Here is a 56,546-nt window from a genome sequence, read left to right as displayed (position 1 = left end):
TGCTCGACCACGGGGCCAATCCCGACCGATCCGACAATTCGGGCCGCAGCGCCCGCGATTACGCCCGGCTGGACGACAACCGCCGCCTGCTGGAAGCTTTCGCGGCGCACGATGCGAGCGCCTCCGGCAATACCGAGACCTATGGGCCGAGCCTGTGACCTCCGGGCCGCCGAACCTGACAACGAGTAACCGATGATCGAAAACGCTTCCGACCTCACGCTGGACGAATTGCGCCCGGCCCTCGCCCCCGCGATCGCCGACAACGCGGTATTCGACGGCTGGAGCGACGAGGCGCTGACCTTGGCCGCCGAAATGGAAGGTGTCGACCCCGACGTAGCTCGTCTCGCCTTCGAAAAGGGCCAGATGGCTATGATCGAGGCGTGGATCGAGAGCATCGATCGCGCAATGGCGCAGGAATGGCCACCCGAACGGCTCGCTCAACTGAAGATCCGCGAGCGGATACGAACGCTCATCCAGTATCGGCTGGACGCGGTGGGCGGACGAGAAGAGGCACTCCGCCGCGCCCTGGCAATCATGGCCATGCCGCAGAACGCCGCCGCGGCGCTGCGGACGGGTTGGCACAGCGCCGATGTGATGTGGCGGCTCGCGGGCGATACCGCGACCGATTACAATCATTACACTAAACGAGCGATCCTCGCGGGAATCTACGGCGCCACTCTTGCCGTGTTCCTCGACGACCAGAGCGAGGACAAGACCGAAACCCGCGCTTTCCTCGATCGCCGGATTGACGGGGTGATGAAATTCGAAAAGGCGAAGGCGCGGCTCCTGGGCGGCGAGCGCGAAGGGTTCAGCGTCGTGCGCTTCCTCGGGCGCCTCCGTTATCCAGCGACCTGACGCTTTATTGATAATAAGTTGCAATAACCGGCGCGATCTGTCAGCCCGCACGCGATGAAACTCGAAAATCTCCCGCGCCGGCGCCCTGCGGTGATCACCGCGATCGACTGGGCCGCCCTTTCCGCCGGCGAGGGGAAGCGACTGCGCGCGCTCGGTTTCGAGGAAGGCGCGAACGTCGTCGTCGCCCATCGCGGCGTTTTCGGAGGGGCCGATCCGCTGGCGGTCACGCTGGGCCGGATGACCGTCGCGCTGAGGCGCGTGCACGCCGCCGCCATCTCCATTCGTCAGGAGCAGGCGGAGGAAGCATGAGCCAGTTGCGCAAGGTGGCGCTGGTCGGCAATCCCAATGCCGGCAAGAGCGCGCTTTTCAATAAGTTGACGGGTGCGCGGCAGAAGATCGCGAACTATCCGGGCGTGACGGTGGAGCGCAAGGCGGGGCGGATCGTCCTGCCATCGGGCGAACCGGTCGAACTGGTCGATCTGCCCGGTGCCTACGCCTTCGATGCGTCGAGCCCGGACGAGGAGGTCACCCGCCAGGTCGTGCATGGCGAATTCCCGGGCGAGGCCGCGCCGGGCGTGCTGGTCATCGTGCTCGATGCCGCCAATCTAGAACAGCATCTCGTCTTCGCCCAAGAGGTGATCGCGCTGGGCCGCCCGGTAGTGATCGCGCTCAACATGGTCGATCTGGCAGAGCGCGACGGCGTGCTGCTGGACGCCGATGCCCTGTCGCAATCGCTCGGCGTGCCGGTCGTGTCGACCGTCGCGGTGCGTCGCCGCGGGATCGAGCCCCTGCTGGAAGCTATCGGCGAAGCCTTCGCCCGCACCGAGCCGGTCGAGGAACGCCCGCATCTGGACATCACCGAGCGGCGGCTGGAAGCGAAAGCCATCGCGCGCGCCGCAATCCTGTCCCGATCCGCGCGCCACCGGATCGAATCGGGTCTCGACCGGGTCCTGCTGCATCCATGGCTCGGCCCGCCGATCCTGTTCGGTCTGCTGTTCGTGATCTTCCAGGCGGTGTTCAGTTGGGCGACGCCCTTCGCCGACGCGCTCGACGGAGCGATCGGCGGATTGTCGAACTGGGTCGTGGCGACCTTCCCATCCGGGCTGATTCGCGACTTCGTGACCGAAGGCGCGCTGGCCGGCGTCGGTTCTGTCATCGTCTTCCTGCCGCAGATCGTCATCCTGTTCGCCTTCATCCTGGTGATGGAGGCGAGCGGCTACATGGCCCGTGCCGCATTCCTGATGGACCGGTTGATGCAGGGCGTCGGGCTGTCGGGCCGCAGCTTCATCCCCCTTCTTTCCAGCTTCGCCTGCGCCATTCCCGGCATCATGGCGACCCGGTCGATCGCCGATCCGAAGGACCGGCTGACCACCATCCTGATCGCACCGATGATGACCTGTTCCGCCCGGCTGCCGGTCTATGCGGTCATCATCGCCGCCTTCATCCCGCAAACCACCGTTGGCGGCGGGATCGGGCTGCAAGGGCTGGTCCTGTTCGCCCTCTACGTATCGGGAATCCTCGGTGCCATGGTGGTCGCGCTGGTGCTGCGCCGGTCGGTCACGGCGGGCGCGGCAAGCGGCTTTATCATGGAGCTTCCCCGCTATCAGTGGCCGCATCCGGGCGACCTGCTGATCGGGCTGTGGCAACGCGCCTGGGTGTTCCTGCGCCGCGCGGGCACGATCATCTTCACCGCCACCGTCGTGCTGTGGATTCTGCTCAGCTTTCCTCAGGCCGAACCGGGCGAGAGCCAGGTCGACGCCAGCATCGCGGGACACGTGGCAACCGGCCTCAACACCGTGCTCGAACCGATCGGCTTCAACCGGGAAATCAGCCTCGCGTTGATCCCGGCGATGGCCGCGCGGGAAGTGGCGGTGGCATCGCTTGCTACCACCTACGCCGTCGATGCGCCGGATGAAGAGGCGGAAGCCACGGGTCTCGCCAGCACGCTGTCGCAACGCTGGAGCCTGCCGACCGCGCTCGCCTTCCTCGCCTGGTTCGTGTTCGCGCCGCAATGCCTCTCCACCATCGCGGTTGCACGGCGCGAGACGAATGGGTGGAAATGGCCCGCCTTCATGTTGGCTTACCTGTTCGGATTGGCCTACCTCTTCGCCGGAATCACCTATTGGAGCGCCGTGGCGCTCGGACTCTAGCGAAGGATCGAAGGAATGGCAGGCAGCCTCAACAAGGTCATGCTGATCGGCAATCTGGGGCAGGACCCGGAAGTGCGCAGTTTCCAGAACGGCGGGCGGGTGTGCAATCTGCGCATCGCCACCAGCGAGAACTGGAAGGACAAGAACACCGGAGAGCGCAAGGAACAGACCGAATGGCATTCGGTCGCGATCTTCTCCGACGGGTTGATCAACGTATGCGAGAACTACCTGCGCAAGGGCAGCAAGGTCTTCATCGAGGGCAAGCTGCAGACGCGCAAGTGGCAGGATCAGTCGGGCAACGACCGCTATTCGACCGAAGTGGTGCTGCGCGGCTTCGACGGCACGCTGACGATGCTCGACGGCCGCGGTGAAGGCGGCGGCGGTGGTGGCGGCGGCAATTATGGCGGCGGGGGCCAACGCTCCGGCGGCGGGGGCGGCTGGAACCAGGGCGGTGGCGGCCAAGGCGGTGGATCGGGTGGCGGTGCGTCGTCCGGCGGCGGCTCGGATTACGACGATTTGGACGACGACATCCCGTTCTGATCCCGGACACCACAGCGCCTTGCCTACCGATCCAGCGCTAGAGGCGCGCGAGAAGCTTGGCACGCCTCGGTGTTAGCGCTACCTTTCCCAGCACAGTAAAGTTGCTCGGCGGGTGAGATAGCGGATGAACGAGGACGATCGGATCGAAGTATCGCGGCGACATCTGCTGGCGGCCGGGGCCGGAGTTTCGGCAGCGCTCTGGGCCGGACAGGCCATTGGACAGGAGGCGGAAGGTCAGCCCCTGATGGGCAATCCCGACCTGCCCGAACCGATGGAAGAGCGCATGCGCTGGGCGGTCGTAGGCCTCGGCAGTTTCGCGGTCGGACAGGTGATGCCCGGCTTCGTCGATGCGAGCCTGTCGCGCATGACGGCCTTCGTTTCGGGCAATCGGGCGAAGGCGGAGATGCTGGGCCAGCGCTATGGCGTGGACCGGTTCTACTCCTACGACGACTACGACCGCATCGCGCAGGACGATGAAATCGACTGCGTCTATGTCGCCCTGCCCGTGGGCCTGCATGCCGAATACACCATTCGCGCGCTGGAGGCGGGCAAGCATGTGCTGTGCGAGAAGCCTATGGCCTCGACCAGCGCGGAATGCGAGGCGATGATCGCGGCCGCGCGCAGGAACGATCGCCGCCTGGGCGTAGCCTACCGCATCCATTTCGAGCCGACCAATCGCACCGCTTTCGAGATGATCGCAGGCGATGCGCTGAGTCCGCTACGCCACATCCGCTGCGATCACGGCTTCGATGCGACGCCGGAAAGCTGGCCGCCGCATCGCTGGCGGCTGGAAAAAGCGCTGGCGGGTGGCGGCTCAATGTACGATATCGGGATCTACGGCCTGAACACTGCGCAGATGATGCTGCCCGACGATCGACCCGTTTCGGTCGCGGGCGTGTATGCCTATCCCAAGGACGATCCGCGCTTCGTCGAGGTCGAGGGCGGTGTCGAGTGGCGCATGACGATGGCTAGCGGCGCGGTCGTCTCTGGCTCAAGCTCATATTGCTACCAGCCCTATGTCAGCCGTCAGGCTTATCTGGGCGCGAAAGGGGCCATCACGATGGACCCGGCGACGACCTATTACGAAAACGAGCTGGTTCTGCGCGCAGGGAACGGTCGCCGCGCCATCGAGAGCGGACCGCCGGCACGACAATTCGCCGATCAGGTCGACGACTTCACTCGCGCGGTTCGCGAAGGGCGGGCCCACCGGACGCCCGGCGAGATGGGGCTGCGCGACATCCGCCTGATCGAAGCGATCTATCGGAGCGCTGATAACGGGGGAGCGCCCATGCCGGTCTAGTCCGGTTTCGAAACGACAGCGACCGACGGGCCAGCTATCTGTCGGGCGGGCCTAGCTATTGTCGGCGACCGCCGCCAGCGCGGCGGTGAACCCGGCAATGTTCCCCTTGGTCAGTCCGGCGATATTTATACGCCCGCTGCCCGCCATGTATACCGCGTGCTCCTCGCGCAGGCGGCGGATCTGATCGCCGTCCAGCTTCAGCATGCCGAATAGTCCGTTCTGCGTGCCCAGCGGTGCGAGGTCGAGCCCGCCGACCTCGTTGTCTGCAGCGGCCAGCCGCTCGCGCACCGCGCGCAACCGGCTGCGCATATCCGCCAGCTCGTCCAGCCAGAGATCGGTCAGCTCGGGGTCTCGCAGAATCTCGCGCACGGCCGCTCCGCCGTGGTCGGGGGGCATGGACCAGGTCGCGCGGGCCAGGGCGTTCGCGTTCGAAAGGATCGTGCTCATTTCCGACGGGGTTTTGGCCAGCACGTAGAACGCACCGACCCGATCGCGATAGAGCCCGAAATTCTTGTCGCAACTATACGCCACCAGCGCCTCGGGCACCGCATCGATCACGCTGCGCAAACCCGCCGCGTCTTCTTCGATGCCCTCGCCCAGCCCTTGATAGGCGACGTCAATCACCGGAAGCATCGGACTGTCGGCCAATCGCCGGGCGATTTCCTCCCAACCTTCGGCCGTATAATCGATGCCGGTGGGGTTGTGACAGCAACCATGGAGCAGCAGCGCGTCGCCTTCTCTGGCATCGTCGATGACTGCCAGAACAGCATCGCGGTCTGCCTGCCCATCGCTGCGGGCGTGGGCAAACGGTACGACCTCGAGCCCCAGATCGGCGAGGATCTGCGCGTGGTTTGGCCAGCTGGGCGTACCCAGGAACACGCGGCTCACGCCCGCCTGGCGCGCCAGCGCGAAGGCAAGCCGCACCGCGCCGGTGCCGCCAGGGGTCTGCATACCCTCGATCCGGCCGCCGCGCGTCGCATTCTCGCCGAAGATGTAGGGCATCAGCGCATGAACGAAGCCCATATCGCCTTCCGGCCCAAGATAGGCCTTCGAATCCTGACTCTCGACGAGCCGACGCTCGGCATGCTTTATGGCGGCGAAGACCGGCGTCGCGCCCTCGTCGGTGCGATAGACGCCCACGCCCAGGTCGATCTTGTCCTCCCGCTCGTCGGCGGCGAACATCTTGATCAGCGCGAGCAGCGCGTCGGGCGATTGGGCTTGCAGGCGGTCGAGCATGGGGCGGGCCATGCCGGTCCCGCGTCCCGCTCGCAAGCCGAAAATCGGCGCGGCCCGTCGGCCTGCGTCGTTCAGCGCCCCGTCGGTGTCAGAACGGCAGCCAGCGCTGCTTCTTGGAAAACTTCATGTAGCCGGCATTGATGCCCAGCCGAAGCCCGGCCCCGACGCGGATCGGGATCAGCACGACGTCGCCCTTGCGCATATAGCTCGCGGTCAGCCCGCCGATGACATAGGCTTGGCCCTCCCCGGCCGGAAAGCGCTCGTAGAGATCTTCGGAATCGTAGAGATTATAGACCAGGATGAAGGTATTGCCCGCGTTCGCACCCGCGTCGAACCCGATCGATGGACCTGTCCAATAGACCGGCTTTTGCCCTTCCACCTTGTGGAACAACGTGCCCGAGCCATAGCGCGCGCCGAAGATGAACGCGCCGCTGGCCTCACGCCCCACAATGTAGGCATTGGGTTCCCCCTGCTTCGCCAGCAGGTCCTGGATCATTCGGGCGACGCCTTCCGCCCCCTTCCCGAACAACCCCTCCGCCGCGCCGATCAGGTCGTCGGATTTGTAGGTGTCCGAAGGCTCGGCCGCCGCGCGGCTCGCTTGCGCCTCCGCGGTAGCGGGCGCTTCGCTCGCGGGCACCGAAGTAGCGGGTGCGGTAGAAGAGGGATCGGACCAGTTCGGCGCGACCTCCTCGTCCGACGCGGTGCCCGTGTTCGTCGGCGGGGCGGGCTCGCCATAGACCGGCGGCTCGCCCGGCTGTTCCTCCAGGTCGGCATCGATCGCGCTCGGATCGACCGTCTCCATCTGCTGCGCCGCTGCAGGCGCGGCGATCACCATCGTACCTGCCGCCACGGCAACAAGGGCCCGTGCCCACAATGCTGCGATCGCTTTCATAATTCTTCCCCGTCTTCGGGTCCGCGACGAACCCGCCATATGTCGCCAGATGAGCCCCTGCCCGCTGAAGCAACAATGAATGCGCGACGAACCGAATCCAAAACAAGCCGGAATGCAACCGTCGCGGGCTCAAAGACAACGCGTCGCAAGCCCCGTGTCGATCCCCTTGCCCAGCGCGGACACCCTCGCTATAGCGCCGCCCCTAGCCGCCGCGCGTGTGATACGGAGACGTGGGTGAGTGGCTGAAACCAGTTCCCTGCTAAGGAACCATACCCTTTCCGGGTATCGAGGGTTCGAATCCCTCCGTCTCCGCCACCATGCATTGATTTAATTGGTATTTTTTCAAGATCGTGCGCCGGTTCCCATAACCGTTCCCCGATAGGCCCGGCGCTTGAGGTGAACGCGAGCGGCTGGATTCGCTCAATCGGCGCGCACCTCAACAATTCTCATCAGGTGCGTGGCAATCGTCCGCAATGCCAATCGGGCAGCCATGCCGGTGCCAGCCGTGGAAGCTGGAAACAACTACACACCCTACGCGACAAATCGCGGCCGGAAATGGCGGAATTGTGCGGGTTTCCGAAAGTGGCAGCTTCTCAATCAAAAATGATTTGCCGCCAAAATGTGACCCGAATTTGATTGGCTCCGCTGAAATATCGCTGAAATGCTGGGCTTTCTGCGCAGCCGGTGACACATTTCGCGCCAATCAGATTCAATTCGCTACTGGCGGACGTGGGGGACAGGATGGCCATTCGATCTTGGCTGCAAAAGATGGTTGTGGGGCAAGGCGCGGCGCAATCGGACAAAGCGACATCTGCCGACGATGCCCTCAAGGCCAGACCGAATAAGGATGAGGCAATCGCCTATGCGTTGAAGCTGTCCGGCCTCGTAAATGAACAGCCGGGCACGCTTGCATTCTATCGAGCTACCTTTGCCGATCACCCCAGCCGGTTCGTCACCTATGACGATCTTCGGAAACAAGGCGATTTGCTGGACAGGGACTCGCTCAAGGCGCTGGGCCTTCGCGCCAATGTGAAGCTGTCCGCGCAGTTTCTGGCGACCTTGAATGAGCTGGGCCGCGCCGATCCACTTGGAGCGGCTAGCGTCATCGGGCTTGCCGTATCGACCGCCCTCTGCACCCTGCGCGATCTTGTCAAGATGCAGTCGGCTGGAATGGATAGCGCCAAGTTGCTCGCATCGAACATGGCGGCTGGTCCGTGCGACTCTGCCGCGAAACTGGACGGGCAGGTTATGCCGATTGGCGATTGCCCAATTTTGCCGCTCAGGGGATGCTCCCATCCGGGCCAGTGTGCCTGTCTTTATCAGGCGCAATTCACTCCTTTGGACGATCTCTAGCCGCCTTCCCGCACCAGCCGCGCAATCGCCTTGACGTATCGCACCGCCTCCAGCGTTTTGGCTGAATAGCCGCCATGCTTGCGGGCATTCTGATTGCCCCTAGGCGCGCCGGGGTTCGTCCCGCCGTGCATCCTGCACCGCCTCCGCCCTTTCACGGCTGGGGATTGGCACTCCGTTCCCCTGCGCGTCATGGCCAAGCAACGCGGGGCCGTTGCCAGAATTTCCGGCTCCATGGCATTGATCCTCATTTTTCGCTGTTCCTCCCCCCTGATTGACGTTCTCGGCAATGACGGCCTGCCCGCCCCGGTTATCCACGTGGATATGCTTCACGACCTGTTCCCCGCCCCGGCGCATCCGGGCCAGCGTATCCATTTGCCGCTGAGAGGTACTCAGCAGCTTCGTGGCGAGGTTTCCGAACGTCTGCGCGGTTGGCACCCATTCTGCCGATCCAAGCTGGCTCAGCGCCCGGATTGCCGCGTCATGGGTGCAGTACATCTGCACCAGCAACAGCGCCTCGGCCTGATCCTGGGGCTTCATGCTTTCGATGAATGACAGCGCCGCATTGTAGCGCGCTTCATTGTCCGCCCCGACCGAGCCGAGATATTTGAGCAGTTCGTTTGCGCGCGCATTCACCGGATCAATCGAATTGGCCGAAAAGGTTTCGTATAATTTTAGCAGCGCCAGCATTTCGCTCTTGCCCACCGGGGCGATGCTCCATCCGCCAGCGGGCTTACGGGTCAGTTTCACCTTGGCCGGATCGCCGCGCTTGCGATAATCGCGGATTAGCCGCAACAATTCGACCCGCTCGTCCTTGTCGAGCTTTCCCCAATCGGGAACATCCTTCGCCAGAATACGATTGGCCTCGTCCTCGCTATCCGTATCGGGAAACGGGATCGTCACAGACCGCTCTTGCGGCTGGCCACCAGCCTTACCCTTGCGCGCCGGTTGCTTGCGTTTCGCCTTGCTCGTTTCAGTCATAATTCCCGCACCTTCAAATTTGATCCTCGCCAGCATTCACCCGCACCACACCACCACCTCACCCCCTATAAAGGGGGTGGTGGTGTGGGCAGGTTCGTCACGGGTCCGCGCCCGCACCTTCCGCACTTTCCGCACCACACGTTGCAAGGTGCGGACGGGAGCCTATTTCGCTGGCGTCCACGGGGTTTCCGACGATTACGAAAGGCACTTCCCGGCCATTGATCGCGCGATGCTCCACAGCCAGCGCGCCGTTGCGCTTCCACGTCCTAATGATGGCCTTGATGCGGCCCTTGTCAGTGTCGGCGGACAGGCCAGCCACACTGGCGACAAGGTGGCCAACCCAATCCTTGGCCTGCACGCTCTCCCGCCAGTCACCAGCCGCAAGCCGTTGCTGGACGGTGTAAAGGTGCCACGTTGTCAGGCCATGGAACACGTCCGGCTTTTCCCAGAGCGTGGCCACACCGACAAAATCGGATGGCTCCAGCCCTTCGCCATTGTCGAGGCTCTGGCTTTCCAGCTTGATCCATGTGGCGGCATCGGGAGGCGCGCGGTTGGCCTTGCCGGTGTCGATGCGCACCAGCGAGCGGCGCAATGCCGGGTCCGCAATGCCCAGTTCCTCGGCTTCCTTGTCGCCCATGGGATTGAGCGGGAGCACAACGCGGGCAGCATCGCGCAAAGCTACCGCGCCGCGACCGTCCTCTGCCGTCACCTCGCGCCCGCCCAGCTTGCGGGTATGGTGCACCAGCACGACCGCGCAGCCGGTTTCCTGAGCCAGCCGCTTCCACCGTTTGGCGATGGCGTCGATTGCCTCGTTCGAGCTTTCGCGCACGGCATGGCTCGACACGAAAGGATCGACGATTACCGTTGCGATGCGCCGCTCGCGGATCGTCGCGGCGAGCTGGGCAAACACGTCCTCTGCCAGCGTGAAGCCGTCCCGGTCCTCGCTTGCCGTGCAGAGCGGCTGGACCAGCCCGCTATCGAGGTGGAGCCGGTCCCCGCAATCATCGGGGCCAATGCCATGATAGGCGCAAGCAGCGGACAATTGCCGCTCCAGTTCGTCAGTGCCGTCCTCAAGGTTGAAGATCCACACCGCTTGCGGCCCGCGATGCAGGGGCTTGCCCAAAAGCGGCTGTCCGCTGGCGAGACACAGCGCAATCGTGTTGCCGATCGTGCTCTTGCCGGTGCCGCCCGGTGCGATGATCGCGGTCACTTCGCCGCGCAGCAGCCAATGGCCCATGAGCCATTGCCGCCGTGGCAGTGAAGCGGGATCGGGCCAGCGGTAAGGCGTGGCGCGCAAGGTGGATTGCCCATTGATGCGCGCCCGCGCTTCGTCCGGCTGGAGCGCGGCAAAATCCATCGGCTGGGGTGCGGTTGCTGCCATCCTCATGCCCCCAGCCGCGCCGCTTGGATGCGCCCGGCAACATCGCCGCGCGGAATGTCCGCAAAATCGGCGCTGGACTCCGCTGGGCACGTTTCTGGCCTTGGGGTGGCCACAACCCCGCGAACAGCTTGAGCGGCCTTTCTGGCGACTCCTAAGCCGATATTATCGGCAAGGTGCCGGTCATCGTCCGCCGCAAGGATCAGTTCACGGCTGGGGAACAGCTTGCGCATGGCCCGCGCCACGGGTTCGAGGTTGCGCGCTGACATGGCAGCGGCAACGCCAAAGCCGGTTGCCGAATGGACAGCCGCCATGGTGGCGAAGCCTTCCCCGATCACCAGCGGGCCAGCCGATGGCCTGCCATCAAGCATGTGCACGCCATGGGGCCAGAACAGGCCAGCCGTGCGGGCATCCTTGCCGAACAGCTTGAAGCCATCAGGCCGGATGCGCTGGACGTTCCAAAGGCGAAAGGCGGGATCGACCATCGGCACCAGCAAATCGCGGCTCGACTGCCGAATGCCGAACGGCTCCAGTGCCTTGGCGACAAGGTAGGGGTGCGCGGGATCGGCGCGGCTGGCATTGGCCCATAGGTCCGCCGCGCACCGTGCCGCCGCTTGCTCAGCCTCCAGACGCTCGCGCTTGCGCGCAAGTTCGGCCTGCCGGATCGAGCGCCGTTCCTGCATAGATAACGTGCGCGCGTGCGCGGAATGCGCAAGAAACCCGTCCGCGCGCAGCATTTCCTTCACTGCCAGCGCGTCGGCCTGAGTGCCATTGTAACACGCGACAAGGCAGCCATCGGGAGCGTGCGCGCTGGCCTTGATCGCTGTCCCCCTGTCGCGGGCAGAATGGCCCGGTGTCGGGATCAGCGCATTGCCTTTGCACACCTTGCCGCCATAGTGGCGCGCTATCGCTTCAATATCGACGATCACAGCGCGGCCCTCCCTTTACTGGTAAGCCTGAGCACGGATGCGCTCTTGCCGCTGGGGTTGCGCCGCCGCGCGCCGGTCGGTTCGATCAGGCCCATGGCGCGCAGTTCCGAAAAGCGCGGCTGGAGCGATTCCCGCGTGACGCCGGATATTGCCACGGCCTCCAAGGGGGTTGCCTCCCCCAGCCGTGCCAGCGAGCGCATGGCAAGGCGGCGAAGGTGCGAGACGGTCGGGGCGATAGCCTCGGCAGCGTCCTGGCTCGTGCCGTCCGGTCCCTTTGCGCCGGGAACGTCGGGATAGCGCTCAGCCATGGCTTATGCCTCCCTCTGCCAGCCGTGCGAGAAACCGTTCGCCAAGGTGCAGCGCGATCAGCGGCGGGATTGCTTGCGGGGGCGAAGCGGGAGGGGTAAGGGGATCACGGAACCAGCCGCCACAGCTATTCCGCGATGCCCGCGCCTCAACCGCGCGGGTTTCGCTTATCTGGGGCATGGCTCATGCCTCCCCCGCGATAAGCGCGTGCAGGCTCTCTGCCGGAATGACCGTGCGCCCGCCAATGCGGACGGCCCTTAGGCGGTTGGCAGCAATGTGCGCGTAGAGCGTCGTCCGCCCCAGACTGGACGCCTTGCAGGCTTCCTTGATGGAATAGGCGATCTTGGGGGGATCGTTCGTGTCAGTGTGCATTCGGGTTGCTCCCCATGCCACTGGCGGGGTGCCAGCGTTCGTGGGGCAACCAATTAGGCCGGGTCCGTTCGGCGTTGAATCGGGGGAATGCGGTCTAGCCGGGGGATTGTGAAAATCCCCCCTCCCAGAGCGGAGCAATCATGCGCTCGATATGGCGAGTGTCGCGTGGCTTTCCCGTTCTGGGGTTGGGCGGAAGCTCTGCTACGATTGAGACCGCCGCCGACCCTTTGGAGAGGTTCGGTTGCTCGCTCAGCATTGCTCCAGCCTTCGCCATAATTGCAGCATGATCGAGCTGGCGATTAGCGGGGACAATCCCCCCGCCCGCGCCAGCCGGTCCGTGCTCCGAAGCTGGAAATACTCGCATAACCTCCGCCGACGCAAACAGCGGTTGAGGATCGAGATCGAGCCAATCGCCCCCCGTTGCTCTCGCGCCGATCCCGACAAATTCCTCAGCCCGCATTTGCCGCCCTTGGCCATTCTGGCGAGCCATGGGACGGACCTCCCCAGAGAGAATTTTCTCCAGAAAATCGCGCCCGGCATGGGCAAGAAAAGTGCCATCGGGCCACGCAGCGCGGCGGGTTTCCATAAATGCTTTGCCTTCATCGCTTTCGGCAACTTGGGATTCGCAAATGGCTTGAACGATGTAGGGCCGATACTCGCGCGGCTCGTCAGTTTCGAGGTTGCCGATATATTCGACATAGGAGGGGATGCGCCTGGCAACCCATGCGAGCGCCTGATTGATGCTCCACCATGGCGCGATATTGGCGGGATCGTCGCGGTTGAAGGTATGCGCCACGCGGAAATGGTCGCTTTCTGAAACGTGGGCTTTTTGCGGGCGAAACTCGCGCAACAGGTCCGCCCGGTTGACGCCCACCTCAATGAAGGAATCTGGCCTTCCTCCCCGGCGGTTCCCCCGCAGCTCAACGATTTTGGATTGCCGCCATTGCCACAACCCGTCCCCGTGCTTCAGCTCCTCATTCACGTAATTGAATTGTTGAAAATCCGCGAATTTGATCGGCTCGATTGCAGCGGTCAGCAAGGTCCGCTTGTCGTCCCGATGACTTTCCCGATATTTCCCCTCCATGGCGATGCGCCCGGCTCGGCCCCGTTCTATGAGCTGCGCCAGCGCGGCCTTAATGCCCTCTTGCGGATCGTGCTCTCCATATTGGTCCAGTGTAAGAACCTCGTGGAGTTGATCGCTGTCCATCGAGACGCCGAAAGCAACCCAGCTCAGCGCGTGGGAAAGCGTGACGAATTGGCCCTCTGGCGGCAACAACGGTTCGTCGGCTGGCGGGGCGGGATTGGCCCAGTCGATGCCATAGCGCACCGCCCATAATTCGGACATGTATTGCCGCCAGTCGGTTTCCTTCACCCAAAGCGGGCTTTCCGCCAATCCGGCATTATCGAGGCGTCGATTGTCCGGCTGATAGGTTCCCGATTTGAAGGTTGCGAATGTCAGCTCCTTCAGTTCGTAACGATCAATCTTCGCCTCGCCGTGGGGGCCGTTGGTCCATAACTGCAAATTGTCGTTCGTGACCGCACCGCGCAGCGCGACAAGCGCAATGTCTCTGCTTCCGCAACGATGCATGTAAGCTTCGGGCTTTGACTCATTCAGAGCGATGGCGCGATAATCGAACGCCCAATACCTCTCGTCGCCTTTCAATGGCGGTCGCGAGGCAATCGCCTCGCTCAGTTCATTGAAGCAGTCGTTCAGCCGCTTGGCGTCGGAGACAGCTAGGCCGGTATTCTTGCGCTTTACCAAATCCGCCTCCCAAGCGACACCCAAAGTGAGGCGGGGAAGCGCGTGGGATGCGCGCTTATCGGCTGGCCGGCCTATCCCCGCCCGCATTCTATGGCCTCATACGGCAGCTTGCCAGCCGCATTCGGAAACCATCCTCATGTTCGCCGTATGTTGTCGATAGCTGACTTCCGAACTGCTTTGGCTTGAGTTAGGATCGTCAGTCCAAATTTCGGAGACGATATGAAAAGAACTGCTTTTGCGTGTCTTGGGGCGCTGGCCGTTTCGGCGTGCGGCAGCCAAGTCAACTGCGATGATCCAGATGTTCTGGCTAAAGTCGACAATCGCTTTCTACAGACCGACTCCATTGTCACTCTTTCCCGCGACGAATCAACGGGCAATCTGAAGTGTCACGGGAAGATCGTCGGCGCTCTTGCCTACGATGGGCTTGATTATACGGTCATGCGCACAGCGTCTGGTGAACTGGTTGTCGAGACGCAAATGACGGGCAGAATCATGTAGCAATAACTTTAGAGAGCGGGCGTGCGTGAGATCTATGCGACGTCCGGCTTTCTGATCGGCATCACTTTGGCACCAGCCGCGCGTTCGTGGGCGCAATAGGTTGCCCAATCATCCATGAGCCGCCGCCGCTTGTCGAACAGGTCGCCGCGCCGATAGGCCCGCTCCACCTTGTTTTCGATGGTGTGGGCCAGCGCCATTTCGGCAACCTCATGGGCATAGCCGGTGCATTCGGCTGCCCAGTCGCGGAAGCCCGAACGGAAGCCGTGCACGGTCGCATCAACCTTCATTCGGCGCATGAGCATTCCCATGGCCATGCCGGACAGCTTGCCTCCCTTCGCGCCGGGGAACAGATATTCGCTGCCAAGCGGCTGGAGGCTTTTAAGGATGGCAACCGCGCGCGGGGATAGCGGCACGCGATGCTCTTTCGCAGCCTTCATGCGGTCGGCTGGGATCGTCCAAACGGCCTTGTCCAGATCGACCTCTGCCCAAGTCGCTCCGATTACCTCTCCGGAGCGCGCAGTGGTGAGGATCGTAAATTCCAGCGCCAGCCCCGCCACGGCCTCTCGCGCGCGTAGTGTCTTCACGAATGCGGGAATTACTTCGTAGGGAAGCGCCTTGTGATGTCCCCGCGACAGCCGGGTACGGGCGGGCAGGATTTGCGCAAGGTGGCCGCGCCAGCGCGCCGGGTTCTCCCCTTGCCGATAGCCGCGCGCCTTGGCGCTATCGAGAACGGTTTCAATCCGCCCCCGGATGCGGCTGGCAGTCTCGGCTTTCCCTTTCCAGATAGGCTCAAGAATTTTCAGGACGTGCGCCGTCTCGACCTCGGCAACCGGCAAATTCCCGATCACCGGATAAACGTAGGTGTCTAGCGTGTTGCGCCATTGCTGGCGATGCTTGGGATTGCGCCAGCTTTCCTCGTTCGCGGCGATATAGGCCGCTGCAACGTCCCTGAACGTGGTTCCGGCCACCTTGGCAGCCTGAGCCGCCGCTAGCGCCTCAGCGGCCTCCCGGTCGCGTTCCTCCAGCGGATCAATGCCCGCCTTGACCTTGAGGCGCAGCGCCGCCGCTTCGTCCCGCGCATCGGCAAGAGACATTCCGCCCAGTCCAGCCGCGCCAAGGCCAACGTCGCGCGACTTACCGTTGAGCATGAAGCGATAAACCCATGAGCGCGCCCCGCTCGGCTTCACCAGCAAGTGCAGCCCGGCTCCGTCCGCGTGGCGGCCCGGCTTGGCATTCTTCACCGCGAGAGGGGTTAGCGCGTTGCTCAGCTTTCTCGGCATTTCGGCTCCCTGTGAGGGAATCGAACCTGCCAGCGCCCTGCCATCTTGGCGGAAATAGCAACCGTTCCCATAACCGTTCCCCGATAATAGCGCGGCTTTATGGGAACGCAATCGAACACGTGCGGACAACTTGCTCGCTCTGAACGCGCCAACACTATGGGTTTCTGCGGTTTTGGAGGATCAATCCGAACGCATTGGGTCGCTAGTATGGGGGACTCCGTCTCCGCCACTACCCTGTTCCCCACGATCCACCGATGACCGAGAAAAGCCAAGGTTTCCTGCGGCTTACGAGGTGATTCGGGTCCCCATGCGTCCCTTCCGATCCGGCGCCGTCCGATTGGATTTGTGGGAACAAGTGTGGGAGACTTTAGCGGTCATGGGACGTCTTTCAGCAAGCGCGGTGAAAGCCGCTACTCGGCCAGGCAGACTCGGCGATGGCGACGGTTTGTACCTCGTTGTGAAGCCGTCAGGGACCAAGAGCTGGATGGTGCGGGTGCAGAAGAGCGGTACGCGCCGCGACTTCGGACTGGGAAGCGCGTCGAAAGTGTCGCTGGCGATCGCCAGGGAACGTGCACGAGAGATTCGCACCTGGGTCGAGCTCGGGCTCGATCCGCTATTCGAGCGCCGGAAGGCGCAAGGCATACCCACGTTCCGCGAGGCGACCGCGAAGGTGCTGGCGCAGCATCGTTCGACCTGGCGCAACGAGAAGCACGAGCAGCAATGGATCAGGACGCTGGAGGCTTACGCGTTCCCACACATCGGGAACGTGCAGGTGAACGAGATTACCGGTCCGATGATCCGGAACGTGCTGGCCGAGATCTGGCTGGTCAAGCCAGAGACCGCGCGCCGTGTGCGCCAACGGATTGGGACCGTGCTCGATTGGGCCTACGCATCGGGGTATCGGGATAGCGAAGCCCCGATGCGCGCGATCAGCAAGGGACTTCCCCGCCAGCCCAAGAAGGAGGGGCACTACGCGGCGATGCCCTTTGCCGATGTACCGAAGTTCATTCCCAGGTTGCGCGAGCGCGAGAGCTACAGCCGCCTGGCGCTGGAGTTCGCGATCCTGACCGCGGCGCGGTCGGGCGAAGTGCGGCACGCGGTGTTCGACGAGTTCGACCTCGAAGCCAAGCTCTGGACCATTCCACCCGAGCGGATGAAGGCGAACCGCGAGCATGTGGTACCGCTTTGCGAGCGGGCGGTGCGGATCGTCGAGCGCTGCGCCGAACTGCGCATCCGCGATTTGCCGCTGGTGTTTCCCGGCCAGCGGCTGAGAAAGCCGATGTCCGACATGACCCTGACTAAGCTCCTTCGCGAGATGAAAGAGACCTGCACCGTGCACGGGTTCCGGTCGGCTTTTCGCGACTGGGTCAGCGAGGAGACCAGCCACCAGGGCGAGGTTGCCGAAGCAGCGCTCGCCCATGCGGTGAAGGACAAGACGGAGGCCGCGTACCGGCGCGGCAATCTGTTGGAGAAGCGGCGCGCCTTGATGGCCGACTGGGCCGATTATCTCCGGACCGGCAAATGAGGCGCCCTGCGCCATCCCGCGCGCGGCTCCTTGCGCTTGTGGTGAGCGCCGTCTCCGCGCGCAGGCTCAGTTGCAGGTGGCAGCGTTCATTCCTGCTGCTAGGATCGCAGCAATGAAGACCGACCTCGATCATCTGCCACCGCAAAAGCAGCGCGAGCTCGAACGCGTGGTGCAGCTGATCTTCGAGGAGTTCGACGACGCGGTGTCTCTGGCGACCAGCCAGAAGAAGAAGGCAGGCCGCATCCAGAAGATCATCCTCTACGGCAGCTATGCCAGAGGCACCTGGGTCGACGAACCCCATACCGCCAAGGGCTACCAGTCCGATTACGACCTGCTGGTGATCGTGAACGACGATCACCTGACCGAGCGGGTGAAATACTGGGCCAAGCTCGATGACCGGCTGATGCGCGAGTACGGCGTCACCGGCACGCTCAAGACCCCGGTGAACTTCATCGTGCACACCTTGCAGGAAGTGAACGACGGTCTCGCGCACGGGCGCTATTTCTTCATGGACGTGAAGGCCGATGGGATCGCGCTCTACCAGGCCGAAGACACCGAGCTGCACACACCCAAGCCCAAGACAGCCGGGCAAGCGCTCGCCATGGCGCAGGAGTACTTCGATGATTGGATGCCGTCAGCCGAGCAGTTCCTCATACAAGGGACCGAAGCCGCGCAGCGAGGATGGAACAAGAAGGCAGCGTTTGAGCTGCACCAATCTTGCGAGCGGCTATACCATTGCGTGCTGCTGGTCTGCACGTTCTACACGCCCCACGTGCACAACCTCGGTTTCCTGCGCACGCAGGCCGAGCGCATCGACCCGCGCCTGACTTATGTCTGGCCCCGCGAGACCAAGCGCGACCGGGCGCGGTTTGAAAAGCTCAAAGCGGCATACGTGAAAGCACGCTACTCGAAACACTATCGTATCACGAAGGAAGAGCTCGAATGGCTCGGCGAGCAGGTCGAGGAACTCGGCCGCTTGGTACACGAGGTGTGTTCGGAACGGCTGGAAAAGCTCAGAGCGGAGGCTAAGGCGCGACCGGATAAGCAGTAAGCGCGGCGTGCTGACTACGCGCTGCCAACCTGTTCTAGCGCGCTCGCGATCATCGCCGCGAGCGCTTCCTCGGCGCGATCGCGTACACCTTGGTCTTTCGCTGTAAGATCGCGCCTGACCCATTCGGGCGCACGCTCTATTGCAATGAGAATGCGTGATCGGTTGTCGCTTGGCATCGTGTGGGTCTGTGCCCGCTTTGCAGTGCGGCTGCAATCGGCATACACAGCCGCTGCAGATTGGTGCGTCGTTTGGAGATCGTCCGTGCGTATCCGAGGAGGAGAGCGGTTTTGGATCGCGAGATAAAGACAGCGCCGTCGGGCGGGCTGCATGTGGTTGGGGTAGTGAGGAAATCTACGACGGCGGCGGACTATCGGTTGCGGCGCTGGCTTTCGATTGTCGTTTGAATTCAATCGCAGAAGCGACGGCGCTCGGCTAAGTGTCGACTTTTCGAACGACGGCGGACAGTTCGCTCTCGATCCGCTCGTATACCGGTGCGCCCTATGCAGTCCGCCCAGAGCTCGTATCTTTGATCGCCATCGCCGCGTCGTAGAAACAGCGGCTCTGGCGCACGAATGTCAGGTGGCGAACCTAGCCCTTTTCGACCGATAATGGCGGCGATGGCGGGCCGGTCCTGCTCCCCCTCCAAGCCCCAGGTCGGTCCGTCATCACCCGATAGATGAAAGGACCGATCGCTATGCCTTCGGCAGGTACTACAGAGCATCTTCGAGAGCAGGCACAGCCGGTTCGGATCGAGCCGATAACCATGCGAGTGCCCGATGCGTGCCGCTATCTCGGGATCGGTCGGAGCACGCTCTATGTCCTGATCGCAGCGAGAGATGTCGAAGTGATCAAGCTCGGCAGTGCAACGCTGGTTCTGACGACGAGCTTGCGGGCTTTGGTGGAGCGTAAGAGGAAGGCTGGAGGCGAGCACAGTTCTGAGCTCTGAGCGAAGGTCGGCTTCGCGCCCCAATTTCGGCCATTCGAGGTCTGCGCGTTGCGACCCAAAAGCTGCCGTTCGTTCAGGATGATCGGGAGGGCGGCTAGGCGCCCCAATTCCGGACGCTCGCGCGGCAATCCCGTGAACCCGCAAGCAGCCATTGGTTCAACCGACTGTGAACAGCCGGGCTGGGCGGAAGAAAAGGGGGCGCTCGCCCAGGCGATCAGGATCAGCCGGGGCGGCGGCAACAGCAAGCTCCACGCGCTTACCGACGGCGAAGTTCGGCCGCCCTGCTCTCTGCTGACCAGTCGCGAGGTTGCTGACTGCGCGGCCGATGTGCTGCTCGATAGCGTTGCGCCGCGCGCTATCGTGCTGGCCGACAAAGCGTCACAGCAAGCGATCCGCGACCTGATCGAGCGCCCGGGGGCGTACCGAAGATCCCGTCCAAGGCCAACTGGCACTGGAAAAACTGCTTTTCTAGGTCCCTCTAAAGGAGCGCAGCGCCGTCGAGCGCCTGTGAAATGAGATGGGGCGAGAAGCACGACATGCGCTTCCGAGTGGCAATTACGGGTTGAGTTCAGGATAGCGATCCAGCAGTGCGCTCGTCACGCCGTTGGTCCAGCCGAAGCCGTCCTGCGTCGGATATTCGCCACCGCCGCCCGGACGGCGCTCCTCGACATCATATTTCTCGAGCATCTTGCCCGTTTCGTCATAGGTCGCTGTGACCGTCGCCAGCCAGCGGTGGGCGATGTCCCGCGCCAGCGCGGTTTCGCCATAATCATCCAAGCCGATGATCGCGATCCATTGCAGCGGCGCCCAGCCGTTGGGCGCGTCCCATTGCTGACCGGTGCGCTCGGTGGTCGTGCGCAGGCCGCCCGCCGCCAGCAGCTGTTCGCTTATGGCCCGTGCCACCGCCGCCGCCTGCGGCTGCGAGGCGGCGCCGACGAACAGCGGATAGGCAGTCGCGGCGGACAACCGAAGCGTCGGACTGCGCGCAATCCGGTCCCAGTCGGCATAGCGCCGCTGATCGGGCAGCCAGAGGTAACGGTCGATCGCCGCCCGCCTTCGCGTCGAAAGCTGCGCGAACCGCGTCGCGCAGCGAGCGTCGCGCAGTTCAGCGCATCCACGCGCAATCCGTTTCTCCATCGCGAACATCAGGCTGTTGAGGTCGATCGGTACAATATCGGTCGTACGGATCGAGGCGAGCCGATGCGAATCGACGAGCCACCGGCTGCTGTAATCCCAGCCGCTTTCCGCACCGGCGCGCAGTTGACGGTAGAGCGTCGCCGGATCGCGCGATGGATCCTGCTTTGCCGTCGCAACATCTTCGGCCCAGCTTTCGTCGCGCGGCGTTTCGCGGTCGTCCCAATATCGGTTGAGCAGCGTCCCGTCCGGCATCCGCACCACTCGCAGGCAGGCGCCGGTGGGATCGAGGCAACCGGCTCCCTTCATCCACCAATCATATTCGCGGCGCAGCGCGGCAAGGCGACGCTGCGCCGTGGCCGGATCGCGGTTGCTCGACAGGTCGAGCATCAAAGCGAAGAAAGGAGGCTGTGACCGGCTCAGATAATAGGTCCGCGTGCCATTCGGGATGTGACCGTAGCGCTCGATCATCGCGGTGAAATCGGCCAGCATCGATTCGACCAAGGGCTGCTGGCCGTCGACTTTCAGGCCGAGCATGGTGAAGTAGCTGTCCCAATAATAGAGCTCGCGGAACCGACCGCCGGGCACGATATAGGGCGCCGACATCGGCAGCGCGGAGCTTCCCGCGGGAACGGAGTGCGGCTGGCGCACCAGCGACGGCCAGAGCGATCGGATGTGCGCGCGCAGATCGGCGGGGCGGGAATCGTTGATTCCGGGCACTGAAAAATTGGCGAGCACGAAGGCGCGCAGCGTCGCGGCGTCATGCGTCTCCAATCGGCGATAGGCCGCCAATATTTCGTCCGGACTCCGCTTCGGCACGGCATCGGCAAAGGTCTTTCCGTCCGGAAAGAGGTGCCCCTCCTGCACCTCCGCGAACAACGGACCGAACAGATCGGCGGGCGATTGTTGCGCGAACGCCAAAGGCGAAAGCAATAGGCTCGTCGCACAGCAGGCAAGGGTCCATAGCGCCCGTCTCATCGATCCTCCCGTCATTTGCTGCTTTCACTAGGGCCGTGGTTTTCGGCCAACGCGATCACCGCAATACCATGTCCGGCGATTTGTCCCTCGCTTAAGTCGCCAAGCACCAGCCTGGCGCGCGGCGGGACGGCGAATGGCGCGGGGTGGTCCGCATGGTTGATTGCGATGAGAATTCGGCGTTCTCCATCCTGCCGGATCGCGCGTTCGATCCCGTCCGCGGGCGCGGCGGTGGGTACATCGCGCACGAGCATTCGGGCAAGCGCAGCCTGACCATCGACATCCAGCAGCGCGCCGACATACGTAACGCGCCCACGGCCGATCGCGCGCGTGACGATCGCCGGCTTCCCGGCTAGCCAGCCGCCCGCAGCATAGCGTGCGATTACTTCCACATCAGAACGATCGACCGCGAGCGTCTCGGCCCAGCTTCGCGCGATCCCGGTCACCGCGCCGATGACGGGCGCCGTTTCGTCGAGTGCGTAAAATGCCTCGACATGCGCGCCCAGCAGGCCGGCCAGCGGGCCCGGCTGGCGCATCGGCCACAGCGCATTGTCCCCATCCTTCATACCGGAGCGCGGGCCGAGAATCAGTTGTCCGCCGCCGCGCACGTAGCGTTCGAGTGCGGCGGCGGTCGCGCCATCCAGCACGTTCAGCCATGGCGCGAGCACCAGCCGGTAGCGCGAGAGGTCTGCGTCCGGGGGCAGCACGTCGATCGGCTGGCCGGCGGCGAACAGCGGCCGATACCAGTCCTTCATGACAGCGACCGGATCATAATCGCGCGCGAACCGCTGTTGCTCGATCGCCCAGCGACTGTCGCGCGAATAGAGCATCGCGATCTCGGCCTGCGGCGCGGTGCCGGCCAGCAGCGGCCCGATCCGGGCGAACTCGGCGGCGGTTCTGGCGATCTCGGGGTACACCGGCATCGGCGTGCCATCGGCGCCGACCAGGGTGCCGTGATATTGCTCTTGGCCACCGGGTGCGCTGCGCCACTGCCAGTAAAGCACCGCATCGGCGCCATGCGCCACGGCCTGCCACGCCAGCTCGCGCGTCTGGCCGGGATCGAGCGTGCGATTGTTGGCGCCCCAGTTCACCCAGCCGGGCTGCGCTTCCATCACCCAGAAATTGCGCCGCTTGAAGCCGCGGACCACCGCGTGATGCAGGGCAAGCGCCATCCAGTCCGGCCGCCCGTTCGGTACATAGGCGTCCCATGACGCGAGATCGAGCGAGGCGTGAACGGGATAGGCGTCGTAGCGATCGTTCCAGAGCGTCGAATTGGTTGTCACGAACTGGCGCGGATCGGCATGGGCACGGATCGCCGCAACTTGTTCGGCGACATAGGAGGCCCAGGTCGACGTGAAGAAGCGATGCGCATCGAGCACCAGCGCGGGGTTCTGGTCCCGATCCAGCGTCAGCCGGACCTGATCGAAGCGCTGGTAGCGCTGGCTCCAATATTCGGTGCTCCAGCGCCGATTAAGCGCGTCGACCGTTCCGTACCGATCGGCAAGCCACTGGTGCCATCGCGCGCTGGCATCGCGATCGAAGGTCTCGACGCCGAGTTCGTTGTCGATCTGCCAGCCGACGACGGCGGGATTGTTCCCATAGCGTTGCGCCATCGCGCGCGCGATCCGCACCGCATAGCGGCGATAGGTCGCGCTCGCTCCGGAACCCTGCTGACGCCCGCCATGTGGCTGAACCCGGCCATCCTCGTCCATGCGCAGAGTGTCGGGATGCGCCTCGGTTAGCCAGATCGGTGGCGCGGCGGTCGGCGTACCGAGCACGACCTTCAGCCCGTGGCGTTCCGCCGCCGCGATCGCCCGGTCGAGCCAGGCGAAATCGAACTGCCCGTCGGCAGGCTCCATTCGCGCCCAGGCGAACTCACCGAGCCGCACCACCCGGAAATGCGCGCGCTCCATCAGCGCGAGGTCTGCCTCCCAACGCTCCTCCGGCCATTGCTCGGGATACCAGGACGTGCCTATCGAGAGCGACGCCGCCGCAAACGGAGCATCGCTGGCGGCGGCGGGCCCGGCAAGCGCGAGCAGCAGGGCGAGCAGGCTGGCGAAGCGCAGCCGGGGCATTTCAGGCGCCTCCGGCGGCCAGGCGCAACGCCTTCTTGTCGATCTTGCCGATACTTGTCCTGGGGAGTTCGTCGAGGACGATCAACCGGTCGGGTATACCGTAGCGGCTGATAATGCCGTTCGACACGAATGCGGAGAGATGCGTCCGCATTGTCTCGACGGTCGCTGCCGATCGCTCGCGGTCACGAACAGGATCGGGCGTTCGCCCCAACGCGCATCGGGAATGCCGATCACTGCGGCGGAACCCACCGCGGGATGCTGCATCGCCAGTTCCTCGATCTGGATGGAGGAGACCCATTCGCCGCCGGTCTTGATCACGTCCTTCAGCCGGTCGCGAATCTCGATATCGCCGCAGTCGTCGATCCGCGCCACGTCCCGCGTATGCAGCCAGCCGCCGCGCCACAGCGTATCGGACGCCGCCTCGTCGGTGCCATAGGCGTAGGCCTCGGTCGCCGGTCGCGCGAAACGATACCCGTCGCTCATTGCGGGCTCGCTTCAGGCTTGGCACCGGTCTCCACCCACTGGCGAAGCGCATCCCATGCCTTCAGCGTCTGCGCATTGTCGAAACCGCAATGCGTGTAGCCCTCAACACCGCCGATCGGCAGCGGAGCCCGGGTGGCGGGCACGCCGTATTGCACGAGATAATCGGTGCGCCCAGCCTCGGCCACCACCGCGGCCAGCGCCTCCTCCTGGGCATAGGGAACCAGCGAATCGATACGATTGTGCATCGTCACCAGCGGCGTCGCAATCCGGCCCGTCGCCCGGTGCCAGCGCTGTAGATAGGCCAGCGCCTGCGGTGCGGCGGATACCCGCTGAACGCTGCGATTGACCGCCTCCTCTTCCTCTGCGGACAGGCCAGGCACCTCGTAGGTCTTGCCAATGTTGCCATAGACCCAACCGCCTGCGGTCGCTGCCATATCCTCTGCGCCGAGCGCGGCGGTTACGAGCGGGAAAGCAAGCGCTGCGGCATCGTTCGCGAATCCGCCCACGCCCGTGACCGCGCGGACGATTTTTGCCTCGCGCCCGTTCGGATCCTTTTGCGCGGCGGCCCAAAGCTTCAGGGGAGGAGTGGCGACTTTGCCGATCTGCCCAAAGACATATGCCTGTGCGAGCGCCCCAGTTGTACCGTCGGGAGGCTCGGGGGCGATCGCGTTGCGGCGCACATCCTGTTCGCCGGGCAGGGCATAGGGCGTGTCCTTGGTCAGGACATTATAAACGAGGCGCATGTCGATCAGCCGGCCGAGCAGATCCTGCCAATCGGCGACCACGCCGCAGCGCGCGAAGCCGCCCGCAAAGGCCTCGGGATACATTTCCAGCAGCGTGACGACGATGCTTCCGCCCATCGAATCGCCCATCACATAGATGCGCTTGCCGCCCAGCGCGGCGACGAAGTCGCGAAGCCGCTTGGTGTTCGTCACGCCGGTTTCGACGCCCAGGCCCGCCTTGTCATAGGCGCTGTGGCCGACCGCAAAGCCCTCGCCATAGGCATCGCCGAGCAAACCCGATCCCGGGGCCTGGGTGACGGGGTCGGTAGCGACTGCCACCGGCGTGCCGGGGGTGGAATAGCCATGAGCGTACAGCAATGCGTCGCCGCTCCAGCCATCGGGTATCGCGAGCGCGAACTGACTGCCTGCCAGCTTTGCTTCCAGGATGATGCCGCCGTTCGGCGCTCCCTTGGTCGTAACATCGGTTGCGCCGAGGTGCCTGGCGCGTTCCGCCAGATCGGTCTCGATCTGCGTCTGCCGCGGTGACTGTACGTCGGTGGCAAGCGCTGCGGTCGCAACGAGCAGCAGCGGCGCAAAGGCGAGAGTCAGGTGGCGACGGATCATCAATCATTCCTTTCCATTGGGTGCGTGCCGAGATGCCGGTCAAAGAATGCGGTGATCAGGCGATAGGCTTCGGTCGACTCGGGCATGTCGGGCCACATGAAAAAGGCGTGTGGCAGGCCGTCGAAGAGCTGGAGTTCGCTTTCGACTCCGGCTGCGGCGAGGCGGCGATGGGCCAGCGTGAGCGCGCTTACGGCGAAATCCCGCCCGCCAGCCAGCAACAGCGTGGGCGGCATCGCCCTCGTTTCGGCATCAGAGCCAAGCGGATATGCACGCGCATCCTCGGGCGCGACGCCTGCCATATAGGGGTTGGGGATCGTTGGCGGGAGCGACGACACCGGCAGTGGTTCGCCGCCGGTGATCGGCCCGGCCAGAAAGGGACTATCGCCCGAATAGGCGGCGCCCGTTCCGCAGAAGGTGCCGATGGCGCCCGGCATGGGCAGACCCTGGCTGCGGATCCATGCCGTCGCCTGTGCAGTGATGACGCCGCCCGCCGAGCAGCCGTAGATGCCGATATTCTCTGGGCGATATTGCTCGAGCAACGCGCGATAGACCGCGGTCACGTCTTCCGAAGCGGCCGGATAGTGGTTCTCCGGCGCCAGACGATAGTCGACGGTTACGACCTTCACCTGCATCGTCGCGGCGATCGGAATCGCCTCGACCAGCGCACCGCTTCCCGATCCCCACATGAACGCGCCACCATGGACGTTGATGAGGACGCGATCGGAATTGGCCGGCGCGATGCCCTCCTCCGGCGTGACGACATCGACCGCGACGCCGCCGATCGTCTCACGCGCCCAACGCGTGGTGAAGCGGCTGCGCATCTCCGCAAGACGACGGTCATTCCACGCTTGATAAAAAGCGCGCTGCCTCACCAGATCGCTTGCAATCCCCTCGGGCGCGCTTTCATCATTCATCCGTACCAGAATGCGCTGCGCTTCCTCGCTGAGCTGGTTCGAGAGGGGCAGGGTAAAGGCGCGCACCTGAACCTCCTGCGCAAGCGCCGGGGCACCGTACAACGCGATCAGGATCGGGGCGGCCATCAGGAACTTCATTGTGTCTCCTCCAGGCGCCCGCGAAAGAAGCGCGCCATTGCGGCGAAGGCGGCATCGGTTTCGGGGGCGTCGATATAGCTCCAGAAAGCGTGGGGCAGACCGTCGAACACAATGAGGTTCGAAGGCACGCCCGCGGCATCCAGCGCGCGGCAGAAATCGGCGGTAGCGCCGAGCAGAAAGTCCCGACCGCTGCTGAGGCACAGTGTCGGTGGCCATCCCGCGAGCCGGCCTCTGCCCGGCGAAATCAGCACGTCCGCTGGGTCGCGCGTGCCCGTGTAAAGCGCCACCAGCGACGCCACCGATGCGGGGTCGAGAAACAGCACCACACTGTCGCCGGCGCGCGTCAGATCGGCGGTGCCCGAGAAGAAGCCCAGCGCGCCGGGCTGAGGGAGATTCTCGGCCCGGAGTCTCGCCACCAGTTCGGCGGCCAGAATCGCTCCGGCAGAGGTGCCGTACAGGCCGATACGCCCGGGGGAATGCTCGGCCAGCAAAGCGCGATAGACCGCAAGCGCGTCGTCCGCCGCCGCCGGGAATATATGTTCGGGCGCGAGCCTGTAGCGGACCGCGACGACGCGATACCCGGTGAGGGCGGCGACTGCCGCATTCTCCGTTATCGAGCCCGAATCAACGAGGAAGCCGCCGCCATGAAGATTGAGTAGCACCGGCCCGTCCGCGAGCGCGTCGCCGGGCGTGAAAATCCGGACTGGTACCCCGGCGATCTCGGCATCCGCCATCCGCACGCCGTAGCGCCGAAGCCGGGGCTGGCCGACCGCCTGCTGGATTGCCTCGGCCCTGACGCGCCTGTCCTCGATCGAGGCAGGCTCCGAAGGACGGGCATCGTCCGCGGCAAGCCCGGCGCGCGCTTCGGGGGACAGTTCGTCAGGCCAGGGAGCGGTGACGAGTTGCGCCATAGCAGGCGTCGCGGCGAACAACGCGGCCGCCGCCAAGGCTGTGCGAAGGATCATCGGCGCATCCTCACTTCGCGAGCATATATCTGCGCGCTCGGCTTGGCGGTCCGGGTGAAGTCGCCGCGATTGACGGCGAACAGTCCGAAATGCTGCGCATAGCCGCGCCGCCATTCGAAATTGTCGAGCAACGACCAGTGGATATATCCGACTACGGGTACACCGCTGTCCCGCGCAGCATCCAGCGACTCGAGCGCCGCAGTGATATAGCGTGCACGCTGGCCATCCTCGTCGGCGGCGATGCCATTCTCGGTTACGAGTACCGGAAGCCCCGTTTCCGCATGCGCATGCGTGATCGCCGCTCCGAGCGCTTGCGGATAATATTCCTCGCCGCTTTCGGTCCGCTCGGCGTCCTCCGGAACGGGCAGCACGGCAGTCGCCCCAATAAGGATGCGGCCATAGGTCTGGACCCCGATGAAATCATCGCCGCGCACGGCAGCGAAGAAGGGCGCTTCGGCAAATTGTCGATACGCCGCCAGACCGCTTGCGCTCCCAACCGCCTGAGCGTCGGGTACGGCAAGGCTCATCCCGACCTGCACCGAGGATCGCGCTGCCTTCCATGCCTGGCGGGCGGCGCGGTGGCCCGCGAGAAGGTGAGCGAGAGCGTCGTCCTCGCCGCGCGAATACACCCAGACGCCGAAGCGATCCGATCCGCTCTGGCGCGCCGCCTCCGCGAGCATCGCATCGAGCCCCGCGCGCGTCGCATCCGCGAGCGGTGTCGCGGTCCAGCGTCCCATAAGCGGCAGATTGGGTTCGTTGAACGTGATGACATGCGACACGAGAGGCGCGAGCCGACGCGCCGCTTGCTCGGCATACCGTGCGAACCGCACCGGTGCTTCGGGGTCACTCCATCCACCCAGAGCGGCGAACCAGCGTGGGCTGGTGAAATGGCTGAGCGTGACAACCGGTGCGAGCCCGGCGTCGCGGCATGCCGCCGCCACCCGCGCATAATGGTCGAACCATGCTTCGCTGAATTCACCGGGGGCAGGCTCGATCCGCGACCATTCGATCGAGAAGCGAAAGCAGTTCAGACCCAGGGCGGCGGTAATCTCGATATCCTCGCGCCAGCGGTGAAGGCTGTCGCAGGCATCTCCCGAAGGCTCGGCGAAACGCGTGTTCCTCACCTGCTCGAGAAGCCAGATATCTGCGTAAAAATTATTTCCCTCTACCTGATGCCCGGCAGTCGCGACGCCCCACAGAAAAGCCGATCGGTCGCCCATCACGTTCGCGTTCCGCCCGCACGAGCGATGCTGCCGAGCAACCGCGCGCTCGGCTTGGGCGTGCGCCTAAAACTGGTGCGATCGACCGCGACGAGCCCGAATTTGGGTCCGTAGCCGGACAGCCATTCGAAATTGTCGAGCAACGACCAGTGGATATAGCCGAGCACCGGCACCCCATCGGCGCGCGCTTTTTCGACCGAGGCGACCGCCTCCGGAATGAAGCGGACCCGCAGCGAATCGTCGCTTGCGTCGATGCCGTTCTCGGTCACCAGCACCGGCTTGCCAGTGGCGGCATGGGCATAGCGGACGACGTTGCCGATCGCAGCAGGGTACCATTCCTTGCCGTCGGCCCGCTTTGGCGAAGCGGCAGGCGCAGGGACATCGCGATCGCGGCCGACAAAGGCGCGGCCATAGGTCTGCACGCCGACGAAGTCGTCCCCGCCCATCACCGCGAAGAACGGGCCGTAGATTTCGGCACGCTTGCGCTCGATCCCGCTATCGGGTCCCACCGGTACATTGTCCGGAATGGCAAGGCTTAGGCCGACCGGCAGGTCGCTTCGCGCCGCCTTGATTGCTTCGCGTCCGGCCACGTGCGCGGCGGTGATGCCGGGAATCATCGGGGCGGGATCGCCGGCGTTCAGCACCGAGAACCGATCCGATCCGCTCGCTTTCGCCGCCGCCGCCAGGCACGCCGCCATCCTCGCTTCGAATTCGGGCGGCGGCGCGCTGATCGCCCAGCGTCCCCCTAGTGCCAGGTTCGGCTCGTTGAACGTCACCGCATGGCTGATCCCGTCAGCCATGGCACGCGCCACCTTGTCACAATAGCGTGCGAACAGGTCGGCTGCGTCGCGCTGCTCCCATCCACCTGCTGCTGCGAACCAGCGCGGCGTGGTGAAGTGATTGAAGGTGAGGACCGGAGCCAGCCCCTGCTCCCGGCAATGATCGACCATCGCCTTGTAATGATCGAGAAAGGCCTGGCTGAACTGTCCCTTGGCGGGCTCGATCCTCGGCCATTCGACCGAGAAGCGATAGCAGTTGAGGCCAAGCGCCTTGACGATCGCAATATCTTCGCGCCAGCGGTGAAGGCTGTCGCAGGCATCGCCCGACGGTTCTGCGAAGACGCTGGGCTGCACCTGCTCAAGAAGCCAGATATCGGCCGAGACATTGTTACCCTCGACCTGATGCCCGGCGGTTGCCGCGCCCCACAGGAAGCGGCTTTCCGCCGAAGCGCGAGCCGGGAGCACCGCCGCGGCGCGAGCCGGGAGCACCGCCGAAGCGGTCGCGGCCATGCCGAGGCCGAGCACATCGCGCCGATCGACCTTCATTGCACAGCCTCCGGGCCCGGCTTCTGGCCCGTATTCACCCAATTTCGCATCGCCTCAAACGCAGCGATGTTCTGCTCTGGCGTGAAACCGCAATGCGTATAGCCTTCAAGGCCGCCCGGAAGCGGAAACCGGGTAGGCGGCACTGCATATTGCGCGAGGTGCGCGCCGTTGCCGGCGCGCGAGACGACACGGCCCAGCCCTTCCGACTGTGCGAACGGCACCAGCGCGTCGATCGTCTGGTGCACGGTAACCAGCGGCACGCGGAATCGGCCCGTGGCCTGATGCCAGAGCCGGGCATAGGCGACTGCCTTCGGGCTTGCGGCAAAGCGCTGCATGCGGCGATTGAACTCCGCCTTTTCCGCCACGTTCATTTCCGGCGGATCATAGACCTTGCCGATGTTTCCGATCGGCAACCCGTCCATCGTCGCGACGATATCGTCCATGCCGAGCAGCGCCGAATAGAGCGGTGCGCCGAGTGCAGCGGGATCGGGTGCGAAACCGCCCACTGCGGCGACCTGACGTATGATTCGTGCTTCCGAACCATCCGGGTTGGCCTTCGCCGCCTGAAACAGGGCGAGGATCGGCATCAGCACCTTCATCTTCTGCGCTTCGCGAAACGCATTGCCTGGCGTCGCGTCTCCGGCTGGCGGAACCACCGGCAGTGCCGAGCGGGTCACGTCCTTGTCGCCCGGCAGGGCATAGGGCGTTCCCTCGGTGAGCAGATTATATGCGCCGCGCATGTCTGCCAGCTGCTGGACCAGGGGTATCCAGCCTTCGGTGACCCCGCACATCGATACTGCCCCAGAAAATTTTCGCGGATATCGCTCGATCAGGGCCATCACTATGCTGCCGCCCATCGATCCGCCGACGGCATAGAAGCGGGTGGCGCCGAGCCGCGCAGCCAGCGTGCGCAGGCGGATACTGTTCTTCGCGCCGCTTTTGGTCGCAATACCTGTCTTGTCGAAGGCAGCAACGCCGCTCGCGACGCCTTCGGCATAGAGGTGCTTGAAAAGGCCACCGCCGGGATCGTTGGCGATCGGGTCCGTCGGCACGGTCGGGGTGCCGCCAGGCAGGGCGTAGCCCTGCCCGAACAACACCATCTCGCCGGTCCAGTTCGACGGCAACGCCAGCACGAAGAGCCGCCCCGCCAGCTTGCCATTGACTATCATCCCGCCATCCGGGCCGGCGCTGGGCACGAGTTCGGTCGCACCAGCCGCCCTGGCCTTGGCCAGCAGCATGGTCTGCGCAACGGAGGGAGCGAAAGCAGCCATCTGGGACGGCACACTCGTCGGTGCGGAGTGAGCTCCGGTCGTTGCCGCGCTCAGGACGGCCAACGAAAGGGCGGCAGCGATACGCCTCACGCCCTCAGAACCGGTACCGGAGCTGAACGCCATATTGCGCAGGCTCGCCATAGATCGATCCGATGAACCCGGAATTGTTGTAGCTGGGATTGGCCGTCACCCGATATTCCGTGTCGAGGACGTTGGTGCCGTAAACGGCGAGGTCGAGCGACGACCCGCCTACGTTGCGCCAGTCGAACCGCAAGTTGAGCAGACCATAGCCTTCGATCGTGTCGAACGGCTGGTCCTCAGGCGTCACGCGCTGGCTCGTCTGGTGCGTCCAAATGGCGGACACACTCATATCGCCTGCGGATACGGGCATCGGCAGCGCCACTTCGCCGCTCAGTGTATATTTGTGCTTAGGCACGAAGGAAAAGGGCGTGCCGGCAAGGTCACGGCTGGGTTGCGCGGCCGTCAGCGCTTCGGGAATCGCCGGAATGGCGATGGTGTCATATTCGAGATACTTCGCCGAATTGTACGAATAGGTCGCGCCGAACGTCAGCCAGCGCGTTGGCTTGAGCATGCCCTCGAACTCAATTCCCATCACTCTGGCGCGCTGTGCATTGGTGAGGATATCGGATCCGGCAATCGCTGCGCGCTGGATAACCTGTATGTCGTCATACCAGGTGTAGAAGGCGGCGATGTTGGTGCGCGCCCTGACATCTCCGAACGACCAGTCGCGTTTCAGGCCGACCTCGGCATCTGTGACCTGTTCGGGACGGACAGCGAAGAGCGGATGATTCTCACCGAGGAACAGCGACACGATCGGATTGCTCGCGCCCGATTTGTAGCCACGGCGCGACACCACGTAGAGCAATGTGTCCGGATCGGCGCGCCAGTCGAGACCTAACTGCCAGGTCGGGCCATCACTCTGCCCCCGGAACGTAGGCGTGGTGCAATTGGGGTATTTGAGCGTCGGGAAGTCACCGGCGGCGACCGCCTGGTAAGCATCGTAGGTGCACAGCCCGGCATTGAGGCCAATCACCTGTGCGGCTTGGGCCGGCGTAATCAGCCCGAGTCCGGCCATTTTGTCGAAGATCTGATAACTGTTGGGGTCCTGATAGGCCTGGATGTCGCCGCCAAACGTGTCCCAGGTCCAACGAAATCCTCCGGTCGCGGTGAGCGTGGATGTGAGGGCATATTGCGCCTGGGCATAGAGCGCCTTGCTGCGTCCATCGACGTGCGCACTCGGCTGGAGGCCGAGCGCGGGCGCGAGCGGGCTGGTCAGTCCGAGCGGCGCCCACAGCGCCTCCGGAAAAACGAGCGGGCCGCCGCCCAGAATGCCGCCCGCCTGCATCGGGTTGATCGTGCGGAAGGTCAGCGGAGCCGGCGTGATCTGGTCGAGGTAGAAGCCCCCGGCCTGGAGCCGCAGCGTGCCGTCATCATAGCGGACCTGCAGTTCCTCGGTGATCGTCCGCAGATTATTGTTCCAACTGCCGGGATAGGCGCCGAGTAGGTCGGCCACGGGCAGCGGCGTCGCGTCGCGATCGGTAGCGCTGGACGAGCGGGTGCGCGCGTAGCTGAAGATGTTCTTGATCGTAAGTGTCGGGGAAGCGCGCCACTCAGTGTTGTTGAGGACCAGGAAGTTCTTGGCCCGCTCGAAGGTGGGGACACTCAGCGCAGTCTCGCGAACGCCGCGTGTCTGCTGGGCCACCAGATAAGGCTGGAGCAGTGCAGCATAGGTCCGTGACGGATTCACCGCGAGTAGGACATTGCCGCCACCATGCTCGTCAACCTCTTGATAGCTGACCGCGGTATAGCTGCTCACGGTCTCGGCCGGGTTGAACTGAATACCCAGGCGCAGGCTGAAATTGTTCCGATTCAGATAATCGCGGCCCGTCTTGACGTCACGGACATAGCCGTTCCGCTTATCGAACTGCCCTGCGACGCGCACCGCCAGCACGTCATCGACCACCGGCACATTGATTGCGGCCTGGGCGCTCCTGCGCTGGAGATTGCCAAGCGTCAGGTCGACATAGCCCTCGACAACATTCATCTCCGGTCGCGCAGGCTCCATCAGCACAGCGCCACCCGTTGTGTTACGACCGAACAAGGTGCCTTGCGGCCCTTTCAAAACCTGGAGAGAAGCCAGATCATAGAAGTTACCTGGGCCACTCACCGATGTAGGTACTTCGGCGAAATAGCCGACAACGCCCGGTCCACTCCCGGTGCCCGGACCGCCGCCGCCGCCCATCCCACGGATCGTGTAGGTTTCCTGGTTTCGAGCAACATCGCCTACGACGGAGAGAGAAGGTGTGAAATTCTGAAGGTCGGTGCCGTTGTTGATGCCTTTTTCGCGGATCGAATCCTGCGAAAATGCAGTCACTGCCACAGGCACTTCCTGTGCGCGCTCGCGGGTACGACGGGCGGTAACGACAATGTCAACCAGCCCGGAATCTTCCGATGCTAAAGGCACATCCTGAGCGACCGATTGGGTGCCAGCTGTCGCAACACTGGCATCGCGGGAGGCTGCAGGTGCGCGGGATACCGCCACAGCACCCGACGGATCGCTATGCATCACAAGACCCGAACCACCGAGAATCACCCGAAGCGCCGCGCTCTCGTCCATACTGCCGCGCACGCCTGGCGAACGCAGCCCCTGCACCTCTTGCGTGCGATAAAGGATGTGCCGACCAGATTGACGTGACCACGCATCGAGCGCGGATTTCATACTGCCCGCTTCGATTTTGAACGTACGAAGCTCTGCCTGCGCGAGCGCAGGTGTGGCCATGGCGACCGCCACCGTCGAAATCGTGCACGCAAGCGCAAACTTTCCAGTCATCCTCTTCCCCCTGTCTCGGCCGCCATTTTCGGCTGCTCAGTCATAGAGACGAGAGAAACGGACAAATCCCCAACGCAAGGTCACGAAATAATTTTGATCGTGTCCTCGTCGCTGGCGACGCGAAGGCCGAAAGCGGTGCGAAGCAGGCGCGCGAAGGCGTCGATGTCGTGCGCGTCGAACGAGCCTCCGATACGGATCGCAGCAGCCTGCGGATCGCGGATGAGGATCTGACGTCTGTTGTAGCGATTGAACTCGCGAGCCGCGTCTTCGAGCGTCACCTGGTCGAACGTCAGTACGCCCTGCCGCCAGCTGAGGGAATCCTCCACCCATTGGGTCGATTGCTTGGCGACCAACATCGAGGTGCCGCGCGCGGCGATCATGTCGCCCGCAGTGATAACTGTCGCGCGCTGATCTTCATTTGCGCTTAGATCCTGGACGCGAACGCGGCCCTGCGCCACCGTTACAATCGTAGTGTCGCCATCTCGGCGGATCGAGAATTTGGTGCCGAGCACCGTCACCTTGCTGTGGCCAGCGAAGACAGTGAACGGCCGATTTGCGTCGTGCGCTACATCGAAGAATGCTTCGCCGCGATCGAGCCAGACCCGCCGTTCTCCCTCCGCCAAGGATGTGCGCATCGTACTGTCGGTGTTGAGGGTGATCTGGCTGCCGTCGGTCAAGTCCACTTGCTTGCGCGCGCCGACGGCGGTGGCGACCTCAACCATTTTAGGCGGCTTCGTGCCATTGCTGCTTAGCGCCAGAATGGCGACCGAACAAACAATGAGCAGAGAGGCCGCAATTGCGACGGCAGGCGCCAGCCAGCGAAAATGTCGCCGTTCCGGGCGTTCCGAGCTCCGCATCGCTGCAAGCCGCTCGGTTGCCTCCCAGCCGATCTCGAGACGCCAGAACGCAGCTCGGTGTTCCATGCTTTCGGCAATCCATTGTTGGAGCGCGGCATCCTGCTCGGCCGACCAGTCCGGCTGTTCACGTCGGACCAGCCAAGAAGCCGCGGTCTGCTCGATTTCCCGTGCGCGGCTCATCGCTCGACCTTCCGATGCTTCGGACGGCCTCGGCCGGTTCGGTCGATCCTGCCCTCTCCACCATGCATATAGTCTACCAGCGCGCGCAGGCCCAGCGTAAGCTGGCGCTCCACGGTATGCTCGCTCACGCCCAGGCCAGCAGCAGTCTCCCGTATGCTCAGGCCTTCCACCCGGCGAAGGCGCACCACTTCGCGGCAACGCGGAGGCAGTTGTTCCAGTCCCGCCATTGCGCGACGCAACTCGTCGCGGGCCTCGAGATGATGGTCGGGCGAAAATCTGTCTGCCTCTGCTACGATGTTCTCGAGATCCGCGATGTGATCGAAGGAGACGACGCGCTCGCGCCTAGCGCGATCGATCAGCACGTTTCGCGCAATGGTGAGGACATAGCGGCGCGCCGAGCGCGGCAGCCCGCCGCGCGCGCCTTTCAGCGCACGCTCATAGCTTTCCTGACGGACGTCGATCACTTCCTCGCTTTGGCGGCTATGGCGCGCGATGAAGTGCATCAACTCCCGTTCAAACGGGAGCACTTCCGTTGCGAACCAAGCGCGCAGGGCTTTGTCATCGACCATAACCGAGTTCGACGTATGAACGGTCAAAAGCCGTAACACTATTGTAAACGGCGAGATTATTGCCGCTCACGACGTCAAGTTGTCGGGCGATCCCCCACGTGTCACAATGGTATGCCTGGCTCATACCGTACGGCGCCAATGGCCACAGACACCTAAGAGCGTCCCTCCGCAATCACTTTGTCAGCGAGCGAAAAATCCATTGGGGAGGAAGCCAAATGATCGCTTGCTGGACGCGCATGCGTGAAACACAGCATTCAGGAACCGGCCCAGTTCCTGCCTGTCCGCAAAGCGCCCATAATCGGTCGTCACGGCAGTTGCCGGACGAACCTCAAAGCGGACGAGATTCTAAGCGCGAACGATTACAGTCTCGATGTCTTCGGCGGCGGCGAGTGCCGCCATGCCTTTCGCTGCCCCGATGACGAAGGCGACCTTGCTAGTAAACTGGCAGGTGACTGTCATCGTCCGACTCTTGTTCAGCTTGCGCGCGCCTTTTTGGCGTAGACTGGGAAGTCGCTTGCCTCGCCGTAGTCATGGAATGCGAGTGCCCTCAACGTCGCCATATCAGTGTCCGAGATTGTGAAATCGACCTGCGTGTTGGCGCGGATGTGATCGGGCGTCGTGGACTTGGGCAGCGGCAACAAGCCGAGCTGGAGGCAATAGCGGATCGCGAGCTGCGACACACTGGCATCGTAATTCGCGGCGATCTGCTTTGCGGTGTCGTTGCCAAGGATCTCGCCATGGCCGAATGGCGAATAGGCTTCGACCTGGACGCCCCGACCGTGCGTGTATTTGATCAGTTCATGCGGTGTGTTGCCGATATGGGCGAGGAACTGATTTACCGCGGGCTTGACGCTGCCGTTCTCGAGGATGTTGTCTAGATCGACCTGCTCGAAATTGGAGACGCCAATCGCGCGTAGCTTGCCCGCCTGCAGCGCCTCTTCGAGCGCGCGCCACGCCTCAAGGTTGCCTTCAAAGAAATGGTCACCCTCACGGAAGTTGGCCCAGGGTTGCGGGCTGTGGATGATCATCAGGTCGATCGTGTCGAGACCCATCTCCTTCAGCGAGCCATCGATAGCGGTGCGCGCCTCTTCCAGCGACTTGACCTCGGCGGCGAGCTTGCTGGTGACGAAGATGTCGTCGCGCGCTATCGTGCTACTGCGGATCGCCGCGCCCACACCGCGTTCATTCTCATACGCCTGCGCAGTGTCGATATGTCGATAGCCTACATCGAGCGCGTGGCCGACAGCCGCTTCCACCTCGCCATCGTCGATCAGCCAGGTGCCGAAGCCGATCTTGGGAATCGTGACGCCATTGTTGAGAGTGTAGGTTTCTTCGAGGATCATGTTCTTGCCTTTCGCTCACGCGGACTGGACCTTCCACGTCCGCGCTCTTGTTTGATTAGATGTGCAGGTAATGCGCGAGCGCCATGGCAATATCCGTCACCGCGATGGTGAGTGGCGCTCATGAACCGGATCGGCTAGCTGGGGACGATGCCGACCAGTCGCTCCGACCTCGCCGATCTCACCTACTTCCTCGCGATCGTTCGGGCGGGCACCTTCCGGCGCGCCGCGACCGAGCTTGGCGTCAGCCCGTCGGCGCTCAGTCACGCAATGCGTGGATTGGAAGAGCGGCTTGGCGTGCGTCTGCTCAACCGCACCAACCGTTCGGTAACGCTGACCGCGGCGGGCGAGGAATTGCGCGACAGCGTCGGCCAGCCCTTCGACCTGATTGATAGCGCGATCGAGCGACTCAACCGGTTCCGCGAAAGCCCGTCCGGCCGCATTCGACTCAATGTCGTCGAGGACGCTGCCGAGCTGCTTGTTGCGCCGGTGATGGCCGAGTTCACAAGGCGCTATCCCGACGTGGAATTGGAGATCCTCTCGTCCAACCGGCTCGTTGATATCGTCGCGGACGGATACGATGCGGGCATCCGCTTCGGCGGCACCATCCCCGAGGACATGATCGCGCGCGATCTTTCCGCGCCATTGCGTTGGGTGGTGGTGGCGGCCCCCTCCTACCTCGAAGCGCACGGCACGCCAGAGTTCCTAACGGACATTGCAAAGCATCGCTGTCTGCGCATCCGCAGCGGCGACCATACCGTGTTCGACTGGGAGCTCGCGGGCGAGGATCGCGGCGTGGTGGAGGTCGCGACGCCCGGACAGATCACGCTCAACGAGTCGCGCTCGATGTTGACCATGGCGCTGGATGGCGTGGGGCTGATGTATGGGATCGAGGCACTTGTGCGCCCACATCTTGATGCCGGAACGCTGGTGCCGGTGTTGAAGCAGCACTGGCTGACCGGCGACGGCTTCCAGATATACTGGCCGGGCCGCCGGCAGGTGCCCACCGGCCTCCGCCTTCTGGTCGATTGCATAAGGGAGCTGCAACCGCTCGGCCTGTGACCTGCCGCGGTGTTGAATGCCGCTCATCACGGCATGGAGCCGAATGATCGGAGCGCGCTGCCGTTCCGCTCGTTGAAGTGGCGAAAGGACAGGCACCCATGCCCCATATCGCCGCTAAAATGCACGCTGGTCGATCCGACGCCGAGAAGCGCGCGCTCGCCGAAGCGCTGACCAGCGCGGTCATCGACACGCTCGGCTACGGTCCGGACGCGGTCTCGGTCGCGATCGAGGATGTCGCGCCATCCGACTGGATGGGCACGGTCTACCACCCCGAAATTGCTTCAAACGAAGAGCGGCTGTTCAAGCGACCGGGCTACGGACCGCTAACCCAGCAAGGAGAGAACACATGAAACTTACCCGTCTCAACCAGCAGGAAACCCAGAAAGCCCCAGCGGAGAATTTTGCGGGCGGCGACGTCTACCTCTCCGGCAGCTTCGCCGGTGAGGGGGATGCGCGCGTGACCGGCGCGACCGTGACCTTCACGCTCGGCGCGCGTTCGAACTGGCATACCCACCCGCTCGGCCAGACCTTGCTCGTCATAGACGGCGTCGGCTGGACGCAGTGCGAGGGCGAGGACATCGTCGAGATCCGCGCGGGCGACATCATCTGGTGCCCGCCCGGCCACAAGCATTGGCACGGCGCGAGCAAGGGCCAGGCGATGACGCATATCGCGATCCAGGAAGCCAAGGACGGCGTCGCGGTGAACTGGCTCGAGCCGGTCAGCGACGAGGATTACGAGAAAGGGCCGCCATCATGAAGCTGGCAACCATCCCCGCCATCGCGCTCGCCGCCGCCGTCCCCGCCGCTGCGCAGGATCACGCCCCCACTTCGGAGACCAAAATGACCGTATCGCCCGCCCTCCAGCAGACCACCGAGGCCGAATTGTTTGGTCGCGTGTGGCAGAACGACCAGCTCTCGCGGCGTGACCGCGGTCTCGTCACGCTCGCCGCGCTGATCGCCCGCAACCAGACCGCGAGCATCGACCAATATGCCGCGATCGCGCTGGATGCCGGGGTGAAGCCCGCCGAGATATCCGAAACGCTCTACCACCTCGCGTTCTATGCCGGATGGCAGAATGCGATGGAGGCGGTGCCCGCGGTCGCCAAGGTGTTCGAGGAACGCGGAATCGAGCAAAGCGCGATGCCGCCGGTCGATTCCGCCGACATGCTGCCGCTCGACAAGGAGGCCGAGGCGCAGCGGCAGGAAACCGTCTCCAGCAATTTCGGCAACGTGTCGCAAGGTGTGGTGACTGACACCACCGATCTGCTGTTCCAGGACCTATGGCTGCGTCCCGCTCTCGCTCCGCGCGACCGCAGCCTGGTGACCGTCGCCGCGCTGATCGGGGCGGGCCACTACGACCAGATCACCTTCCACCTAAACCGCGCGATGGACAACGGCCTGACCAAGCCGGAAGCCTCCGGGATGCTGCACCATCTCGCCTTCTACGCAGGCTGGCCGAAAGTGTTCTCGGCCATGCCGGTCGCGAAGAAAGTGTTCCAGAGCCGGGAGAACTGAGATGCGTATCCAATCGATGCTTGCAGCCATCGCTTTGGCATTGCCAGCTGCCGCAGCCGCGCAGGACGCGCCAGCTACGGAAGGTCCGATGGTCGGGACCACTGCGCAGGAACGCGGCGGACAGATCGCGAGCGACGAGAACTTCACCGGCACCGTCTATGTCGAGCCGGTGTTCGACGCTCGCGATCCATTCATCGTCAACGCGGGCAAGGTCACTTTCCTGCCCGGTGCACGGTCCAACTGGCACAGCCACCCGGCAGGCCAGATGCTGATCGTTACCGATGGCACTGGCTGGGTCGCCACGCGCGACGGCCAGCGGATCGTGATGAACGTGGGCGACGTGATCTGGACCCCGCCGGTCGTCGAGCACTGGCACGGCGCGACAGATGGGTCCGCGGTCAGCCACTATGCGGTCCAGCAATACGAGAACGGCGAGAATGTCGTCTGGCTGGAGCCGGTAACCGACGCGGCGTATCGTGGCGGCTAGACTCGCCCCCCTGGACGCCGCAAACAACGCCGCCCCCACCTCGCGCGGTTGGCTGCTTGCGCTGACCTCCGCCGCGACGCTGCTGTCGCTGGTGATCTTCACCGTGCCGCTGACCACGGTGACCGCGACCGCCGATGCGCTGGGCGCCGGACCGGGCGCGCAGGCGTGGATCCTCAGCGCCATGCCGCTGGGTGCCGCGACCGGCTTGCTCGCCACCGGCACGCTGGGCGATCAACACGGGCGGCGGCTGGTGTTCCTGATCGGCCTCGTCGTCTGCGCGCTATCATCTGCCGTGGCCGCGCTATCGGTCGAGCCGCTGCTGCTGATCGCGATGCGCGTAGTTCAGGGCTTGGGCGCGGCGGCCCTGATGAGCTGCGGGCTCGGCCTTCTCGGCCATCACTTCGCCCGCGGGCGTGAGCAGACCCACGCCACCTCAATCTGGGCGGCCTGCCTGGGCGCGGGCGTCGCGATCGGCCCGATCATGGCCGCCTACGGCACGCGCGGCTTCGACTGGAGCGCCGCCTATTGGGCGACCACGCTACTTTCCACAGCGCTTTTGCTCCCCTCGCTATTCCTCTTGCCACGTGACACGCCGCAAACTGGACAGCGCACCGACTGGCTCGGCACCGCGCTGCTGATGGCGGGTCTGGCGCTGGTGATGGCGGGGCTGACCGATATGCGGCAAGGCCTCGGCCAGCCGCTCGTCTGGGTGCTGCTGGTTGGCGGCGCGGTCGCGCTCGCACTCTTGGTGCGCGTCGAACGGTCGCGTGCCGATCCGCTAATCGATTTCGCGCTGTTCCGCGAAGCTTCCTTCGTTGGAGCGACCGTCGCCGCCTTCGCTTCGGGCGCAGGCATCCTCGCGCTGATGAGCCTGGTGCCCGTCATCCTCGCGCGCGGGCTCGGTGTCGGGATCATAGCGAGCGCCTTCATCCTGACCGCGTGGTCCGCCACCAGCGTCATCGCCGCCCTGGCCGCCCGCGCGTTGCCAGAGCATTGGGAGCCACGCTGGATCATCGTCGCGGCGATCCTCGCCTGCGCGCTGGCGCAGGCGCTGCTCTATGCCCCGGCGCAGGGTCCGATGCTGCTGCGCTTCCTGCCCGCGCTGTTCCTCGCGGGCGCGGCCAATGGCCTGCTCAATAGCGCGCTCGGCCAGCAGGCAGTCGCAACCGTGCCCGACGGCAAGAGCGGCGCCGGAAGCGGTGCCAACAACACCGCGCGCTATCTCGGTTCGGCGATCGGGATCACCGTGAGCGCGATCCTGATCGCGCACGGCGGCGAAGTCGGCGGCATAGACGGGTTGATCGCAGGTTGGAACGAGGCGGTGATCGCCACCGTCTTATTTTCGCTATTAGGTGCGGGCGCGGTCGCATGTGCACGATGATCGGATAGAAACGCCTGACTGAAGGTCCGCGTTTAAGCTCGGGATGACCGAAAGCGGACTGACCGCAAACGGCCCAGAAGCTGCCTAATGCGCCGTCTGACGAACGACTGACATTGGGCCGGTTACGGACCGACCGCTTTCAGGCGGGCGCCCCGAGAAACCGGACGTTGGCTCGAGCCGCGACCTTTTGGGTCAGACCGCCTCGGCTGACACGGCGATCTCCGGAAAGATCGTCTCGAGCGCGTGGGTCGCGGTGGCGGCAATGCCCGGAGAGTGGAGATGGACGCCGATATCGCCCTGCGGAAAATCGACATCGCTGGCCGCGGACGCCCAGTTTAGGCTTGTGACGATCAGGTCGTCGTCGTCCCAAGCGACGAACTTGCCGTGGAGCGGGATTTCGCCTGCCTTGATCAAGCGCACGCCATTGTCCGCCGCCTCTTCGGCGAGCTTACGCGCGTGGCGATTCTTAAGCGGCCCCGATGAGCGGGTGTAGAGCAGCGTCACATCGATATTCGCGCGCTCGACCGCGGCCTCTGCCTGGAGGACGACGCCGGGCCGGGCCGTAGACCCAAGGCGATGGCAGCCGACCAAGACCCGGGCTTCCGCGTCGCCGGTCGCTAATCGCATCATTTCATCATGGCTCTCGCCGAGTAGCAGGGTGATCTGCGCATTACCTTCGCGCGGCTCGTGCCGGCGCAGCTCGCGGGTGACGATCGCCATCTCGGTCGCGATATCGTCGGAGAGGCCTCGGCGGCCGACCAGCCGCTGGAGGGCGGTGGTGACGTCAGCGACGACGCGCGAGTCGCGCAGGACCGCAGTCAGTTCGACCGCGCGGAACGGGCTCGAGAGCCAGTTGCATGATCCGACCGCGGCGATCCAGCCACCGTCCTGGGTATCGGCGAGCAACAGCTTGGCGTGCGAGCGGGTACTGCGCATATGGACGCGGAAGCGTCGGGCGAGGTCGCGGTCCTCCCGCACGATCTTGGCGATCTCGACGGCCTCGGCGGTGTTGTGGGTTTCTTCCTCATCGAGATTGTCGGCGCCCCAAAGCAGGTCGAAGCTGACACCGCGCAGGCAGGCCGCGCGGATCTCGGTGAACAGCGCCCGGAAGCGGTTATGGTCGAGAAAGGTCGAGTGGATGATGACGCGGCTGCAGGCCGTCTCGAGCAGGGTCTTGAAGCATTCGAGCTGGGCGGACCCGCCAATGACGAGATCGGCCGGGTCGAACTCGCAAACATGGGTGACGGGCGTTGGATCGGGCTCGGCGGAAGGACCGCCATAGCCGATCTGGACCTGGGTCGTGCCAAGCGGGCGTGCGATCGCCTCGTCGACGATGTCGCGCAAGGTGGCGGAGGCATTGTCGGGGAGGTTGCGCGGCACGCCGTCGACGACGCGGACGAGCATGAACTCACTGTGGAGAGAGGCGGTGCGTCCGTCGATATAGGCTAGCTGCTCTTCCCAGCCGCGCGCCGCGACCTGGGAGAGGCGCGCGAGGTTGGCCTCGTGCGACATCGAGGGGCCGCCGCCTTCAACCATGATCAGGCGGATGTCGGGATCGGGATCGCTACGTAGCGCATGCTCTGAGCCGATGCGGACCTGAGCTGTCGGAAAGAAGCCGCCAGTGGCGCGCTCGATGACACAGCTGACCCGTCGGGTCTCCCGGGTTGGGAAGAAGGGCAGCGGTCGCCCCGCCGTGACGATCTCCTGGCCGTAGGCGCTGGCGCGGAACAAGGCCCCGTCGCTGCGCACGCTGAGTTCGATCAGGCGAAAGCGCATCAGCCGCGCGATTGAGGCGACGATAAGCTGACGAGGCAGGTTCGCGTCGCGCGCGAGATGCGCGATCGAGAGGGGCTGGCGGTTCAAGGCCAGGAAGATCATCTCGTCGATGACGCTCCAGGCACGGCCCTTGTCGATGCTCACTTTCGAGGAAAGGCGAAAGGCCGGGATCGCGATCAGCATGGGCGCTGGCCCAGAAAGATCGCCGGATCGACGAAACAGGCTTGGGGGATGCCGTCGGGGCGAGTCTCGCCGGTGAGCGCGTCGAGCGTCTCCGCGACGGTGTTAAGGAACGAGAGATCGTGACTGCCGGCATCTGGGTTCACGCCACGTACCGCCTCGCGCAGAAAGTCGACGCTGCCGACGATGATGAGCTTGGACTTGGCGCGACTGAGCGCGACGTTCATGCGGCGCTTGTCGCGAAGGAACCCGAGCGCGCGCATTCCGCTCCCGGCATTGTTGCGGACGAGCGACAGGACGACGACATCCGCCTCGTTGCCTTGAAAGCCATCGACGGTGGTCACCCATTTGCCGCCCTGCACGACCGGCCGGAAGGATCCAAGATGCGCCAACGGCCCGCTCCGTACGGCCCCGTCGATGCGTTCGCTGAGCTTGTCGACCTGGGCATTGTAGAACGAGAGCACGACCAGGCTCGGCGACTTTTCGCCGTCGCGGGCCCGCAGATACTCGAGGATCGAGACGACCGCATCGACCTCACCGGGATTGTGCCAGCGCGGCCGCGCGTGCTCGACCGACTCTCGGGCGCCGGTCGCGCTGACATGCTTGAAATTGGCGATGACGATGGGGGATGCCGGCAAGGGAGCGAGGACCTCGAACGGCCGCGGTTTGTCGAACGCGGCATTTGCGCGCTCCGGCTGAGTCTCCAGGGCGCCGCCGTAAAAGGCCTGCGACACGACCCGGGCAATTGCGGGATCCATCCGGCGCTGCTCGGTCAAGGTGCCCGAGATCGTGCGGTGGTTCGGGTTGGCGAGTCGGCGGCGCTCGTCCTCCTCGACGAAGGTACGGAACGGTTCGAACAGGCGCAGCGCCGTGTCGGTGACGTCGCGCAGGCGATTGGCGTCGCCGGTAAGCGCGGTGAGCTCGGAGGATTCGCCGTCGCGGAGCAGCGGCCCGACAAATTGGTCGGCGAGCTCAATCGCTTGGCCGACCAGGGCGTGGTTCTGGAGCACTTTGACCAGCCGGTCGGCGTCAAAGGGCGGCAGCTGGTGATGGTCGCCGATCAGCAGGCGGCGCCCCGACAGCATCATCGGACCGGCAAGTTCGGGTCCGGTTGCCTTGGCGGCTTCCTCGACGATCACCCAGTCGAACTGCTCGCGCGCCTCGATCAGCCGCTCGACATCGGGCGAGTTGGCGGTGGAGACGACGATATTGGCAGCATCGAGGATGAGGCTGGAGACGGCGTTGAGCGCGACCCGGTCGTCCTTGTCGACAGCGTCTTTCGACCGGGTCAGGCGCTGGCCAGCATTCAGCAACTGGACCACACGGTCGCGCAAAGGCCCGGGCGCGTCGCGAGCGATCGGGCTTTCCGATAGGCGGCGCAGATAGTCGAGCCCGGTGGCATGGAGGTCTTGGTCGCTGCGCGGGCGCCGCTCGCTTGCAGTCGAGCGTACGAGGATGACATCATCCATGCCGTTGGCGTGGAGCGTGGCTTTCACTTCCTCCTGGAGATGATCGAGCGCGTCGTGACCCTGCGCGGTCAGCAAGATCCGGGTTGATCGGTCCTCGGAGAAGCGGCGGCGGACGGTCTCGGTGGCAAGCCGGGTTTTGCCAACGCCTGGCGGACCGACGACGAAGTAGGAGGGCAGCGTCGACCACAGCCCTTCAAGCGCCGCGCGCTTGGGCAAATCGAGGTCCTGGAAATGCGCGTCAGCCCGCGCGGAGTCGTCGAGCGTTTCGCGGCTCGATCGCCGGACGCGCCAGGGGTCGGTCAGCATCTCGGCAAGATCGACACGGGTGCCGAGCGCTTTGATGTTGCGCAGGCGGCGGCTGATCACACCCTCGGTGCCGGTGTCACGCTCTGTGCGCAGGAAGAACGGCCCGTTCGACGGGAGCGCTTCGTCGATCTCGAAGCGATAGCCATGGCGGCCGCGATGCTCGCGCAACTCGATAAACGTCGCGACCACATCGCCAGTGCGGCTCGCGCCGAGCGTTGCTGCCTGCGAAATGCGCCATTTTGCCTCGCCGTCGCGATGATCGTCCTCGAACAGGCGTTTCAGCGCGTTCTCGGTGTCGACCAGCCCGACCTTGCGCGCGAGGCGGTCGCGGTCATTGTTCGGCTCAGCCCGAACGATCGCATAGCGCCGCCCCTCCCGGCGCTCGATCTCGAGGACCTCAAGCGGATAGACTTCGAGAGACTTGATAACCGCCTCGACGATCTGAATAAGAAGCAGCGCCTGCCGCACCAGATCGACCTGGTCATAGGCCATCGCCCCTTTTCCGGCCGTGGCGAAGCCACTCCAGTCGAGCGCCTCGGGTCCGAGCCTAGCGCGCAGATCGGTCGCGGTGCGCACCGCGGTCGCGACCGTGATCGGCTGGACAAGGTCGTGCTCGTCATGCCCACCCAGACGCAGCGCGTCGCCGCGCGGCTTGACCTGCGAACAGACCGCGACGTCCCAGGCGGCGGTGCCTTCCTGGCGGAGAGGTCCGAGCGTGTAGATCATCTGATCGCTGACCAGCTGAAGCCGGCTCTGGCCGGGGGCGAACTCGCGCGGGACGAGTAGCGCCACGCCGCGGTCCAGATCGGCACGCACCCAGTCGAGTTGATCGCGATATTCGTCTTCGGGGATCGCGCCATCGGTGACGGTATAAACGGCGCCACCAAGACCGGCATTCTGCGAGAACATCAGGATGAAGCTGCCGGCGCGTGCCGAGCCCGGCCGGCCGACCTCTGCGACGATGTCGTCGATCGCGCGGCCGAGCGAGACAACATCGAGATTGTCGAACCGCGTTGGCGCCGCGAGCCGCTTGATCAGTGCGCGTTCGGCGAGGCTCAGCGCGATCGGCGATTCGGCCTTGCCGGCGGCCTGCACGTCGCCCGATGTGCGCACGACGGCATCGAGACAGTGCGCGGTCATGCGGCCGAGCGCCTTCCAGTCCTCCTCGAACGAATAGCACTGGGCGCGAACCGCGTCGCCGCTGCCGCCAAGCCTGGCATGCGTACGCTGGGCCTTGTCGGCGGTGAGCCACAGGCTCCATTCGAATCCGGTGAGCTGGAAATCCGGATCCTCGGCGCCTTCGGTCATCAGCGAATCGGTCGAGAGATTGCCATGGACCAGCCCCTGGGCATGGACGATACCGAGCGCGTCGACGATGCGGCGGATGTTGCGCCAGAACAGCGCGCGAGGCCTGGGTGCGCCCAGATTCTTGAGCCAGTGCTGGCGCGAGACGCGTTGGAGCTTGTTGGTTAGCGGCTGGCCGGCCGTCTCGAGCAGCACGCCGAACTCATCATCGTCCTCGACGAATTCAAGGATGTCGACGACAACCTCGCGCGCGCCCGAATAGGACATGACGCGCTGAACCTGGCGCATCTCGTGGAGCCAGAGCTGGCGTAGATCGGCATCGACCGCGGCGCCGGTCTTGCGCCAAAGTTTGAGGCTCCGCTCGATTCCGGAAGCGGTGTCGAGCACTTCGAACTGGGCGGAACGGAGCGCCTTGCGGTCGCCGACCGCGACCGCGTCGCCCAGAAAGGTAAAGCGTCGATCGAGTGGCAGCCGCTTTCGCCGGCGCGATCGATTTGATTTTGCTGCGCCTGCCAATTGCTGTCCGGTCCGATTTCCAAAGGTTTGTCATCGCCATCATAGGCATAGAAGCGGTCGCTACAACAACGGAAGCGTTCTCATCCGGGCGAGATCCCTCGGTAGACTATACGAATAAGTTGCCGAGCTGCTTGAGCGCCAATCCGAAAGCCGCCGTTCAACTTCGACCCAGCCGCTCCGAATGCCACTTCGTGAACGAATGTCGGCTTTCAGGAACGACGCCGCGCCGCTCGAATGACGGCAATTAGGGCGCAAAGCTGACATTCCTCAAGGAACGCCTTGATGAAAGGCTGCCCTTCGGGCGACCTGCTCTATCCACTGCGCGGACCGGGCCTGTAGTCCCGGCCCATGCGGGTGACGATCAGGAGCAGTTCGATGTTGAGCGGGAATTTCTGGAGGACGCGCTCTGTCCCGCGCTGCGCGCTCCTGAGGGCGCGGCCTTCCCGAGCTAACCCGCAGGCACTCTTGCCTCTCTCATTGCCGGACGCCCGCTGACGCACTGATTGCACGCGCAGGACCTCCGGCGGCTTCACGCCGTGCAAGGGTACCGTTGCTTGTGCGGATCGCTGCCGCGATCCTTGCGCGGGAACGCTAAGGGCTTCGCCCTCTCGTTCCCGAAACCGCAAATAAACGCCCCCGAATGGCGGGCTGATGCCCGCTGGCCCGCGCCAGGGCATCAATTTTCGGTTTTCCGTCCCCCTCCCATCCTCGCCGCAAGGCAGGCGGCCTGGCGGAGCCATACGCGCCATAATCCATTGCCCATTCGTTGGCAGCAAATCGTCACCTATTTCGCCCCGGGTGTGATAGTCAGCCGTAATTAGAAGCGGGGTTGGAAGTCGGCGAAAAGTTCTGGACAACCATGGACATTTAGCGCAGAGAAAAAGCGTCGGATTTAGGCGCGTGGGTTATATCGTGGGACTTGGTTCGGCGGAAATTTGAAAGAAATTTCATTTCAAATCATTAGGTTTTGACTTAATAAGTCCTCCGTCTCCGCCACTACCCTGTTCCCAACGATCCACCGACGACCGAGAAAAGCCAAGGTTTCCTGCGGCTTGCGTTGTGAGCCGGCCCCTCGCACGAGCGTTCCGATCCGCCGTGTGATTCAATTGTGGTAACGCCCCGACCTTCGAATTGGCGAGCGCACCGAAGGCCTTGCTCGCTGCTCGAGCGCTGGAAGGCGCGTGCGGCAGTGGTATGGTATCATGCGCACGCAGTCTGCCAGGTTCGATGGAGCTAAGCGGATTCGATCGGCGCAAGCCCGAAGGTAAATTCAGCGTCGGCTTCTCAACGCCCTATCAACCGCTCTAGCCATTCACGCAGTAGCGATTTTTCCGCCATAGAAAGCCCTGCCGTATCGTCGAGGTGCGCGCGCAGGGCGATGGCGTGGGGAACCGGCCCGGATTCTTGCGAAGCTGCCGTCTCATCCACGATCGCAGCAATCGCCGCATCGCGGGCGAGGGTGAGCATCTGCTCGTCACGTTCCTCGGGCGGTAAGGCCAGAAGCGTGGTCACGATACCGACCGCGGATGCATGGACCAACGCGACAGCCCGCTCTTCCGCGACCCGAAGGCGTCCGGCCTGCGCGATCTGCGCCGCGCGGCGGCGCAGGGCCGCCATCCCGGCCAGCGACGCAGGCGACTGCGCCAAGGGCGAACCGATCTCGTTCATGATCGCGAACACCTCTGGATTCTCGAGCCCGAAGGCGACATAGCGGCTCCACCCCCGCCGCAGCTCCTCGACCGGATCGGGATGCGGCTGATCGGCTTCCTTTTCCGCCACGAACCGCGCCAGCCTGTCTTGCGCTACGGCGTCGAGCAGGCCGCGCTTATCGCCGAAGATGCGGTAGAGCGTGGGCGGTTGAATCGACGCTTTCGCCGCGACGGCGCGCGTCGTCAGCGCAGCGGTTCCGCCGCTTGCGATCAGCTCGGCAGCAGCATCAAGCACGGCCCGCCTCGTATCGGTATCGGTGTCGGTGTCGGTGTCGGTGGCGTCCATCGTCATGACCAATCATTATCGACGATACGGGAACAATGATAGCGCCGATTGCGTATTAATGTTATCACTGATAACTGAAAAGCGATATCACCGGAAGGAATGCAGTCATGATCTTGGTCACAGGCGCCAATGGCCATCTCGGCCGCGCGATTGTAGAATATCTTTCAGAACGCACTGCTCCGGCGCAGATTATCGCCGCTTCGCGCGAGCCGGGTTCGCTCTCGCCGCCCGAGAGTGTCGCCGTGCGGCGCGCAGACTTCGCCGATCCGGCCAGCCTGCCCGACGCTTTCACCGGGATCGAGCGGATCGAGATTGTCTCGGTCGACAAGCTCGGCGAAGAGGCGCGGGGATTGCACCACAATGCCATCGCCGCAGCCCAGGAAGCGGGTGTCGAACGCATCTTCTACACTTCCCATGCCGGCGCGCGCGAGGGATCGCCTTTTGCGCCCGCCGACCAGCATGCCGCGACCGAAACCGATCTGGCCGAAACTGGCATTGCATTTACGTCGCTACGCCATGGTTTCTACGCCGAGAGTTGCCTGCACATGATTGGCGAGGATTTGAAGCGCGGCGAATTGCGCGTGCCCGAGGATGGCACGGTCTGCTGGACGGCGCGCGACGATTTGGCACAGGCGGACGCGGCACTCCTCGCAGGCGAGGCGACCTTCGACGGGGCGACCCCGCCGCTTACGGCATCGCGCGCTTGGACCATGGCCGAGATTGCCGAACTCGCTTCGCAAATCACCGGCCGCGAGGTTCGCCACACCGTCGTTTCGGACGCGGAATGGAAAGCGGCGAAAGTCGCGGCGGGCGTGCCCGAGCACTACGCCGAAATGCTGCTGGGGACCTTCCGTGCCTCTCGCCGAGGTGATTTCAGCACTGTGGACCCGACGCTCGAAAACCTCCTCGGCCGCAAGCCCACACCGCTGCGCGAAGTGCTCGCGGCCGCACTGGCTCCGGCCGCCCAAACCAATCACGACTAAAGGAATTTCCAATGCTTACGACAGACAACGCCATCGCCAATTCGGGCACCTTCGCCTTGGGCCACCGCACCGTCCACCGGATGGGCTACGGCGCGATGCAGCTTGCCGGACCGCATGTTTTCGGCCCGCCGAAGGACCGCGAGGGCGCGATCGCCGTGCTACGCGAAGCACTCGCGCTCGGCATCGACCATATCGACACGAGCGACTTCTACGGCCCGCACCACACCAACCGCGTGATCCGCGAAGCGCTGGCCCCTTTCCCCGAAGGGCTGACGATCGTCACCAAGCTTGGCGCAAGCCGCGATGACGAAGGTGCCTGGCTGCCGGCGATGGAGCCGCAGGAACTGATCGACGCGGTCGAAAGCAACTGCGACAATCTCGGGATCGAGCGGATCGAGATCGCGAACCTGCGGTTGATGTTCGGTGAAGGCGACGCGGGACCCACTTCCGGCGATGTAAGGCCGATGCTCGAACCGCTCATCGCGCTGAAGGAACGCGGGCGGATCGGCGCGCTGGGCATCAGCAACGCCCTGCCCGAACAGGTCGAGGCGGCGCGTTCGATGACCGAGATCGTCTGCGTGCAGAACATGTACAATCTCGCCAATCGCGGTGACGATGATCTGATCGATCACCTCGCGGACGAGGGGATTGCCTATGTCCCGTTCTTCCCGCTCGGCGGGTTCGATCCCTTGCAATCGGACACGCTGGAGAATGTCGCGCGGGATATGGAAGCGACGCCGATGCAGGTCGCACTTGCCTGGCTGCTGCAGCGGTCGCCCAATATCCTGTTGATTCCCGGAACGAGTTCGGTCGAGCATCTGCGCCAGAAAGTCGCGGCAGCCAATCTCCACCTGCCTGCGGAGGCCGTGGCCACGCTGAACGGAATAGGCAGTTAATTACTGGGCTGTTGTCGGCTGTCGGCGATGCCGGCTTCGCGCCATGCAAAGGCAACGTCGCGAAGCCGGATCCGCTCAATTGATCGCCGCACCCCACTTTTCGAGCTTGCGATAGATGGTGGAGGGGCTGACATCGAGGGCTTTCGCCGCCTTGGTGATATTGCCACCGCATCGCTTGATCGCCGCATGGATCGCCAAGCGCTCGATCTGACCGAGCGTCATCCCTTCCCACACATCCTGCGGCTCAGCCTGTTTCTCGTTGCTGGGCGCGCTCGAATTGGCGATTTCGGGCTGCCCCTCGCGGGCTGGCTCAGCCTGCCGGTCCGGTGCGCCGGGATGCCGCTGCAATGCGAGGTCCAGGATCGGGCCGGACCCCACGACGACGGCGCGGCGAACGGTGTTCTGCAACTCGCGGACATTGCCGGGCCATGGATGTTCGTACAGTGCGGCGCGGCTTTCCTCGCTCAATTCAGTCAGCTCGCGCCCCTCTTCCTTGCCGAAGCGCACCATGAATTGCTCGGCGATCAGTTGCACGTCCTGGCCGCGCGCGCGCAGCGGCGGGAGTTCGAGCGGGATGACGTTCAAGCGATAGAACAGATCCTCGCGGAACCGACCCGCCGCCACTTCGGCAATCGGATCGCGGTTGGTGGCGCACACGATCCGCACGTCGACCGGCTCGACCTTGCTCGAGCCGACCGGCTGGACGGTCGCGGTTTGCAGGAAACGCAGCAGCTTGACCTGCAGCTTCAGCTCCATTTCGCAGATTTCATCGAGAAACAGAGTGCCGCCGTCCGCCGCCTTGGCAGCGCCGATCCGGTTCTCGACCGCGCCGGTGAAGGCGCCTTTCACATGGCCGAACAGCTCCGACTCCAGCAGGCTTTCCGGGATCGCGCCGCAATTTATCGCCACGAAGGGGCCATTGCCGCGCGCACCTGCGGCGTGGATCGCCTCGGCGGTCACTTCCTTCCCCGTACCGCTCTCGCCGGTCACGAAGACGGTCGCCTTGGAACTCGCGATATTCTCGATCGCGTCATAGACCTGCCGCATGGCAGGAGACGTGCCGATGAAGCCATGATATCCGACTGCGGTGTCCGCGCGCTTGGGCGTTTGTGCCTTGCGCGCAGGACGGCCCCGTTCAGCGGCGTTGCGCACCGTGGTCAGCAGCCGTTCGCCCGCCACCGGTTTTACGAGGAAATCGTAAGCACCCAACCGCATCGCGTCGATTGCACGGGCGAGGGAGCCGTCCGCGGTAACGATGATGAACGCAGGGGCCGGTTTTCCGCCGGACGCGCTGCTGCTCAGGAGGTCCATGCCGTTGCCGTCGGGCAATTGCAGGTCCAGCAGCACGACGTCGAAATCGCCCCCACGCAGAGCGGCCTTCGCGTCCGCCAGCGTCTCGGCGACATCCACCTTGTGTCCCGCGCTTTGCAATTGCGCCGCATAACCGAGCGCGATGGACGCGCTGTCTTCGACGATCAGAACCGAGTTTGCCATCACGCTGCGATCCTGAATGTGGCGGCGTCACCGCTGTCGCTGCAGTCTACCCATTCGATCGACCGTCCGTCACCGAAATGCTCGAGACAGCCACGGATGAGGCCGCATGCGATATGCGCGAGCGGCCGGTGCGATCGATATTCGACAACGCATTCGCCATCCTGCGTCCTCGCCGTCACTTCGGGAGGGACGGCATCGGGATAGAGTACCTTCACATCCTGGTGGATATGCTCGCGGACATGTTCGAGCAGGCTCTCGGCCGTGGAATAGGAGGACATGATCTCCGGGTAGAGAATATTAAAGCGTCCGAAGAGATATCTACCGAACTCCTCGCACAAGGCGGCGACCGGGATACCCGATAATTTCGACGCCGCGCCGACAAGGAGCAAGGCGTGCGCCGTGGGATATACGCCGATGCGGGAAAATGCGGCGTCGTTTGGTAGATCGGCCGCGGCAATGACCTGCTCCACAAAAAGCGGACTTTGTTTTTCCTCCATGAAGCGAATGAGTTCGGAAAATATGAGGCCTTTCATGTGTGGCTCCTAGTTGAATGCGGCGCGCTTGCGCTCGGCCGCCATCCGAGACGCAAGATGCGTGCCGTTTTGCAGGCACGGAAAAGCGTAGTTACGGCTCATTGAGTGACGCATAACGCGAAAAACCTTTGCAAATTGCGAAAGCAGGCTGCCGCAAATTGCGAGGGTCGCGAATTTCCGGCGTCCAACTGACCCGAAACGCGAGGCGCAGGGCATCTGGCACGGTCCTTGAAATACGACACCCGAACGCAATTCGGAGGGTCCGTTTCGATGTCTTTCAATCTCAATCGCCGTATTTCCGTCCTGGCGATGGCTGCTTCGCTGGGTGCCTGCGTGTCGGGCCCGGGACCCGCCAATCTTTCCGGTTCCGCCTGGTTGCCTGGTCAGGCGATTGCGGCGCCGAGCGGCCACCCCGAAGGCGACTGGGTCATGGCAACCCCCGCCGCTCGCGGTGCGCCGACCTGTGACTGGCGCGCGCCGCGCGAACTCGACACGTTGCGCCGTGCGCGGCCCGAGGAATTCCTTGCCCGCACTGCTCCCCTCTCCCCCGGCGACAGGCTGACGCTGAGCCTGCTGGGCGACGAGGGCGAGCTTGGTGGCACCTATGTCATCGAAAGCAACGGCACGATCGCGGTGTCCGGTCATCAGCCGCTGATGCTGGCCGGTCGATCGGTTTCCGACGCCGAGCAGGCCATCCGTACGCAGCTCGTACGTTCGGGCGTCGTCCGGCCGCTGCGCAATGCCGTGTCGCTCTCGCTGATCGAGGCGGCGGGCGTGCCGGTCGCGGTATCGGGCGCGGTGTTCATGGAAGGCGCGGTTCGCGCCGGTGAGCGGACGCCCGCCAGCCGGATCGGCTTGAAGGAAGGCGGTGTGCGCGGCGACGACAACGTGTCGCGCAGCGTGGCCACCGCGATCCGCGCGGCGGGCGGTGTTCGCCCCGATGCGGACGTGCAGCGTATCTACCTCATTCGCGGTGACGCATACATCGAACTCGACCTCTCCGGCCTCGCACACGGGTGGACCGCGAACGACGTGTCGATTGCCGCCGGAGACCGCGTGATCGTGCCGAGCCGCCGGTGCTTCGACCCGGCTCTGGCGCGCCCGACCCCGCTGACGCCTCCGGGCATCAAGGTTTTCATGTCGAACCTGACGAAGGGTGCCAACAACAATGCGGGCGCCGCGATCGGGTCGGAAACCACTTCGCTGCCCTACGGCACGCGGCTGCTTCAGGCTCTGGTGCAGATGAATTGCGTGGGCGGGTCCTACATGCAGGCTGGCCGCCGCGCGGTGCTGATCTCGCGCAATCCGCTGAACGGCCAGAGCATCGTCGTGGAACGCGACATCGAAAAGCTGGTTCGCGGTGCCGATCGTGATGCGGCCAATCCGCTGCTGATGCCAAACGACGCGATCGCGTGCTATGACAGCCGCCTGTCGAACCTGAACGAAGTGATCGGTTCGATCGGCAATGCCGCCGGCAGCGTGACCCCGGCCATCCTGCTTAGCGGAGCGGACTGATGGACCGCACCGATCCCCGTTACAAACCGACGCCGCGCTGGCTGCTGCGGGTATGGGCCTTCGTGCGCGACGGTATGCCCGCGGTCGGTCGCTACCGCCGCTACTTCGTGACCATGGCGATCCCCCTCGCGGCGATCTGGATCGTCACCATCGCCTACCTGGCGCTGGTGCCCGACCGTTACGACAGCCGAATGACGCTGATCCTGCCCGGTTCGGGCGTGGGCGGCTCGGTCAATCTGGAATCGATCGGACAGGCAACCGTCAACTCCGTGTCGGCATTCTCCAGCAACACGCTGAGCCCGACGGAGAACTACAAGCGGCTGATTACATCCGATCTCGTGGTGCGCGATGCGGCCAATCGCGCGGGCGAGGATGAGGACGCTTTCCCCGCGCCGCAGGTGAAGCTGATCGATCAGACGAACCTGATCGAGCTGACCATGCCCGGCGCATCGCCCGAGCAGGCGCGCCACCGGATGGAACACCTGCAGGCCGCCTTCATGGCCGCGCTCGACAACTTGCGTAAGGATGAAGCGGCAACGCGCGAGAAGGCCGACGCCACCCGGATCGCCGAACTGGAACACAAGGTCGATGCTGCGCAGGCGGCGCTGCTCCGGTTCCAGGGCGAAACCGGGCTCGTCTCGCTCGATCAATTTGCCGGGCGAGTTTCCGGGCTCGACCAGATGAAGGCCGCCGAACGCGAGCGGCGGGTGCTCGTTGCCGAGAGCGGCGGTACTGCCGGTCGTCTTGCGTCATCCTTGCAGATCAGCATTCCGCAGGCGCGGCTGGCGATGCAGCTGAAGGCTGATCCGGTCTTCTCGCAACTGCTCACCCGCTACGCCGAGACGGTGGGCGAGGAGACGCAGCGGGGCGGCACGCTGGGTTCGGCGCATGGCGCGATGGAGAAGCTCGGCGCGGAACGTTCCGAACTGCGCGACGCGCTCGCCCGTCGCGGTAGCCGCCTGACCGGTGCGGGCGGTAAAGATATACTCGCCTTTTCCGATCTCGCGGTGTCAGACACGCGCGAACGGCTGTTCGAGACGCTGACCAATCGGGACAGCATGCATGCGGGCAACCAGGCCGCCCTAGCCGAACTGCGTCGCCAGATCAGCCAGGAATCGGGCCGCAGCGAAGCGCTTGTCGCTCAGGCGTCCAAGCTTGCCGGGCTGGTGCGGGACCTGCGCGTGGCCGAAGCGGTGTTCAGCTCGGCGCTGGCCCGGCTCGACACCAACAAGGCCGATCCCTTCGCGTCCTACCCGCTGGTCCAGACGCTCGAGGTGCCGTCGCTGCCGCGCGGTCGCGCGGCGCCCTCGCCCATCATCGCCCTCGCCGGTGCCCTTGGTGCCAGTATCTTCGTCCTCTTCGGGTTCCTGCTGCTGTGGCTGCGTCAACCGATCATCCGCAAACTGCTGCCGAACGCCTGATCTCGGCCGCGATACAGTCCACCTGGCTGCTGTGGCTGGTGGGTGGACTGTATATCGCGGGGCCGGTGATCGGCTGGACGCTCGCGCTGATGGCGTGCTGGCTGGCCTATGTCGACGCCGCGGTGAGCGAGCGCTTTGCCCGGTTGCCGCTGACCATCTGGCTGTGGATCGCGGGGATGGCGGCGATGCTGCTGATCCTGTGGATCGGCCACGCCAGCTTCGATCTGGGTGCTGCGAAGACGATCAAGTCCTCGATCGGCTGGGCCAAGGGTTGGGCGTTGATCGCCCTCTTCCCGCTAGCTGGCGCGCTGCTGCAGGTGCGCGAGGCGGTGATTTACCGGGCGGTGTGCAAGCTGGGCGCACAGACTTTGATGCTGATGCCCTTGTTCCTGGCCACGCCGTTCATCGGACTGCCCGAAACCCTGTGGGTCTCCCCCCTCAAGATCGTCGGCGGTCCGGGGCCGGAATATTTCGCCACCACGCTCTACACGATCGAGCCGGGCGTCGGCACGCCGCGCTGGCAGTTCTTCGCCCCGTGGTCACCGGCGGCGGGAATGATCGCTGTGATCTTCGTCCTGCTCGCCGTGCGCGACGAGAGCGTGGGCTGGCGCACCGTCGGCATCGTCGCCGGCTGATGCTGGCGATCCTCTCGCAATCGAGGCTGGCGCTGGTCGCGCTCGCGGTGATCGCGCCAATGGTCTGGGCCATTGGCCGCATG

General features: G+C 64.3%; 54 protein-coding genes and 1 tRNA gene (2 of these 55 only partly in view). 26 read left to right on the top strand and 29 right to left on the bottom strand.

Annotation, left to right across the window (positions count from 1 at the left end):
• The 6 genes from F7D01_RS10735 to F7D01_RS10710 form a co-directional block, all read left to right on the top strand.
• On the top strand, positions 1-158 hold the end of the coding sequence (locus F7D01_RS10735) for an ankyrin repeat domain-containing protein (RefSeq protein ID WP_251566748.1). The gene continues 457 nt to the left of window position 1, outside the view; only the last 158 of its 615 coding nucleotides appear in the window; its start codon lies beyond the left edge, outside the window; its stop codon occupies positions 156-158.
• A 34-nt stretch (positions 159-192) separates the two neighbouring features.
• Positions 193-855, top strand: a complete 663-nt coding sequence (locus tag F7D01_RS10730) for a COQ9 family protein (protein WP_215227557.1) — start codon at positions 193-195, stop codon at positions 853-855.
• Positions 856-909: 54 nt separating this feature from the next.
• Positions 910-1,164 (top strand): FeoA family protein, encoded by a 255-nt coding sequence (locus tag F7D01_RS10725; protein ID WP_215227556.1) that lies wholly within the window; start codon positions 910-912, stop codon positions 1,162-1,164.
• On the top strand, positions 1,161-3,005 hold the full coding sequence (locus F7D01_RS10720; RefSeq protein WP_215227555.1) for a ferrous iron transporter B: 1,845 nt from the start codon (positions 1,161-1,163) through the stop codon (positions 3,003-3,005). Before F7D01_RS10725 ends, F7D01_RS10720 begins: the two co-directional genes overlap by 4 nt.
• 15 nt (positions 3,006-3,020) lie before the next feature.
• Positions 3,021-3,545 (top strand): single-stranded DNA-binding protein, encoded by a 525-nt coding sequence (gene ssb, locus F7D01_RS10715; protein ID WP_215227554.1) that lies wholly within the window; start codon positions 3,021-3,023, stop codon positions 3,543-3,545.
• Positions 3,546-3,669: 124 nt separating this feature from the next.
• Entirely contained in the window at positions 3,670-4,845 is a 1,176-nt protein-coding gene (locus F7D01_RS10710) for a Gfo/Idh/MocA family protein (RefSeq protein WP_215227553.1), read from the top strand.
• A gap of 51 nt (positions 4,846-4,896) precedes the next feature.
• On the opposite strand, the gene F7D01_RS10705 is transcribed toward F7D01_RS10710, so the two are convergent.
• Both F7D01_RS10705 and F7D01_RS10700 read right to left on the bottom strand, forming a co-directional pair.
• Entirely contained in the window at positions 4,897-6,081 is a 1,185-nt protein-coding gene (locus F7D01_RS10705) for an aromatic amino acid transaminase (RefSeq protein ID WP_215227552.1), read from the bottom strand.
• Positions 6,082-6,169: 88 nt separating this feature from the next.
• Complete coding sequence (locus tag F7D01_RS10700; protein WP_215227551.1) at positions 6,170-6,973, bottom strand: DUF1134 domain-containing protein; 804 nt, start codon at positions 6,971-6,973, stop codon at positions 6,170-6,172.
• Positions 6,974-7,197: 224 nt separating this feature from the next.
• Between F7D01_RS10700 and F7D01_RS10695 the strand changes: the two genes are divergently transcribed.
• Together F7D01_RS10695 and F7D01_RS10690 are read left to right on the top strand one after the other, a co-directional pair.
• Positions 7,198-7,288, top strand: a tRNA-Ser gene (locus F7D01_RS10695).
• A gap of 426 nt (positions 7,289-7,714) precedes the next feature.
• Positions 7,715-8,326, top strand: coding sequence for a hypothetical protein (locus F7D01_RS10690; RefSeq protein ID WP_215227550.1), 612 nt, complete (start codon positions 7,715-7,717; stop codon positions 8,324-8,326).
• On the opposite strand, the gene F7D01_RS15570 is transcribed toward F7D01_RS10690, so the two are convergent.
• From F7D01_RS15570 to F7D01_RS10660, 7 genes are all read right to left on the bottom strand, one after another.
• Positions 8,323-8,517 (bottom strand): HGGxSTG domain-containing protein, encoded by a 195-nt coding sequence (locus F7D01_RS15570; protein WP_371819597.1) that lies wholly within the window; start codon positions 8,515-8,517, stop codon positions 8,323-8,325. The genes F7D01_RS10690 and F7D01_RS15570 overlap by 4 nt on opposite strands.
• A complete protein-coding gene (locus tag F7D01_RS10685; protein ID WP_215227549.1) occupies positions 8,426-9,304 on the bottom strand; it encodes a hypothetical protein in 879 nt (292 codons plus the stop codon). The genes F7D01_RS15570 and F7D01_RS10685 overlap by 92 nt, the downstream gene beginning before the upstream one ends.
• A 97-nt stretch (positions 9,305-9,401) precedes the next feature.
• Positions 9,402-10,685 (bottom strand): AAA family ATPase, encoded by a 1,284-nt coding sequence (locus tag F7D01_RS10680; protein ID WP_215227548.1) that lies wholly within the window; start codon positions 10,683-10,685, stop codon positions 9,402-9,404.
• Positions 10,686-10,687: 2 nt separating this feature from the next.
• Positions 10,688-11,611 (bottom strand): toprim domain-containing protein, encoded by a 924-nt coding sequence (locus F7D01_RS10675; protein WP_215227547.1) that lies wholly within the window; start codon positions 11,609-11,611, stop codon positions 10,688-10,690.
• A complete protein-coding gene (locus tag F7D01_RS10670; RefSeq protein WP_215227546.1) occupies positions 11,608-11,919 on the bottom strand; it encodes a MarR family winged helix-turn-helix transcriptional regulator in 312 nt (103 codons plus the stop codon). Before F7D01_RS10670 ends, F7D01_RS10675 begins: the two co-directional genes overlap by 4 nt.
• 181 nt (positions 11,920-12,100) lie before the next feature.
• Complete coding sequence (locus F7D01_RS10665; protein WP_215227545.1) at positions 12,101-12,289, bottom strand: helix-turn-helix domain-containing protein; 189 nt, start codon at positions 12,287-12,289, stop codon at positions 12,101-12,103.
• A gap of 94 nt (positions 12,290-12,383) precedes the next feature.
• Positions 12,384-14,051 (bottom strand): hypothetical protein, encoded by a 1,668-nt coding sequence (locus F7D01_RS10660; protein WP_215227544.1) that lies wholly within the window; start codon positions 14,049-14,051, stop codon positions 12,384-12,386.
• A 219-nt stretch (positions 14,052-14,270) separates the two neighbouring features.
• Here F7D01_RS10660 and F7D01_RS10655 point away from each other — a divergent pair, with 219 nt between their 5' ends.
• Positions 14,271-14,549 carry a hypothetical protein gene (locus F7D01_RS10655; RefSeq protein ID WP_215227543.1) on the top strand — a complete coding sequence of 93 codons (279 nt, stop codon included), beginning with the start codon at positions 14,271-14,273 and terminating at the stop codon, positions 14,547-14,549.
• Positions 14,550-14,581: 32 nt separating this feature from the next.
• On the opposite strand, the gene F7D01_RS10650 is transcribed toward F7D01_RS10655, so the two are convergent.
• A complete protein-coding gene (locus F7D01_RS10650; protein ID WP_215227542.1) occupies positions 14,582-15,829 on the bottom strand; it encodes a site-specific integrase in 1,248 nt (415 codons plus the stop codon).
• Positions 15,830-16,205: 376 nt separating this feature from the next.
• Between F7D01_RS10650 and F7D01_RS10645 the strand changes: the two genes are divergently transcribed.
• Both F7D01_RS10645 and F7D01_RS10640 read left to right on the top strand, forming a co-directional pair.
• Complete coding sequence (locus F7D01_RS10645) at positions 16,206-17,354, top strand: integrase arm-type DNA-binding domain-containing protein (protein WP_215227541.1); 1,149 nt, start codon at positions 16,206-16,208, stop codon at positions 17,352-17,354.
• A gap of 112 nt (positions 17,355-17,466) precedes the next feature.
• The gene (locus tag F7D01_RS10640) at positions 17,467-18,405 is read left to right on the top strand and encodes a HEPN domain-containing protein (protein WP_215227540.1); all 939 of its coding nucleotides are present in this window, start codon (positions 17,467-17,469) and stop codon (positions 18,403-18,405) included.
• A 14-nt stretch (positions 18,406-18,419) separates the two neighbouring features.
• Here F7D01_RS10640 and F7D01_RS15565 read toward each other — a convergent pair whose 3' ends face one another.
• A complete protein-coding gene (locus tag F7D01_RS15565) occupies positions 18,420-18,581 on the bottom strand; it encodes a DUF6771 family protein (protein ID WP_371819595.1) in 162 nt (53 codons plus the stop codon).
• Positions 18,582-19,099: 518 nt separating this feature from the next.
• On the opposite strand from F7D01_RS15565, the gene F7D01_RS10635 reads away from it, so the two are divergent.
• Together F7D01_RS10635 and F7D01_RS10630 are read left to right on the top strand one after the other, a co-directional pair.
• Positions 19,100-19,351, top strand: coding sequence for a helix-turn-helix domain-containing protein (locus F7D01_RS10635; protein WP_215227539.1), 252 nt, complete (start codon positions 19,100-19,102; stop codon positions 19,349-19,351).
• Between the two features lie 132 nt (positions 19,352-19,483).
• The gene (locus F7D01_RS10630) at positions 19,484-19,867 is read left to right on the top strand and encodes a hypothetical protein (protein WP_215227538.1); all 384 of its coding nucleotides are present in this window, start codon (positions 19,484-19,486) and stop codon (positions 19,865-19,867) included.
• Positions 19,868-19,906: 39 nt separating this feature from the next.
• Here F7D01_RS10630 and treF read toward each other — a convergent pair whose 3' ends face one another.
• The 12 genes from treF to F7D01_RS10570 form a co-directional block, all read right to left on the bottom strand.
• A complete protein-coding gene (gene treF, locus F7D01_RS10625) occupies positions 19,907-21,463 on the bottom strand; it encodes an alpha,alpha-trehalase TreF (RefSeq protein ID WP_215227537.1) in 1,557 nt (518 codons plus the stop codon).
• A gap of 11 nt (positions 21,464-21,474) precedes the next feature.
• Positions 21,475-23,535, bottom strand: coding sequence for a beta-galactosidase (locus F7D01_RS10620; RefSeq protein WP_215227536.1), 2,061 nt, complete (start codon positions 23,533-23,535; stop codon positions 21,475-21,477).
• Positions 23,536-23,616: 81 nt separating this feature from the next.
• Positions 23,617-24,018, bottom strand: a complete 402-nt coding sequence (locus F7D01_RS10615; RefSeq protein ID WP_215227535.1) for a hypothetical protein — start codon at positions 24,016-24,018, stop codon at positions 23,617-23,619.
• Positions 24,015-25,364: a S9 family peptidase gene (locus tag F7D01_RS10610; RefSeq protein ID WP_215227534.1), complete on the bottom strand. Its 1,350-nt coding sequence runs from the start codon at positions 25,362-25,364 to the stop codon at positions 24,015-24,017. Before F7D01_RS10610 ends, F7D01_RS10615 begins: the two co-directional genes overlap by 4 nt.
• Entirely contained in the window at positions 25,364-26,416 is a 1,053-nt protein-coding gene (locus F7D01_RS10605) for an alpha/beta hydrolase (RefSeq protein WP_251566742.1), read from the bottom strand. Before F7D01_RS10605 ends, F7D01_RS10610 begins: the two co-directional genes overlap by 1 nt.
• On the bottom strand, positions 26,413-27,381 hold the full coding sequence (locus F7D01_RS10600; protein WP_215227533.1) for an alpha/beta hydrolase fold domain-containing protein: 969 nt from the start codon (positions 27,379-27,381) through the stop codon (positions 26,413-26,415). Before F7D01_RS10600 ends, F7D01_RS10605 begins: the two co-directional genes overlap by 4 nt.
• Positions 27,378-28,601, bottom strand: coding sequence for a glycoside hydrolase family 1 protein (locus F7D01_RS10595; protein ID WP_215227532.1), 1,224 nt, complete (start codon positions 28,599-28,601; stop codon positions 27,378-27,380). Before F7D01_RS10595 ends, F7D01_RS10600 begins: the two co-directional genes overlap by 4 nt.
• A complete protein-coding gene (locus F7D01_RS10590; protein ID WP_215227531.1) occupies positions 28,601-29,926 on the bottom strand; it encodes a family 1 glycosylhydrolase in 1,326 nt (441 codons plus the stop codon). The genes F7D01_RS10595 and F7D01_RS10590 overlap by 1 nt, the downstream gene beginning before the upstream one ends.
• Complete coding sequence (locus tag F7D01_RS10585; RefSeq protein WP_215227530.1) at positions 29,923-31,197, bottom strand: alpha/beta fold hydrolase; 1,275 nt, start codon at positions 31,195-31,197, stop codon at positions 29,923-29,925. The genes F7D01_RS10590 and F7D01_RS10585 overlap by 4 nt, the downstream gene beginning before the upstream one ends.
• Positions 31,198-31,291: 94 nt before the next feature.
• Positions 31,292-34,048, bottom strand: a complete 2,757-nt coding sequence (locus tag F7D01_RS10580) for a TonB-dependent receptor domain-containing protein (RefSeq protein WP_251566740.1) — start codon at positions 34,046-34,048, stop codon at positions 31,292-31,294.
• Between the two features lie 80 nt (positions 34,049-34,128).
• Entirely contained in the window at positions 34,129-35,085 is a 957-nt protein-coding gene (locus F7D01_RS10575) for a FecR domain-containing protein (protein WP_215227529.1), read from the bottom strand.
• A complete protein-coding gene (locus F7D01_RS10570; RefSeq protein ID WP_215227528.1) occupies positions 35,082-35,654 on the bottom strand; it encodes an RNA polymerase sigma factor in 573 nt (190 codons plus the stop codon). Before F7D01_RS10570 ends, F7D01_RS10575 begins: the two co-directional genes overlap by 4 nt.
• 240 nt (positions 35,655-35,894) lie before the next feature.
• Between F7D01_RS10570 and F7D01_RS10565 the strand changes: the two genes are divergently transcribed.
• Complete coding sequence (locus F7D01_RS10565) at positions 35,895-36,155, top strand: hypothetical protein (RefSeq protein ID WP_215227527.1); 261 nt, start codon at positions 35,895-35,897, stop codon at positions 36,153-36,155.
• Here the strand turns inward: F7D01_RS10565 and F7D01_RS10560 are convergent.
• Positions 36,128-36,997: an aldo/keto reductase gene (locus F7D01_RS10560; RefSeq protein ID WP_215227526.1), complete on the bottom strand. Its 870-nt coding sequence runs from the start codon at positions 36,995-36,997 to the stop codon at positions 36,128-36,130. The genes F7D01_RS10565 and F7D01_RS10560 overlap by 28 nt on opposite strands.
• A 147-nt stretch (positions 36,998-37,144) precedes the next feature.
• On the opposite strand from F7D01_RS10560, the gene F7D01_RS10555 reads away from it, so the two are divergent.
• The 6 genes from F7D01_RS10555 to F7D01_RS10530 all read left to right on the top strand — a co-directional run bounded on the left by F7D01_RS10555 (position 37,145) and on the right by F7D01_RS10530 (position 41,439).
• Complete coding sequence (locus F7D01_RS10555; RefSeq protein WP_215227525.1) at positions 37,145-38,056, top strand: LysR family transcriptional regulator; 912 nt, start codon at positions 37,145-37,147, stop codon at positions 38,054-38,056.
• Positions 38,057-38,154: 98 nt separating this feature from the next.
• Positions 38,155-38,406 (top strand): tautomerase family protein, encoded by a 252-nt coding sequence (locus F7D01_RS10550; RefSeq protein ID WP_256443705.1) that lies wholly within the window; start codon positions 38,155-38,157, stop codon positions 38,404-38,406.
• The gene (locus F7D01_RS10545; RefSeq protein ID WP_215227523.1) at positions 38,403-38,813 is read left to right on the top strand and encodes a cupin domain-containing protein; all 411 of its coding nucleotides are present in this window, start codon (positions 38,403-38,405) and stop codon (positions 38,811-38,813) included. The genes F7D01_RS10550 and F7D01_RS10545 overlap by 4 nt, the downstream gene beginning before the upstream one ends.
• A complete protein-coding gene (locus tag F7D01_RS10540; RefSeq protein WP_215227522.1) occupies positions 38,810-39,571 on the top strand; it encodes a carboxymuconolactone decarboxylase family protein in 762 nt (253 codons plus the stop codon). The genes F7D01_RS10545 and F7D01_RS10540 overlap by 4 nt, the downstream gene beginning before the upstream one ends.
• A gap of 1 nt (position 39,572) precedes the next feature.
• Positions 39,573-40,058, top strand: a complete 486-nt coding sequence (locus tag F7D01_RS10535) for a cupin domain-containing protein (RefSeq protein WP_251566738.1) — start codon at positions 39,573-39,575, stop codon at positions 40,056-40,058.
• On the top strand, positions 40,048-41,439 hold the full coding sequence (locus F7D01_RS10530) for an MFS transporter (RefSeq protein ID WP_215227521.1): 1,392 nt from the start codon (positions 40,048-40,050) through the stop codon (positions 41,437-41,439). Before F7D01_RS10535 ends, F7D01_RS10530 begins: the two co-directional genes overlap by 11 nt.
• A gap of 192 nt (positions 41,440-41,631) precedes the next feature.
• Here F7D01_RS10530 and F7D01_RS10525 read toward each other — a convergent pair whose 3' ends face one another.
• The 3 genes from F7D01_RS10525 to F7D01_RS10515 form a co-directional block, all read right to left on the bottom strand.
• Positions 41,632-43,398: a phospholipase D-like domain-containing protein gene (locus tag F7D01_RS10525; protein ID WP_215227520.1), complete on the bottom strand. Its 1,767-nt coding sequence runs from the start codon at positions 43,396-43,398 to the stop codon at positions 41,632-41,634.
• Positions 43,392-46,991, bottom strand: coding sequence for an ATP-binding protein (locus F7D01_RS10520; RefSeq protein ID WP_215227519.1), 3,600 nt, complete (start codon positions 46,989-46,991; stop codon positions 43,392-43,394). The genes F7D01_RS10525 and F7D01_RS10520 overlap by 7 nt, the downstream gene beginning before the upstream one ends.
• Positions 46,992-48,275: 1,284 nt before the next feature.
• The gene (locus F7D01_RS10515; protein WP_251566736.1) at positions 48,276-48,992 is read right to left on the bottom strand and encodes a TetR/AcrR family transcriptional regulator; all 717 of its coding nucleotides are present in this window, start codon (positions 48,990-48,992) and stop codon (positions 48,276-48,278) included.
• A 101-nt stretch (positions 48,993-49,093) separates the two neighbouring features.
• Here F7D01_RS10515 and F7D01_RS10510 point away from each other — a divergent pair, with 101 nt between their 5' ends.
• Positions 49,094-49,969 carry an NAD(P)H-binding protein gene (locus tag F7D01_RS10510; protein WP_215227518.1) on the top strand — a complete coding sequence of 292 codons (876 nt, stop codon included), beginning with the start codon at positions 49,094-49,096 and terminating at the stop codon, positions 49,967-49,969.
• Between the two features lie 11 nt (positions 49,970-49,980).
• Positions 49,981-50,865 (top strand): oxidoreductase, encoded by an 885-nt coding sequence (locus tag F7D01_RS10505; protein ID WP_215227517.1) that lies wholly within the window; start codon positions 49,981-49,983, stop codon positions 50,863-50,865.
• Between the two features lie 75 nt (positions 50,866-50,940).
• On the opposite strand, the gene F7D01_RS10500 is transcribed toward F7D01_RS10505, so the two are convergent.
• The gene (locus F7D01_RS10500) at positions 50,941-52,359 is read right to left on the bottom strand and encodes a sigma-54 dependent transcriptional regulator (protein WP_215227516.1); all 1,419 of its coding nucleotides are present in this window, start codon (positions 52,357-52,359) and stop codon (positions 50,941-50,943) included.
• Positions 52,359-52,892, bottom strand: coding sequence for a heme NO-binding domain-containing protein (locus F7D01_RS10495; RefSeq protein ID WP_251566734.1), 534 nt, complete (start codon positions 52,890-52,892; stop codon positions 52,359-52,361). Before F7D01_RS10495 ends, F7D01_RS10500 begins: the two co-directional genes overlap by 1 nt.
• 270 nt (positions 52,893-53,162) lie before the next feature.
• Here F7D01_RS10495 and F7D01_RS10490 point away from each other — a divergent pair, with 270 nt between their 5' ends.
• The 4 genes in view from F7D01_RS10490 to F7D01_RS15275 are tightly spaced (each overlapping or abutting the next) and all read left to right on the top strand, a layout consistent with a single transcriptional unit that may run on beyond the window.
• Positions 53,163-54,407: a polysaccharide biosynthesis/export family protein gene (locus tag F7D01_RS10490; RefSeq protein ID WP_215227515.1), complete on the top strand. Its 1,245-nt coding sequence runs from the start codon at positions 53,163-53,165 to the stop codon at positions 54,405-54,407.
• Positions 54,407-55,828 (top strand): hypothetical protein, encoded by a 1,422-nt coding sequence (locus F7D01_RS10485; protein ID WP_215227514.1) that lies wholly within the window; start codon positions 54,407-54,409, stop codon positions 55,826-55,828. Before F7D01_RS10490 ends, F7D01_RS10485 begins: the two co-directional genes overlap by 1 nt.
• Positions 55,783-56,463, top strand: a complete 681-nt coding sequence (locus tag F7D01_RS15280; RefSeq protein ID WP_251566732.1) for a hypothetical protein — start codon at positions 55,783-55,785, stop codon at positions 56,461-56,463. Before F7D01_RS10485 ends, F7D01_RS15280 begins: the two co-directional genes overlap by 46 nt.
• Positions 56,463-56,546: the beginning of a hypothetical protein gene (locus tag F7D01_RS15275; protein ID WP_251566730.1), read on the top strand. The gene runs 561 nt beyond the window's last position; only the first 84 of its 645 coding nucleotides appear in the window; the start codon lies at positions 56,463-56,465; its stop codon lies beyond the right edge, outside the window. Before F7D01_RS15280 ends, F7D01_RS15275 begins: the two co-directional genes overlap by 1 nt.

The organism is Erythrobacter sp. 3-20A1M, from assembly GCF_018636735.1.
GTDB lineage: Bacteria > Pseudomonadota > Alphaproteobacteria > Sphingomonadales > Sphingomonadaceae > Alteriqipengyuania.
Note: the sequence above shows the minus strand (reverse complement) of the source record. Positions and strands in the feature narration are given on the sequence as shown.

Bases quoted from the DNA above. Each gene is read 5' to 3' on its own strand.
- F7D01_RS10610 (WP_215227534.1), bottom strand. From the start codon at position 25,364: ATGATCCGTCGCCACCTGACTCTCGCCTTTGCGCCGCTGCTGCTCGTT.
- F7D01_RS15570 (WP_371819597.1), bottom strand. From the start codon at position 8,517: ATGACGCGCAGGGGAACGGAGTGCCAATCCCCAGCCGTGAAAGGGCGG.
- F7D01_RS10620 (WP_215227536.1), bottom strand. From the start codon at position 23,535: ATGCCCCGGCTGCGCTTCGCCAGCCTGCTCGCCCTGCTGCTCGCGCTT.
- F7D01_RS10500 (WP_215227516.1), bottom strand. From the start codon at position 52,359: ATGGCAAACTCGGTTCTGATCGTCGAAGACAGCGCGTCCATCGCGCTC.
- F7D01_RS10600 (WP_215227533.1), bottom strand. From the start codon at position 27,381: ATGATCCTTCGCACAGCCTTGGCGGCGGCCGCGTTGTTCGCCGCGACG.
- F7D01_RS10555 (WP_215227525.1), top strand. From the start codon at position 37,145: ATGCCGACCAGTCGCTCCGACCTCGCCGATCTCACCTACTTCCTCGCG.
- F7D01_RS10575 (WP_215227529.1), bottom strand. From the start codon at position 35,085: ATGAGCCGCGCACGGGAAATCGAGCAGACCGCGGCTTCTTGGCTGGTC.
- F7D01_RS15565 (WP_371819595.1), bottom strand. From the start codon at position 18,581: ATGCCAAGCGACAACCGATCACGCATTCTCATTGCAATAGAGCGTGCG.
- F7D01_RS10550 (WP_256443705.1), top strand. From the start codon at position 38,155: ATGCCCCATATCGCCGCTAAAATGCACGCTGGTCGATCCGACGCCGAG.
- F7D01_RS10545 (WP_215227523.1), top strand. From the start codon at position 38,403: ATGAAACTTACCCGTCTCAACCAGCAGGAAACCCAGAAAGCCCCAGCG.
- F7D01_RS10525 (WP_215227520.1), bottom strand. From the start codon at position 43,398: ATGCTGATCGCGATCCCGGCCTTTCGCCTTTCCTCGAAAGTGAGCATC.
- F7D01_RS10540 (WP_215227522.1), top strand. From the start codon at position 38,810: ATGAAGCTGGCAACCATCCCCGCCATCGCGCTCGCCGCCGCCGTCCCC.
- F7D01_RS10730 (WP_215227557.1), top strand. From the start codon at position 193: ATGATCGAAAACGCTTCCGACCTCACGCTGGACGAATTGCGCCCGGCC.
- F7D01_RS10680 (WP_215227548.1), bottom strand. From the start codon at position 10,685: ATGGCAGCAACCGCACCCCAGCCGATGGATTTTGCCGCGCTCCAGCCG.
- F7D01_RS10685 (WP_215227549.1), bottom strand. From the start codon at position 9,304: ATGACTGAAACGAGCAAGGCGAAACGCAAGCAACCGGCGCGCAAGGGT.
- F7D01_RS10635 (WP_215227539.1), top strand. From the start codon at position 19,100: ATGCCTTCGGCAGGTACTACAGAGCATCTTCGAGAGCAGGCACAGCCG.
- F7D01_RS10690 (WP_215227550.1), top strand. From the start codon at position 7,715: ATGGCCATTCGATCTTGGCTGCAAAAGATGGTTGTGGGGCAAGGCGCG.
- F7D01_RS10705 (WP_215227552.1), bottom strand. From the start codon at position 6,081: ATGCTCGACCGCCTGCAAGCCCAATCGCCCGACGCGCTGCTCGCGCTG.
- F7D01_RS10590 (WP_215227531.1), bottom strand. From the start codon at position 29,926: ATGAAGGTCGATCGGCGCGATGTGCTCGGCCTCGGCATGGCCGCGACC.
- F7D01_RS10665 (WP_215227545.1), bottom strand. From the start codon at position 12,289: ATGCACACTGACACGAACGATCCCCCCAAGATCGCCTATTCCATCAAG.
- F7D01_RS10510 (WP_215227518.1), top strand. From the start codon at position 49,094: ATGATCTTGGTCACAGGCGCCAATGGCCATCTCGGCCGCGCGATTGTA.
- F7D01_RS10560 (WP_215227526.1), bottom strand. From the start codon at position 36,997: ATGATCCTCGAAGAAACCTACACTCTCAACAATGGCGTCACGATTCCC.
- F7D01_RS10505 (WP_215227517.1), top strand. From the start codon at position 49,981: ATGCTTACGACAGACAACGCCATCGCCAATTCGGGCACCTTCGCCTTG.
- F7D01_RS10605 (WP_251566742.1), bottom strand. From the start codon at position 26,416: ATGAAGTTCCTGATGGCCGCCCCGATCCTGATCGCGTTGTACGGTGCC.
- F7D01_RS10720 (WP_215227555.1), top strand. From the start codon at position 1,161: ATGAGCCAGTTGCGCAAGGTGGCGCTGGTCGGCAATCCCAATGCCGGC.
- F7D01_RS10725 (WP_215227556.1), top strand. From the start codon at position 910: ATGAAACTCGAAAATCTCCCGCGCCGGCGCCCTGCGGTGATCACCGCG.
- F7D01_RS10595 (WP_215227532.1), bottom strand. From the start codon at position 28,601: ATGGGCGACCGATCGGCTTTTCTGTGGGGCGTCGCGACTGCCGGGCAT.
- F7D01_RS10490 (WP_215227515.1), top strand. From the start codon at position 53,163: ATGTCTTTCAATCTCAATCGCCGTATTTCCGTCCTGGCGATGGCTGCT.
- F7D01_RS10650 (WP_215227542.1), bottom strand. From the start codon at position 15,829: ATGCCGAGAAAGCTGAGCAACGCGCTAACCCCTCTCGCGGTGAAGAAT.
- F7D01_RS10585 (WP_215227530.1), bottom strand. From the start codon at position 31,197: ATGGCTGCTTTCGCTCCCTCCGTTGCGCAGACCATGCTGCTGGCCAAG.
- F7D01_RS10570 (WP_215227528.1), bottom strand. From the start codon at position 35,654: ATGGTCGATGACAAAGCCCTGCGCGCTTGGTTCGCAACGGAAGTGCTC.
- F7D01_RS10700 (WP_215227551.1), bottom strand. From the start codon at position 6,973: ATGAAAGCGATCGCAGCATTGTGGGCACGGGCCCTTGTTGCCGTGGCG.
- F7D01_RS10580 (WP_251566740.1), bottom strand. From the start codon at position 34,048: ATGACTGGAAAGTTTGCGCTTGCGTGCACGATTTCGACGGTGGCGGTC.
- F7D01_RS10670 (WP_215227546.1), bottom strand. From the start codon at position 11,919: ATGGCTGAGCGCTATCCCGACGTTCCCGGCGCAAAGGGACCGGACGGC.
- F7D01_RS10655 (WP_215227543.1), top strand. From the start codon at position 14,271: ATGAAAAGAACTGCTTTTGCGTGTCTTGGGGCGCTGGCCGTTTCGGCG.
- F7D01_RS10495 (WP_251566734.1), bottom strand. From the start codon at position 52,892: ATGAAAGGCCTCATATTTTCCGAACTCATTCGCTTCATGGAGGAAAAA.
- F7D01_RS10645 (WP_215227541.1), top strand. From the start codon at position 16,206: ATGGGACGTCTTTCAGCAAGCGCGGTGAAAGCCGCTACTCGGCCAGGC.
- F7D01_RS10535 (WP_251566738.1), top strand. From the start codon at position 39,573: ATGCGTATCCAATCGATGCTTGCAGCCATCGCTTTGGCATTGCCAGCT.
- F7D01_RS10485 (WP_215227514.1), top strand. From the start codon at position 54,407: ATGGACCGCACCGATCCCCGTTACAAACCGACGCCGCGCTGGCTGCTG.
- F7D01_RS10515 (WP_251566736.1), bottom strand. From the start codon at position 48,992: ATGACGATGGACGCCACCGACACCGACACCGACACCGATACCGATACG.
- ssb (WP_215227554.1), top strand. From the start codon at position 3,021: ATGGCAGGCAGCCTCAACAAGGTCATGCTGATCGGCAATCTGGGGCAG.
- treF (WP_215227537.1), bottom strand. From the start codon at position 21,463: ATGAGACGGGCGCTATGGACCCTTGCCTGCTGTGCGACGAGCCTATTG.
- F7D01_RS10710 (WP_215227553.1), top strand. From the start codon at position 3,670: ATGAACGAGGACGATCGGATCGAAGTATCGCGGCGACATCTGCTGGCG.
- F7D01_RS10615 (WP_215227535.1), bottom strand. From the start codon at position 24,018: ATGAGCGACGGGTATCGTTTCGCGCGACCGGCGACCGAGGCCTACGCC.
- F7D01_RS10640 (WP_215227540.1), top strand. From the start codon at position 17,467: ATGAAGACCGACCTCGATCATCTGCCACCGCAAAAGCAGCGCGAGCTC.